This is a genomic window from Kitasatospora sp. NPDC048296 (assembly GCF_043201815.1).
Lineage (GTDB): Bacteria > Actinomycetota > Actinomycetes > Streptomycetales > Streptomycetaceae > Kitasatospora.
Genome location: NZ_JBICZB010000049.1, coordinates 1 through 54,307, shown reverse-complemented (window position 1 = coordinate 54,307; position 54,307 = coordinate 1). Strand labels below are relative to the sequence as shown.

The 54,307-nt window shown below is 72.5% G+C and carries 56 protein-coding genes and 1 pseudogene (1 of these 57 cut by a window edge); 34 read left to right on the top strand and 23 right to left on the bottom strand.

The genetic code is table 11. The annotated features are described in order from the left end of the window. Both era and ACGF12_RS25745 read left to right on the top strand, forming a co-directional pair. On the top strand, positions 1–241 hold the final stretch of the coding sequence (gene era / locus ACGF12_RS25750) for a GTPase Era (protein ID WP_380613746.1). 689 nt of this gene lie to the left of the window's left edge; the window shows 241 of its 930 coding nt (coding positions 690–930); the start codon falls outside the window, past its left edge; it ends in the stop codon at positions 239–241. Between the two features lie 112 nt (positions 242–353). Then, positions 354–437: pseudogene (locus tag ACGF12_RS25745) on the top strand (alpha/beta hydrolase); the annotation flags it as partial. 24 nt (positions 438–461) lie between these two features. Here the strand turns inward: ACGF12_RS25745 and ACGF12_RS25740 are convergent. Together ACGF12_RS25740 and ACGF12_RS25735 are read right to left on the bottom strand one after the other, a co-directional pair. Further along, the gene (locus ACGF12_RS25740; protein WP_380613745.1) at positions 462–728 is read right to left on the bottom strand and encodes a protealysin inhibitor emfourin; all 267 of its coding nucleotides are present in this window, start codon (positions 726–728) and stop codon (positions 462–464) included. A 135-nt stretch (positions 729–863) separates the two neighbouring features. After that, complete coding sequence (locus tag ACGF12_RS25735) at positions 864–1,886, bottom strand: M4 family metallopeptidase (RefSeq protein WP_393034558.1); 1,023 nt, start codon at positions 1,884–1,886, stop codon at positions 864–866. A 334-nt stretch (positions 1,887–2,220) separates the two neighbouring features. Between ACGF12_RS25735 and leuA the strand changes: the two genes are divergently transcribed. The 4 genes from leuA (at position 2,221) to ACGF12_RS25715 (ending at position 6,696) form a co-directional block, all read left to right on the top strand. Beyond that, positions 2,221–4,017, top strand: a complete 1,797-nt coding sequence (gene leuA, locus ACGF12_RS25730) for a 2-isopropylmalate synthase (protein WP_393034555.1) — start codon at positions 2,221–2,223, stop codon at positions 4,015–4,017. 239 nt (positions 4,018–4,256) lie between these two features. Further along, entirely contained in the window at positions 4,257–4,928 is a 672-nt protein-coding gene (locus ACGF12_RS25725; RefSeq protein WP_393034552.1) for a TerB family tellurite resistance protein, read from the top strand. Between the two features lie 177 nt (positions 4,929–5,105). Next, a complete protein-coding gene (gene recO / locus ACGF12_RS25720; RefSeq protein WP_393034549.1) occupies positions 5,106–5,852 on the top strand; it encodes a DNA repair protein RecO in 747 nt (248 codons plus the stop codon). Positions 5,853–5,856: 4 nt separating this feature from the next. Continuing rightward, positions 5,857–6,696, top strand: a complete 840-nt coding sequence (locus ACGF12_RS25715) for an isoprenyl transferase (RefSeq protein WP_393034546.1) — start codon at positions 5,857–5,859, stop codon at positions 6,694–6,696. Between the two features lie 88 nt (positions 6,697–6,784). On the opposite strand, the gene ACGF12_RS25710 is transcribed toward ACGF12_RS25715, so the two are convergent. Genes ACGF12_RS25710 through ACGF12_RS25695 form a run of 4 tightly spaced genes read right to left on the bottom strand, consistent with a single transcriptional unit; the run spans position 6,785 to position 9,970 of the window. Next, the gene (locus ACGF12_RS25710; RefSeq protein WP_380613739.1) at positions 6,785–7,195 is read right to left on the bottom strand and encodes a Fur family transcriptional regulator; all 411 of its coding nucleotides are present in this window, start codon (positions 7,193–7,195) and stop codon (positions 6,785–6,787) included. Between the two features lie 35 nt (positions 7,196–7,230). Next, positions 7,231–8,217 carry a metal ABC transporter permease gene (locus tag ACGF12_RS25705; RefSeq protein WP_393034543.1) on the bottom strand — a complete coding sequence of 329 codons (987 nt, stop codon included), beginning with the start codon at positions 8,215–8,217 and terminating at the stop codon, positions 7,231–7,233. After that, a complete protein-coding gene (locus tag ACGF12_RS25700; protein ID WP_393034540.1) occupies positions 8,214–8,978 on the bottom strand; it encodes a metal ABC transporter ATP-binding protein in 765 nt (254 codons plus the stop codon). Before ACGF12_RS25700 ends, ACGF12_RS25705 begins: the two co-directional genes overlap by 4 nt. A gap of 14 nt (positions 8,979–8,992) precedes the next feature. After that, complete coding sequence (locus tag ACGF12_RS25695) at positions 8,993–9,970, bottom strand: metal ABC transporter substrate-binding protein (protein WP_393034537.1); 978 nt, start codon at positions 9,968–9,970, stop codon at positions 8,993–8,995. 191 nt (positions 9,971–10,161) lie between these two features. On the opposite strand from ACGF12_RS25695, the gene ACGF12_RS25690 reads away from it, so the two are divergent. Then, positions 10,162–11,544, top strand: a complete 1,383-nt coding sequence (locus ACGF12_RS25690; RefSeq protein WP_393034534.1) for a glycine--tRNA ligase — start codon at positions 10,162–10,164, stop codon at positions 11,542–11,544. Between the two features lie 133 nt (positions 11,545–11,677). On the opposite strand, the gene ACGF12_RS25685 is transcribed toward ACGF12_RS25690, so the two are convergent. The 4 genes from ACGF12_RS25685 to ACGF12_RS25670 form a co-directional block, all read right to left on the bottom strand. Then, positions 11,678–12,766, bottom strand: a complete 1,089-nt coding sequence (locus ACGF12_RS25685) for a hypothetical protein (protein ID WP_393034531.1) — start codon at positions 12,764–12,766, stop codon at positions 11,678–11,680. Positions 12,767–12,986: 220 nt separating this feature from the next. Continuing rightward, on the bottom strand, positions 12,987–13,565 hold the full coding sequence (locus ACGF12_RS25680) for an NADAR family protein (protein WP_393034528.1): 579 nt from the start codon (positions 13,563–13,565) through the stop codon (positions 12,987–12,989). Between the two features lie 187 nt (positions 13,566–13,752). Beyond that, entirely contained in the window at positions 13,753–14,880 is a 1,128-nt protein-coding gene (locus tag ACGF12_RS25675) for a threonine aldolase family protein (RefSeq protein ID WP_393034526.1), read from the bottom strand. 174 nt (positions 14,881–15,054) lie between these two features. Then, on the bottom strand, positions 15,055–15,849 hold the full coding sequence (locus tag ACGF12_RS25670; RefSeq protein WP_393034523.1) for a phytanoyl-CoA dioxygenase family protein: 795 nt from the start codon (positions 15,847–15,849) through the stop codon (positions 15,055–15,057). 131 nt (positions 15,850–15,980) lie between these two features. Here ACGF12_RS25670 and ACGF12_RS25665 point away from each other — a divergent pair, with 131 nt between their 5' ends. Further along, positions 15,981–16,844: a LysR family transcriptional regulator gene (locus ACGF12_RS25665; protein ID WP_393034521.1), complete on the top strand. Its 864-nt coding sequence runs from the start codon at positions 15,981–15,983 to the stop codon at positions 16,842–16,844. A gap of 13 nt (positions 16,845–16,857) precedes the next feature. Here ACGF12_RS25665 and ACGF12_RS25660 read toward each other — a convergent pair whose 3' ends face one another. From ACGF12_RS25660 to ACGF12_RS25650, 3 genes are read right to left on the bottom strand one after another with little or no spacing between them, the layout of a single operon-like run. Next, positions 16,858–17,082 carry a hypothetical protein gene (locus tag ACGF12_RS25660; protein WP_393034518.1) on the bottom strand — a complete coding sequence of 75 codons (225 nt, stop codon included), beginning with the start codon at positions 17,080–17,082 and terminating at the stop codon, positions 16,858–16,860. Further along, positions 17,079–17,255: a hypothetical protein gene (locus ACGF12_RS25655; RefSeq protein WP_393034515.1), complete on the bottom strand. Its 177-nt coding sequence runs from the start codon at positions 17,253–17,255 to the stop codon at positions 17,079–17,081. Before ACGF12_RS25655 ends, ACGF12_RS25660 begins: the two co-directional genes overlap by 4 nt. Continuing rightward, a complete protein-coding gene (locus tag ACGF12_RS25650) occupies positions 17,252–17,629 on the bottom strand; it encodes a hypothetical protein (RefSeq protein WP_393034512.1) in 378 nt (125 codons plus the stop codon). The genes ACGF12_RS25655 and ACGF12_RS25650 overlap by 4 nt, the downstream gene beginning before the upstream one ends. A gap of 147 nt (positions 17,630–17,776) precedes the next feature. Between ACGF12_RS25650 and ACGF12_RS25645 the strand changes: the two genes are divergently transcribed. The 4 genes from ACGF12_RS25645 to ACGF12_RS25630 all read left to right on the top strand — a co-directional run bounded on the left by ACGF12_RS25645 (position 17,777) and on the right by ACGF12_RS25630 (position 20,595). After that, positions 17,777–18,610 carry a helix-turn-helix domain-containing protein gene (locus ACGF12_RS25645; protein WP_393034509.1) on the top strand — a complete coding sequence of 278 codons (834 nt, stop codon included), beginning with the start codon at positions 17,777–17,779 and terminating at the stop codon, positions 18,608–18,610. Beyond that, entirely contained in the window at positions 18,573–18,782 is a 210-nt protein-coding gene (locus ACGF12_RS25640; RefSeq protein ID WP_393034506.1) for a DUF397 domain-containing protein, read from the top strand. Before ACGF12_RS25645 ends, ACGF12_RS25640 begins: the two co-directional genes overlap by 38 nt. Before the next feature lie 57 nt (positions 18,783–18,839). Further along, positions 18,840–19,307 carry an NUDIX hydrolase gene (locus ACGF12_RS25635; RefSeq protein WP_393034503.1) on the top strand — a complete coding sequence of 156 codons (468 nt, stop codon included), beginning with the start codon at positions 18,840–18,842 and terminating at the stop codon, positions 19,305–19,307. A 160-nt stretch (positions 19,308–19,467) separates the two neighbouring features. Further along, positions 19,468–20,595, top strand: a complete 1,128-nt coding sequence (locus ACGF12_RS25630) for an alpha/beta hydrolase (protein WP_393034500.1) — start codon at positions 19,468–19,470, stop codon at positions 20,593–20,595. A 9-nt stretch (positions 20,596–20,604) separates the two neighbouring features. On the opposite strand, the gene ACGF12_RS25625 is transcribed toward ACGF12_RS25630, so the two are convergent. Both ACGF12_RS25625 and ACGF12_RS25620 read right to left on the bottom strand, forming a co-directional pair. After that, positions 20,605–21,465, bottom strand: coding sequence for a transcriptional regulator (locus ACGF12_RS25625; protein ID WP_393034497.1), 861 nt, complete (start codon positions 21,463–21,465; stop codon positions 20,605–20,607). A gap of 17 nt (positions 21,466–21,482) precedes the next feature. Continuing rightward, a complete protein-coding gene (locus tag ACGF12_RS25620) occupies positions 21,483–21,974 on the bottom strand; it encodes a hypothetical protein (protein ID WP_393034494.1) in 492 nt (163 codons plus the stop codon). Positions 21,975–22,076: 102 nt separating this feature from the next. Here ACGF12_RS25620 and ACGF12_RS25615 point away from each other — a divergent pair, with 102 nt between their 5' ends. From ACGF12_RS25615 to ACGF12_RS25595, 5 genes are all read left to right on the top strand, one after another. Then, complete coding sequence (locus ACGF12_RS25615; RefSeq protein ID WP_393034492.1) at positions 22,077–23,015, top strand: alpha/beta hydrolase; 939 nt, start codon at positions 22,077–22,079, stop codon at positions 23,013–23,015. A gap of 10 nt (positions 23,016–23,025) precedes the next feature. Then, positions 23,026–23,739, top strand: a complete 714-nt coding sequence (locus ACGF12_RS25610) for a helix-turn-helix transcriptional regulator (RefSeq protein WP_393034491.1) — start codon at positions 23,026–23,028, stop codon at positions 23,737–23,739. A 152-nt stretch (positions 23,740–23,891) separates the two neighbouring features. Beyond that, positions 23,892–25,169, top strand: coding sequence for an MFS transporter (locus ACGF12_RS25605; protein ID WP_393034489.1), 1,278 nt, complete (start codon positions 23,892–23,894; stop codon positions 25,167–25,169). A 113-nt stretch (positions 25,170–25,282) separates the two neighbouring features. Then, on the top strand, positions 25,283–26,254 hold the full coding sequence (locus tag ACGF12_RS25600) for a phosphatidylinositol-specific phospholipase C domain-containing protein (RefSeq protein WP_393034487.1): 972 nt from the start codon (positions 25,283–25,285) through the stop codon (positions 26,252–26,254). Then, positions 26,233–26,826: an alpha/beta hydrolase gene (locus tag ACGF12_RS25595; protein WP_393034485.1), complete on the top strand. Its 594-nt coding sequence runs from the start codon at positions 26,233–26,235 to the stop codon at positions 26,824–26,826. The genes ACGF12_RS25600 and ACGF12_RS25595 overlap by 22 nt, the downstream gene beginning before the upstream one ends. A gap of 66 nt (positions 26,827–26,892) precedes the next feature. Here ACGF12_RS25595 and ACGF12_RS25590 read toward each other — a convergent pair whose 3' ends face one another. Beyond that, a complete protein-coding gene (locus ACGF12_RS25590) occupies positions 26,893–28,098 on the bottom strand; it encodes an MFS transporter (RefSeq protein WP_393034483.1) in 1,206 nt (401 codons plus the stop codon). A gap of 68 nt (positions 28,099–28,166) precedes the next feature. Between ACGF12_RS25590 and ACGF12_RS25585 the strand changes: the two genes are divergently transcribed. Both ACGF12_RS25585 and ACGF12_RS25580 read left to right on the top strand, forming a co-directional pair. Beyond that, positions 28,167–28,529, top strand: coding sequence for a MerR family transcriptional regulator (locus tag ACGF12_RS25585; protein WP_393034482.1), 363 nt, complete (start codon positions 28,167–28,169; stop codon positions 28,527–28,529). Positions 28,530–28,598: 69 nt separating this feature from the next. Then, a complete protein-coding gene (locus ACGF12_RS25580) occupies positions 28,599–29,405 on the top strand; it encodes an alpha/beta fold hydrolase (protein WP_393034480.1) in 807 nt (268 codons plus the stop codon). A gap of 128 nt (positions 29,406–29,533) precedes the next feature. Here ACGF12_RS25580 and ACGF12_RS25575 read toward each other — a convergent pair whose 3' ends face one another. Then, a complete protein-coding gene (locus ACGF12_RS25575) occupies positions 29,534–31,000 on the bottom strand; it encodes an MFS transporter (RefSeq protein ID WP_393034478.1) in 1,467 nt (488 codons plus the stop codon). A gap of 110 nt (positions 31,001–31,110) precedes the next feature. Here ACGF12_RS25575 and ACGF12_RS25570 point away from each other — a divergent pair, with 110 nt between their 5' ends. Then, on the top strand, positions 31,111–31,989 hold the full coding sequence (locus tag ACGF12_RS25570; protein WP_393034583.1) for a helix-turn-helix transcriptional regulator: 879 nt from the start codon (positions 31,111–31,113) through the stop codon (positions 31,987–31,989). A gap of 19 nt (positions 31,990–32,008) precedes the next feature. Here ACGF12_RS25570 and ACGF12_RS25565 read toward each other — a convergent pair whose 3' ends face one another. After that, entirely contained in the window at positions 32,009–32,386 is a 378-nt protein-coding gene (locus ACGF12_RS25565) for a hypothetical protein (RefSeq protein ID WP_393034477.1), read from the bottom strand. Beyond that, the gene (locus ACGF12_RS25560; protein ID WP_393034475.1) at positions 32,383–32,937 is read right to left on the bottom strand and encodes a hypothetical protein; all 555 of its coding nucleotides are present in this window, start codon (positions 32,935–32,937) and stop codon (positions 32,383–32,385) included. The genes ACGF12_RS25565 and ACGF12_RS25560 overlap by 4 nt, the downstream gene beginning before the upstream one ends. A 135-nt stretch (positions 32,938–33,072) precedes the next feature. Here ACGF12_RS25560 and ACGF12_RS25555 point away from each other — a divergent pair, with 135 nt between their 5' ends. The 8 genes from ACGF12_RS25555 to ACGF12_RS25520 all read left to right on the top strand — a co-directional run bounded on the left by ACGF12_RS25555 (position 33,073) and on the right by ACGF12_RS25520 (position 42,015). Continuing rightward, complete coding sequence (locus ACGF12_RS25555; protein ID WP_393034472.1) at positions 33,073–34,296, top strand: sensor histidine kinase; 1,224 nt, start codon at positions 33,073–33,075, stop codon at positions 34,294–34,296. Further along, positions 34,284–34,928, top strand: a complete 645-nt coding sequence (locus ACGF12_RS25550; protein ID WP_393034469.1) for a response regulator — start codon at positions 34,284–34,286, stop codon at positions 34,926–34,928. The genes ACGF12_RS25555 and ACGF12_RS25550 overlap by 13 nt, the downstream gene beginning before the upstream one ends. Positions 34,929–34,930: 2 nt before the next feature. Continuing rightward, positions 34,931–35,707 carry a DUF4097 family beta strand repeat-containing protein gene (locus ACGF12_RS25545; protein WP_393034466.1) on the top strand — a complete coding sequence of 259 codons (777 nt, stop codon included), beginning with the start codon at positions 34,931–34,933 and terminating at the stop codon, positions 35,705–35,707. 101 nt (positions 35,708–35,808) lie between these two features. Beyond that, complete coding sequence (dusB, locus tag ACGF12_RS25540; protein ID WP_393034463.1) at positions 35,809–36,978, top strand: tRNA dihydrouridine synthase DusB; 1,170 nt, start codon at positions 35,809–35,811, stop codon at positions 36,976–36,978. 564 nt (positions 36,979–37,542) lie between these two features. After that, positions 37,543–40,251, top strand: a complete 2,709-nt coding sequence (gene ppdK / locus ACGF12_RS25535; RefSeq protein ID WP_393034460.1) for a pyruvate, phosphate dikinase — start codon at positions 37,543–37,545, stop codon at positions 40,249–40,251. A 384-nt stretch (positions 40,252–40,635) separates the two neighbouring features. Next, the gene (locus ACGF12_RS25530; protein ID WP_393034457.1) at positions 40,636–41,136 is read left to right on the top strand and encodes a ribonuclease; all 501 of its coding nucleotides are present in this window, start codon (positions 40,636–40,638) and stop codon (positions 41,134–41,136) included. A 94-nt stretch (positions 41,137–41,230) separates the two neighbouring features. Next, entirely contained in the window at positions 41,231–41,704 is a 474-nt protein-coding gene (locus ACGF12_RS25525) for a hypothetical protein (protein WP_393034454.1), read from the top strand. Beyond that, a complete protein-coding gene (locus tag ACGF12_RS25520; protein ID WP_393034452.1) occupies positions 41,704–42,015 on the top strand; it encodes a transcriptional regulator in 312 nt (103 codons plus the stop codon). The genes ACGF12_RS25525 and ACGF12_RS25520 overlap by 1 nt, the downstream gene beginning before the upstream one ends. 13 nt (positions 42,016–42,028) lie before the next feature. On the opposite strand, the gene ACGF12_RS25515 is transcribed toward ACGF12_RS25520, so the two are convergent. Next, the gene (locus ACGF12_RS25515) at positions 42,029–42,844 is read right to left on the bottom strand and encodes a hypothetical protein (protein WP_393034449.1); all 816 of its coding nucleotides are present in this window, start codon (positions 42,842–42,844) and stop codon (positions 42,029–42,031) included. Beyond that, the gene (locus ACGF12_RS25510) at positions 42,845–43,024 is read right to left on the bottom strand and encodes a hypothetical protein (protein WP_393034446.1); all 180 of its coding nucleotides are present in this window, start codon (positions 43,022–43,024) and stop codon (positions 42,845–42,847) included. A gap of 109 nt (positions 43,025–43,133) precedes the next feature. Here ACGF12_RS25510 and ACGF12_RS25505 point away from each other — a divergent pair, with 109 nt between their 5' ends. Continuing rightward, a complete protein-coding gene (locus tag ACGF12_RS25505; RefSeq protein ID WP_393034443.1) occupies positions 43,134–44,375 on the top strand; it encodes an ADP-ribosylglycohydrolase family protein in 1,242 nt (413 codons plus the stop codon). On the opposite strand, the gene ACGF12_RS25500 is transcribed toward ACGF12_RS25505, so the two are convergent. After that, a complete protein-coding gene (locus ACGF12_RS25500) occupies positions 44,365–45,099 on the bottom strand; it encodes a GNAT family protein (RefSeq protein WP_355669436.1) in 735 nt (244 codons plus the stop codon). The genes ACGF12_RS25505 and ACGF12_RS25500 overlap by 11 nt on opposite strands. 700 nt (positions 45,100–45,799) lie before the next feature. Here ACGF12_RS25500 and ACGF12_RS25495 point away from each other — a divergent pair. From ACGF12_RS25495 to ACGF12_RS25475, 5 genes are all read left to right on the top strand, one after another. Next, positions 45,800–46,744, top strand: coding sequence for a PAC2 family protein (locus tag ACGF12_RS25495; RefSeq protein ID WP_393034439.1), 945 nt, complete (start codon positions 45,800–45,802; stop codon positions 46,742–46,744). 166 nt (positions 46,745–46,910) lie between these two features. After that, complete coding sequence (locus ACGF12_RS25490; RefSeq protein ID WP_393034435.1) at positions 46,911–47,936, top strand: SGNH/GDSL hydrolase family protein; 1,026 nt, start codon at positions 46,911–46,913, stop codon at positions 47,934–47,936. Between the two features lie 158 nt (positions 47,937–48,094). Next, entirely contained in the window at positions 48,095–49,405 is a 1,311-nt protein-coding gene (locus ACGF12_RS25485; RefSeq protein ID WP_393034432.1) for a deoxyguanosinetriphosphate triphosphohydrolase, read from the top strand. 64 nt (positions 49,406–49,469) lie between these two features. After that, the gene (gene dnaG / locus ACGF12_RS25480) at positions 49,470–51,374 is read left to right on the top strand and encodes a DNA primase (RefSeq protein WP_393034429.1); all 1,905 of its coding nucleotides are present in this window, start codon (positions 49,470–49,472) and stop codon (positions 51,372–51,374) included. A gap of 137 nt (positions 51,375–51,511) precedes the next feature. Further along, entirely contained in the window at positions 51,512–52,699 is a 1,188-nt protein-coding gene (locus tag ACGF12_RS25475; RefSeq protein WP_393034426.1) for an RNA polymerase sigma factor, read from the top strand. Between the two features lie 8 nt (positions 52,700–52,707). On the opposite strand, the gene ACGF12_RS25470 is transcribed toward ACGF12_RS25475, so the two are convergent. Then, positions 52,708–53,841: a DUF2690 domain-containing protein gene (locus ACGF12_RS25470; protein WP_393034423.1), complete on the bottom strand. Its 1,134-nt coding sequence runs from the start codon at positions 53,839–53,841 to the stop codon at positions 52,708–52,710. Positions 53,842–54,307 lie beyond the last annotated feature (466 nt).

Below are 54,307 nucleotides of genomic sequence, written 5' to 3'. Positions count from 1 at the left end.
GCGCGAGGGCCGCCCGGCGGACCGCCCGCTGCTGGACATCCACGCCAACGTCTACATCGAGCGGCAGAGCCAGAAGGCGATCGTGATCGGCGCCAAGGGCTCCCGGCTCAAGCACGTCGGCAGCACCGCCCGCAAGCACATCGAGGCGCTGCTCGGCACGCCGGTCTACCTGGACCTGCACGTCAAGGTGGCCAAGGACTGGCAGCGCGACCCCAAGCAGCTGCGCAAGCTCGGCTTCTGACAGGGGAGTTCGGCGCGAACGGGAAGATCGAAGGCCCGTCCGGACGTTGTGCGTCCGGGCGGGCCTTCGCCGTTGTCGGTCCGATACGAAGCGTCAGAAGGGGGACGGCGCAATGAAGTTGCACACCCACGAGTGGGGCGGCGGGGACCGGACGGCCGTGCTGGTGCACGGCATGACGTCCGACCACCGCAGCTGGCTCTGAGCGGCCCTGCCGCCGGTGCTACGCCCCCTCGCGCAGCACCAGCGACACCAGCTCGCGCTGTGAGTCGGTGAGCTTGGGGTCGGCGCAGTACACCGTCCGGCTGTCGACGGTGATCTCGTAGTGGAAGCCGTCCGGCACCCCGTACGAGGGGGCGCGCAGGCCGCCCGCGACGGCCTCGCGGGCGAGTGCGTGGACGTGCGGGGCGTCCACGCGCTCGGCGGTGTCGAGCTCCGCGTGGCGGACGATTCCGGCGAGGCCGCCGGTCCGGGTCACCTGGATGCGCATGGTGTCCATGGTGCTACGCAGGGAAGGCTTTTGCGGCACTTTTCCCGGACCGTGACCTTCGGGGCCCGGTCGGCGGGTCCTTGCCTGATCCGACAAAACCCACCGGACGAGCCCAGGGCCCGTCTCGGCCGTCGGTCAGCCCGCGCTGACCCCCACCTGCGCCCAGGCCGCCGTGACGGTGTCCGCGATCGAGGACTGGTCGGGGTAGCGGGCCTTGGCGGCGGCCACGGTGGCCCGGGCGAAGGCGGTGAAGTCGGCGTCGGTGGGCAGTCGGCGGCCGGTCAGCGCGTCGTACCAGATCCGTCCGGCGCGGTCCCAGGCCTGGCCGCCGAGCGCGGTGGCCAGCAGGTAGAACGCGTGGTTGGGGATGCCGGAGTTGATGTGCACCCCGCCGTTGTCCTCCGAGGTCTGCACGTAGTCCCGCATGTGCGCGGGCTGCGGGTCCTTGCCGAGCCGGGGGTCGTCGTAGGCGGTGCCGGGCGCCTTCATCGAGCGCAGCGCCACGCCCTGGATGCCGGGGGCGAGCAGCCCGGCGCCGATCAACCAGTCGGCGTCGGCGGCGTTCTGGCGCAGCGCGTACTGCTTGACCAGCGAGCCGAAGACGTCGGAGACCGACTCGTTCAGCGCGCCGGGCTGGTCCTGGTACTCCAGGCCGGCGGTGAACTGGGTGACACCGTGGGTGAGTTCGTGGCCGATGACGTCGACGCAGGCGGTGAAGTCGCCGAAGATCTCGCCGTCGCCGTCGCCGAAGACCATCCGCTGGCCGTTCCAGAAGGCGTTGTCGTAGTTCTGGCCGTAGTGCACGCTGGCGTCCAGGCGCAGCCCCTGGCCGTCGATCGAGTCGCGGCCGAAGACGTCGGAGTACAGGGCGAAGGTGTCGCCGAGGCCGTCGTAGGCGTGGTCGACGGAGGTGTCGGTGACCGGGGCCTGGCCCTCGGTGCGCACGGTGCGGCCGGGCAGCCGCTGGCTGTGGCCGGAGTCGGCGATCACCCGGTCGAGGCCCGGGTCGGCGGCGACCGGCGGGGGAGGGCTCAGGCGGGCCGCGCGGTGCGCGGTGTCGAGGGCGAGGGAGCGGACGGCGGGCTCGTGACCGGCCTCGGCGAGGCGGTCCAGGACGTACGGCGGGACGATCGCGCAGATCGGTACCGATGCGGTCATGTGGCCCAGAGTGAGGCCTCGATGACCGGTTGTCACCACCCTTGACATGACCGATCGGCGTCTCAAGGAGTGGAACGGAAGCCCGGATCACTTCGGGGGCGCGCGGCCCTGGGTTACGCTGGGGCATCATGCGCAACGGGCTGCTTCTTCTTAGCTGCCGCGTCGAGGGCCTGTAGTCCACAGGGGCCGGCTCCCTCGCCGCGGGGAACGAGCTGTGCGCGGAAACGGCGATCCGATGACGAATCGCGAGCGGCAGCCGAGGCCGGCCAGTCGGTGTTGATCCCTCCCGACCCGCCCCGCACCACGCATCCACAGGAAGCCGAGAGTCACCTCCATGACCGAGCAGAGCTCCGCCGCGTCCGTCCCCGCCGCTCCCGCCTTCGTCGACCGGCCCACGCCGATCACCGCCGCCTCCGTGCGCCAGCGGCCCTCGGGCATGCGCCACGGGCGTTACCTGCCGTTCGGTACCGTCGACCTGGCGGACCGCAGCTGGCCGAGCAAGGTGATCACCAAGGCGCCGCGCTGGCTCTCCACCGACCTGCGGGACGGCAACCAGGCGCTGATCGACCCGATGTCCCCGGCCCGCAAGCGCAAGATGTTCGACCTGCTGGTGCGGATGGGCTACAAGGAGATCGAGGTCGGCTTCCCGTCCTCCGGCGCCACCGACCACGCCTTCGTGCGGTCGCTGATCGAGGAGGGGGCGATCCCGGAGGACGTCACCATCTCGGTGCTGACCCAGGCCCGCGAGGAGCTGATCGAGAAGACCGTGGAGTCGCTGGTCGGCGCCCCGCGGGCGACCGTCCACCTGTACAACGCGACCGCGCCGCTGTTCCGCCGGGTGGTGTTCCGCAACGACAGGGCGGCCACCAAGGCGATCGCCGTCGACGGCACCCGGCTGGTGATGGAGTACGCGGAGAAGCTGCTGGGCGACGACACCGTCTTCGGCTACCAGTACTCGCCGGAGATCTTCGTGGACACCGAGCTGGACTTCGCGTTGGAGGTCTGCGAGGCGGTGATGGACGTCTGGCAGCCGGGCGAGGGCCGCGAGATCATCCTGAACCTGCCGGCCACCATCGAGCGGGCCACCCCGAACGTGCAGGCCGACCAGTTCGAGTGGATGTCGCGCAACCTGTCCCGCCGCGAGTTCGTCTGTCTGTCGGTGCACCCGCACAACGACCGGGGTACCGCCGTCGCCTCCGCCGAGCTGGCCTACATGGCGGGTGCGGACCGGATCGAGGGCTGTCTGTTCGGGCAGGGCGAGCGGACCGGCAACGTCGACCTGGTGACGCTGGGGATGAACCTGTTCTCGCAGGGCATCGACCCGCAGATCGACTTCTCCGACATCGACGAGGTGCGCCGCACCGCCGAGTACTGCAACCAGATGGAGGTGCACCCGCGCCACCCGTACGCCGGCGACCTGGTGTACACCTCCTTCTCCGGCTCGCACCAGGACGCCATCAAGAAGGGCTTCGACGCCCTGGAGGCGGACGCCAGGGCGGCCGGGGTGCCGGTGGAGGAGCACACCTGGGGCGTGCCGTACCTGCCGATCGACCCGAAGGACGTCGGCCGCACCTACGAGGCGGTCATCCGGGTCAACAGCCAGTCCGGCAAGGGCGGTGTGGCGTACGTCCTGAAGAACGACCACAAGCTGGACCTGCCGCGCCGGATGCAGATCGAGTTCTCCCGGATCATCCAGGCCAAGACCGACGCCGAGGGCGGCGAGGTCACGCCGGCCGAGATCTGGCGGGTCTTCGAGGACGAGTACCTGCCGACCCCGGCCAACCCGTGGGGCCGGCTGTCGCTGGCCGGCTCGCGCACCCTGACCACCGAGGACGGCCGGGACGCGCTGACCGCCGAGGCCGTGGTGGACGGCGCGCCGGTGACCCTGAACGGCACCGGCAACGGCCCGGTCTCGGCCTTCGCGGACGCGCTGGCCCGGATCGGCGTGGACGTACGCGTGCTGGACTACGCCGAGCACGCGCTGAGCGAGGGCGGCGACGCCCAGGCGGCCGCGTACGTGGAGTGCGCGGTGGACGGCAAGGTGCTGTGGGGCGTGGGCATCGACGGCAACACCGTGCTGGCCTCGCTGAAGGCGATGATCAGCGCTGTCAACCGCTCGCGGCGTGGTTAATTCGTACGGGTGGTATGCGAAGGGCCGTCCCGCGGGGCGGCCCTTCGCCGTTCGAGTCGCCCGTTGTGTCCTGCGCCACATTTTTTCGGACCGGAAGCCGTTCGAGGTACTGACACGTGCCGGTAACCATGGCAACATCGATCCACCGGAAAGCCGGGTCGGTGGGACGGCCGCGGTGTCCGGTCGCGTGACCTGCCCATAGTTGTGCAGGCCGCCTGCCATGTCTGGGGAGTGGCGCCGTGACCAGGTTGTGGGGTGTTCGCCCGCGGTGGCGGACCGACGTTCTCGGTGACTTCTTCTGTCCGGGCTGCGGCGGGGACCGCAACTACCGTCGGCAGCACGGTCGGCGGTGGCTGCGGCTGCTGGGGGCCCCGGTGGTCCCGCTCGGGCCGGTGATCGGCAGCGTGCAGTGCACCAGCTGCCACGGTCGGTACGGTGTCGAGGCCCTGGAGCAGCCCACCAGCGTGCGCCTCGGCGGGATGCTGCGGGACGGCCAGTACACCGTCGCGCTGGCCCTGCTCGCGGCCGGCGGCACCGCCCACCGGGCGGCCCGCGAGGCCGCCTGCGCGGCGGTGCGCGAGGCCGGGTTCGAGGACTGCGGCGAGGCCCAGGTGCTGGCCGCGCTCGCCGCGCTGTCCGGGCTCGGCGGCGAACTCTACGACGCCCACGGGATGGCCGGCGGCCTCGCCGTGGAACTGCACGCGGTGCTCGAACCGCTCGCCCCGCACCTGGCCCAGCAGGGCCGTGAGCGGCTGTTGCTGCAGGGCGCCGCGATCGCCCTGGCCGACGGGCGCTACCTGCCGCAGGAGCGGGAGGCGCTGGCCGCGGTCGGGCGCTGCCTGGACCTGCCGCAGTCCGTGGTCACGGAGCTGCTGGAGGCGGCGACCCGGGCGCCGTACGAGAACCTGTAGGGCCTGCCGGCCCCCTTCGAAGACCTTCCGTATCCCCCACAAACGGGCCCGACCCCCCCTCCGGGCCCGCCGTGACCCGCACCGTAGTGGTCCTCCCCCACGGCCCCGGTGCGGGCAACACGGCTGCCCGGCCCCGGGCGCCCCGGCCGCCCCCGCGGCTGGGGGAGAATGGACCGCATGAGTCTTTTCCGGGACGACGGCGTCGTGTTGCGGGCGCAGAAGCTCGGCGAGGCCGATCGGATCATCACCCTGCTGACCCGCCAGCACGGCAAGGTGCGGGCGGTGGCGCGCGGGGTGCGCAAGACCAAGTCCAAGTTCGGCGCCCGCCTGGAGCCGTTCTCGCACGTGGACGTGCAGTTCTTCAGCCGCGGGAGCGAACTGGTCGGGCGCGGGCTGCCGCTGTGCACCCAGGTGGAGACCATCGCCCCGTACGGCGGTTCGATCGTCACCGACTACGGCCGCTACACCGCCGGCACGGCGATGCTGGAGACGGCCGAGCGCTTCGCCGAGAACGAGGGCGAGCCGGCGGTGCAGCAGTACCTGCTGCTGGTGGGCGGGCTGCGCACGCTGGCGGCCGGGCTGCACGAGTCGCACCTGGTGATGGACGCCTTCCTGCTGCGCTCGCTCGCGGTCAACGGGTACGGCGCGAGCTTCACGGACTGCGCCAAGTGCGGCCTGGAGGGGCCGAACCGTTTCTTCTCGCTCCAGGCGGGCGGGGTGCTCTGCCCGGACTGCCGAGTGCCCGGATGTGCCGTACCCTCCCCTGAGACACTGGTACTGCTCGGGGCACTGTTGTCAGGGGACTGGCAGACGGCCGACGCCTGCGAGCCGCGGTACTGGCGGGAGGGCAGCGGCCTGGTCGCGGCCTATCTGCAGTGGCACCTGGAGCGGGGCATCCGCTCGATGAGATACGTGGAGAAGTGAGCACATGGCAGCGCGACGGCTCTTCGGCGGCGGCAAGCAGCGGGACTACGTTCCCCCGACCCCGCACCCCAGCGGCGCACAGCCCCCGAAGCTCCCCGGCGAGCTGGTCCCGAACCACGTCGCCATCGTGATGGACGGCAACGGCCGTTGGGCCAAGGAGCGCGGGCTGCCCCGCACCGAGGGCCACAAGATCGGCGAGTCGGTCGTGCTGGACGTCCTCAAGGGCGCGATCGAGCTCGGCGTCAAGAACATCTCGCTGTACGCGTTCTCCACCGAGAACTGGAAGCGCTCGCCCGACGAGGTGAAGTTCCTGATGAACTTCAACCGGGACGTCATCCGCCGCCGCCGCGACGAGATGGACGCGATGGGCGTGCGGATCCGCTGGGCCGGCCGGATGCCCAAGCTGTGGAAGAGCGTCGTGCAGGAGCTGCAGGTCGCCGAGGAGCAGACCAAGGGCAACGACGCCGTGACGCTCTACATGTGCGTCAACTACGGTGGCCGGGCCGAGCTCGCGGACGCGGCGCAGGCGATCGCGCAGGACGTCGCGGCCGGGAAGCTGGACCCGAAGAAGGTCAACGAGAAGACCCTCGCCAGGTACATGTACCACCCGGACATGCCGGACGTGGACCTGTTCCTGCGTCCCAGCGGTGAGCAGCGCACCTCCAACTTCCTGCTCTGGCAGTCCGCTTACGCCGAGTTCGTGTTCCAGGACGTGCTCTGGCCGGACTTCGACCGCCGCGACCTGTGGCGCGCCTGCGAGCAGTTCGCGATGCGCGACCGCCGCTTCGGCGGGGCGATCCCGAACGAGGTCGCCGGGCAGTCGGGGGTGCCCTCGCAGCGCTGACCGTGCCGGTGTACGGCGAAGGGCCCGCGGGATCGCTCCCGCGGGCCCTTCGCCGTTGTCCGTACGGGCTGCCCCTGTACGGCTGCCGCTAGTCCTTCTTCGCGCACTCCGCGCAGGTGCCGAAGATCTCCAGGGTGTGCGCGATGTCGCTGAACCCGTGCTCGGCGGCGACCGAGTTGGCCCAGCGCTCCACCGCGGGGCCCTCCACCTCGACGGTGGCGCCGCAGTGCCGGCAGACCAGGTGGTGGTGGTGCCCGCTGCTGCACCGACGGTAGACGGCCTCGCCGTCGGCGGTGCGCAGCACGTCCACCTCACCGGCGTCGGCGAGCGACTGGAGCGTGCGGTAGACCGTGGTCAGACCGACGGAGTCCCCGCGGTGCTTGAGCAGGTCGTGGAGCTCCTGCGCGCTGCGGAAGTCCGCGATCTCGTCCAGGGCAGCCGAGACGGCGGCACGCTGCCGGGTCGATCGGGCGCGCGGCGACGGGCCTGCGGTGGTCACCGTGGGTCCTCCTGGGGTCGTGGGCGTCTCGCACCTCATTGTGCCAGTCCGGCCCGCCGCTCCGGAGTGCCCGTGTCGGAGGAAGTCTTTCCCGGGATTTGGCCGGGGATTTGGTCAGGGATTCCGTCCGGGACCCGGCCGGGGATCCGCTCCGGGATGGCGACGTCGCAGACCGTCGGCCCCCGGTCGGCCTCGCCGCGCCGGCGGTGGCGGCGCCGGGCGAGCGGCGCGGCGATCACGCTGAACACCGCGAAGACCGCGATGGCGAGCAGCACGATGGCCGGGCCGGAGGGCACGTTGAGGTGGTAGGAGCCGGTGACGCCGGCCAGCGAGACCACCACGCCGAGTGCGATGGCGGCGGCCTGGGTGGCGGCGAAGGAACGGGTGAGCTGCTGGGCGGCGACCACCGGGACCACCATCAGCGCGCTGACCAGCAGCAGCCCGACCACCCGCATGGCGACCGTGACGGTGACCGCGGCCATCACCGCGAGCAGCAGGTTGAGGGTGCGCACCGGCAGGCCGGTGACCCGGGCGAAGTCCTCGTCCTGGCAGATCGCGAAGAGCTGGCGGCGCAGGCCGACGGTGACCGCGATGACCACCGCGCCGAGCACCGCGATGGCGGCCAGGTCCTCGGGGGCGACGGTGAGGATCGAGCCCCACAGGTAGCTCTCCAGCGAGCCGGCCCCGGCCTGGGCGGAGAGCGAGACGAGCAGCTTGCCGCAGGCCATGCCGCCGTAGAAGAGCATCGCGAGGGCGATGTCGCCGCGCTGGTTGCCGCGCGAGCGGACCAGCTCCATGGTGACCGCGCCGAGCACGCAGACCAGCACGGCCATCCAGACCGGGCTGGTCTGGAAGATGAAGCCGAGGCCGACGCCGGTCATCGCGACGTGGCCCATGCCGTCGCCCATCAGGGCCTGGCGGCGCTGCACCAGGTAGATGCCGACGGCGGGGGCGGTGATCCCGACCAGCACGGCGGCGAGCAGGGCGCGCTGCATGAAGTCGTAGGAGAGCATCTCGGTCATGCGAGCAGCCTCGGCGGGGTGAGGTCGGCGTGCGGGTGGACGTGGTCGTGGCCGGGCAGGGCGTGCAGGCCGGTGTTGGGCACGGGCGGGCCGTCGTGGGCGACGCAGCCGTCCCGCAGCACCACGGCGCGGTCGATCAGCGGCTCCAGCGGCCCGAGTTCGTGCAGGACGAGGAGGACGGCGGCGCCGCGGGCGACCTCGGCGCGCAGGGTGTCGGCCAGCACCTGCTGGCTGGCGGCGTCCACGCCGGCCATCGGCTCGTCCATGATCAGCAGGTCGGGGGTGCCGACCAGGGCGCGGGCGATCAGCACCCGCTGCTGCTGGCCGCCGGACAGGTCGGCCACGCCGTCCCCGGCCCGGTCCAGCATGCCGACGGCGGCCAGCGCGCGGTCCACCGCCTCGCGGTCCTTGCGGCGGAAGGGCAGCAGCCGGTGCTGCGGCAGCCGCCCGGTGGAGACCACCTCGCGCACGGTCGCCGGGACGCCGGAGGCGGCGGTGGTGCGCTGCGGGACGTATCCGATCCGGTGCCAGGCGCGGAAGGAGCCGTACGGGGTGCCGAACAGCTCCAGGGTGCCCTGCTCCAGCGGCACCGAGCCGATCACGGCCTTGACGGTGGTCGACTTGCCGGAGCCGTTGGCGCCGAGCAGGGCGACGACCTCGCCGGGTTGGACGGTGAGGTCGACGCCGCGCAGCACCGGCCGGCCGCCGCGGGCGGCGACGGCGTCACGGAGGCGGACGGCCGGGGGTATCGGGTGGGTCATGGCGCTGCGTCCTGTCAGCTGGTGGCGGCCGGGGTGGTGGCGGGGGCGCCGAGGGCGGCCTGGAGGTTGGCCAGGTTCTGCTTCATGACGGTGAGGTAGTCGTCCTTGGCGGGGTCCTTGACGCCCTCCAGCGGGTCCAGGACGGCGGTCTTGAGGCCGAGGTCCTTGGCGACGGTGTCGGCGAGCTTGGGGCTGACCAGGGTCTCGAAGAAGATCGTGGTGACGCCGTTGTCCTTGGCGGCCTTCTGCACCTCCGCGAGGCGGGCCGGGGTGGGCTCGGACTCCGGGTCGACGCCGTTGATGGCGACCTGGGTGAGGCCGTAGTGGTCGGCGAGGTAGCCGAAGGCGGCGTGGCTGGTGACGAAGGTCTTGGTCTTGACGTCCTTCAGCCCGTTCTTGAAGTCCTGGTCCAGGGCCGTGAGCTTGGTGAGCAGCTCGTCGGTGTTCTTCCTGTAGTCCTCGGCGTGCGAGGGGTCGGCCTTGGCGAACCCGTCGCCGACGCTCTTGGCGATCGCGGCGTAGCGGGCCGGGTCGAGCCAGATGTGCGGGTCGCCGGCCGGGCCCTTGGCCTGCTGGCCGCCTTGCTCGGTGCCCTCGTCGAGGTGGTGGTCGACCAGCGGGCTGGCGGCGGTGGCGTCGATCTTGGCCTTGCCGGAGGACTGGTCGACGGCCTGGTCGACGGTGGGCTGCAGGCCCTTGAGGTAGATGATCGCGTCGGCCTTCTGGACGCTCGCGACCTGCTTGGCGGTGAGCTCCAGGTCGTGCGGCTCCACACCGGGCGCGGTGAGGTCGGTGACCGAGACGTGGTCCTTGCCGATCTGCTGGGCCAGGAACTCCATCGGGTAGAAGGACGCGACGACGTTCAGCTTGCCGTCCGTGCCCTTGGCGCTGCTGCTGCCGCCGCAGGCCGTCAGGACCAGGGAGGCGGTGAGGGCGGTGGCGGCGAGGGCCATGGAGGTGCGGGTCCGGCGTCGAGGCAATCCGATCATCATGACAATCATTCTCATCTCAATTGGAAATGATTGTCAAATCACTCGGACGGGTGAACGTCAGGTGGCGATGGGTGGGGGGTGGTGGACGATACCGATTTGAACCCCGTACCCATATGGCCGGTAACCTGAGGTATTCGGGTACGTGCAACCAGCCGTGCCCTGACCGTGCCGTACGTACTGAAGAGAGCACTGTGGCCGCCGACAAGATCGACACGATCGTCAGCCTGAGCAAGCGCCGTGGCTTCGTCTACCCCTGCAGCGAGATCTACGGCGGCACGCGTGCCGCCTGGGACTACGGACCGCTGGGTGTCGAGCTCAAGGAGAACATCAAGCGCCAGTGGTGGCGTGCGATGGTCCAGGCCCGTGAGGACGTCGTCGGACTCGACTCGTCGGTCATCCTCGCCCGCGAGGTGTGGGAGGCCTCCGGCCACGTCGCCACCTTCAACGACCCGCTGACCGAGTGCCTCTCCTGCCACAAGCGCCACCGGGCCGACCACCTGGAGGAGAAGTACGAGGCCAAGCACGGCTTCCCGCCGCCGAACGGCCTCAAGGACGTCAACTGCCCCGACTGCGGCACCAAGGGCCAGTTCACCGAGCCCAAGGACTTCTCGGGCATGCTGAAGACCCACCTCGGTGTCACCGAGGAGGCCAGCGGCCTGGCCTTCCTGCGCCCCGAGACCGCCCAGGGCATCTTCACCAACTTCAAGGCCGTCCAGACCACTTCGCGCAAGAAGCCGCCGTTCGGCATCGCCCAGACCGGCAAGAGCTTCCGCAACGAGATCACCCCCGGCAACTTCATCTTCCGCACCCGCGAGTTCGAGCAGATGGAGATGGAGTTCTTCGTCAAGCCGGGCGAGGACGACCAGTGGCACGAGTACTGGCTCCAGCAGCGCTGGGACTGGTACGTCGACCTCGGCCTGCGCACCGAGAACATGCGTCTCTTCGAGCACCCGAAGGAGAAGCTGTCCCACTACGCCAAGCGCACGGTGGACATCGAGTACCGCTTCAACTTCGGTGGCAGCGAGTTCTCCGAGCTGGAGGGCGTCGCCAACCGCACCGACTACGACCTGCGGGTGCACAGCGAGGCCTCCGGCCAGGACCTCAAGTACTACGACCAGGAGAGCGGCGAGCGGTACTTCCCGTACGTCATCGAGCCGGCGGCCGGCCTCAACCGCGCCATGCTGGCCTTCCTGATCGACGCCTACTTCGAGGACGAGGCGCCCAACGCCAAGGGTGTCATGGAGAAGCGCGTCGGCATGCGGCTCGACCCGCGCCTGGCCCCGGTCAAGGTCGCCGTCCTGCCGCTGTCCCGCAACGCCGACCTCTCCCCGAAGGCCCGCGGCCTGGCCGCCGACCTGCGCACCGCCTGGAACGTCGAGTTCGACGACGCCGGCGCGATCGGCAAGCGCTACCGCCGCCAGGACGAGATCGGCACGCCGTTCTGCGTGACGGTCGACTTCGACACCCTTGAGGACAACGCGGTGACCGTCCGCGACCGCGACAGCATGTCGCAGGAGCGCGTGTCGCTCGACCAGGTGAAGGCCTACCTGGGCGCGCGCCTCATCGGCTGCTGAGTCCGGCTTTTCGGGAGCCCCCGTTCGCCCCTGGTGGGGCGGGCGGGGGCTCCCTGCTGTTCGGCGGGGCCGGCGGCGGCCCCTGGCGGGCCTCCTCCCCTTGCCGCCGTCCTACCGCCGTCCTTCCGCCGTCCTACCGCCGACCCCAGCGGGAGCGCGGGGCGGTGGGCGGGGCGGTCGGCAGTCCGGCGGTGCGGAGGGCGGCGAGGGTGGTGCGGTGGCGGGTCCCGTCGGCCAGCAGGGCGGCCAGCAGCCGGCCGTAGAGGTCCGGGGTGCCGTCCAGGTCCGCGGCCAGGCGGACCAGTTCGACGGGTGGGCGCAGGGCGGCCAGCTCGTTCAGCAGGAGGGTGGCGAGCGCGGGGGGCAGCTCGGCGGCGAGGGCTGCGAGGTCGGCGGTGGGGCGGCCGGCGGCCTGACGCAGCAGGGTGCGGACGTCGGCGGGGCGGTCGTGCTGCTGGAGGCAGGCGGCGAGGGAGGTCAGCTCGGAGGTCGGGGCGGAGCCCCACTCCCAGAGCAGGGTCGCGGCGTCGGCCTGTTGCCCGGCCCGCTCCAGTGCGGCGAGGAGGCCGGGGACGGCGGCCGCCGGGTAGGCCCAGAAGGCGTGGAACAGTTCGGCGGCCTCCTCCGCCAGCCCCAGTTCGCGCAGCTCGGCCAGCACGGCGACGGCGTGGTCGGGGGCGCCCCGGGCGGCCGTCCGGGCGAGGTGGAGCGAGGCGCCGGTCGGGCCGCGCTGGGAGAGCATGCCGACCAGCAGGGCGGCGTCGGCGGGGGTGAGGCGGGCGGCGGCCTGGTTCAGCAGTTCCTCGGCCTCGGGGGAGGCGCCGGTGCGGTGGAGGGTGGTGATCCGCTCGGTGATGCCGCCGAGGTCGGGCCGGGTGGGCGGTGGAGGCGGTGGTGGGGCCGGCCTCGGCTGGGGCTCCGGTTCCTCCTGGGAATGCTGCCGTTGTCTGAGACGGAGCTCCAATTCCTCCAGCTGGTCGCTGAGTTGGAGGCAGCGGGCGCCCAGGCCCTCGCGCAGGGTGCGAACCTGGGCGAGTTGCCGCAGCAGGTCCCCGTCCGGGCGGTGGCGGCCCGGGGTCGCGCGTATCGCCTCGTTCAGCCGCCGTTCGCGCTGGCTCGCGTAGCGGCTGGCGCGGAGTAACTCGTCCAGTTCCGCGCGGAGTTCGGCGGCCTGTTGCTCACCCTCCAGCGGCTGGCCTGCGGATTCTTCCGTCGACCGCATGCGCATGATCGCCCCAACCTGTCCATCCAGACCCTGACTGCGGGACATCCTGGCGTCGCTATGTGGCGGGGGAGTTAAGAGCGCACGACCAGTCGTGTCCGAGTGGTGTCAAGGAGCGCGCAGAGGGCGGTCGTTGTGAGACGTGCGCCGGTCGCGCTCCGCAGCAGGGCGGTGGCGGTCGGGACCACCGCCGTCCCGTCCAGCAGTGGGACGACCGGCCTCACTGGGCCAGCCGGGCCCGCGCCTCCATCAGCGCGAAGCCGAGCAGGTTCAACCCCCGCCACTCCAGCGGGCGTTCGGCGCGGATGTCGTCCGCGGCGAGCCCGATGCCCCAGATCCGGTCCACCGGGCTGGCCTCGACCAGGACGCGGCCGCCCGTGCCCAGCAGGTAGTCGCGCAGCGCCTCGTCCTGGCTGAACTTCGCGACGTTGCCCTCGACGACCAGCTCGAACCGGCCCGCCGTCCATTCCTGGTCGTCGAAGCCCTTGACCAGCCGGCCCAGCTTCTTGGCCTCGGCGGGCGTGCGGGCCTCCAGGACGCGCTGCTCGATGGCCTCGTCCCCGAACATTCGGGCCTTGCCGGCCATCATCCAGTGCTCGGCGGACGCGTACGTCACCCCGTCGACGGTGAACCGCCCGGGCCACCACTGGCTCAGGCACTCCTGGCGCGTCCCGCCGCCCTTGCGCTGGGTGTGCCCCCAGAACATCACCCACTTGGGCCGTGCCCCGGCGGCCATCAGAGCGGCCAGGTCCGCGCGGTTGCGGACGTCGGCAAGGTCCCCCACGTGCTGCTTGCTCATATCGTCATTCTGACACGAAGTCCCGGCGGGGGCCCACCGGATTTTTGAGTCGGTTCGCCGCCGGGCGACCGCCCCCGGCCATCGACGGCACGCCGATCCTGGACGTGAAGCCCGTTCCGCCCCGGAGCGGCGGGCGCTGAATCACCGGTCACGGCGCCCGGCCGGCCGCCGGGCGCCGCCGCGCTCATCAGCCGGTCGTGGTTCCGCGCTCGGCAGCTGCGACCAACTCCAGGAAGCGCAGGCCGAGTTCGGTGACCTCCTCGGCCGTCCAGTCCTGCGCCGGGCGGTCGAGGCTCACCTCGGCCATGGCGAGGCCGGGGGCGGCGTCGGTCCACTCCGGGACGAACCAGATCCGCTCCTGCTCGGCGAGGGCGAGGACGGCGGCGTTCAGGGCCTTCGCGGGATGGGGCAGCCAGAGCTGGAACTCGTGGGTGGGCGGCGCGGCCGGGTTGAGGCGGGCGCCGGGGAGCGCGGCCAGGGCCGGGATGAGGGTCTTGGCGTGGGCGGCGTAGCCGGGCAGCCGGGGGAGTGCGGTGTCCAGGCCGGAGAGCGCGGCGAGGGCGGCGGGCCACTGCTGGTAGATCTGGCCGCCGTAGCGGTGGCGCCAGGTGCGGGCGTAGGCGGTGAAAGCCTTGTCCCCGGCGAGCGCGGCGCCGCTGATGCCGCCGAGGTCCTTGTAGTAGGACACGTAGACGCTGTCGGCGAGGGCGGCGATCTCGTCGAGCCGCTTGCCGAAGTGGGCGGTGGTGTTCCAGAGGCGGGCGCCGTCGAAGTGCACCCGGGCGCCGGTTTCGCGGGCGGCGGCGACCAGTTCGGTCAGTTCGTCCCAGGTGGGAAGGAGGAAGCCCGGGTCGCGCAGCGGGAGTTCGACCACCAGGGTGCCGAAGGGCTCACCGAGCGCGCGCAGCTCCTCGACGGTCGGCTGGCGCTGCTCGGTGGTGGGCCAGAGGCCGCGCAGGCCGGTGAGCTGGGTGTGGGCGTGGCGCTCGTGCCGCTCGATGTGGGAGAGCGGGTGGAGCGCGACGGCCCGGTTGTTGAGCTGCTCCGCGTGATAGCGCAGGGCGACCTGCTGGGCCATGGTGCCGGTGGGGAAGAAGACCGCGTCCTCCTTGCCCAGAAGGGCGGCGGTGCGCTCTTCGAGCTCCCCGACCGGACCGCCGTTCCCGTAGAAGTCGGGGTAGAGGTCCGGGTCGACGGCGTCGGCGAGGGCGGTGAGCCGCTCGTGGATGGTGGCGGGGCGGCTGCCGGAGAAGAAGCGTGTGCTGCCTCGACGGGCCGCGCGCAGACGGTCCCAGTCGATCTGATCATCGGTCATCCGGCGATTGTCGGACCGGCAGGGAGGTCAGGCCAACGGATTTAAGGAGTGGCGGACCGCCGTCACCCGACAGATCGCGTTCCGGAACTGTCGGGCCGTCCCTCCGCCCGCTCTCCTACCGTGAACCTCGCCAGGCCCCCGAACCGGGGCCCGACGAAGGAGCCCGCCCTGACCTCAGCCCTGCCGTGCCAGCCCGAGCCGCACCGCCCGCTCGACCGGCGAGTACGCCCCGTCGGCCCGGTCGAGCTCCAGCGGAGCCGCCGAGTACAGCGGAGGCTGAGCGATGAACCGCGCCCGCGTGCCCCGGTTGGGCTGCGCGGCGTGGATCAGGAACGGGTGGCAGAGGTAGACGTCTCCGGCGCGCCCGGTGGCGAAGGCCACCTCGCGGTCGGGGGCGTCGAGCCGGCCCGCCGCATCCATCGACTGGCACAGCTCCATGAGGTCGAGTCCGCGCTCGCCGGCCGGCTCCAGGAACGCCGGGACGTCCAGGTGCGAGCCGACCTTGATCCGGGTCGGCCCGTGGTCGGCGTCGACGTCCGAGAACAGGAAGAGCATCAGCAGCGACCGCTCCCGCGAGAAGAGGTTGAGCCAGTAGCCGGCCTCCCCCTCAGGTGTGTAGCTGGCGTCCACGTGCCAGCCGGTGTCACCCGGGTCCTCCGGGTGCGGGAAACGGATCGGGAACGTCCCGAGCCCGATCCTCGGCTGCCAGCGCCCGGGGCCGACCAGCTGGTCGAACGCGCCGTGCAGCCGCTCGGTCGTGGCGGCCCGCTGGAACGGCTTGTCCGCGTAACCCCACAGCCGCACGACTGGCTGGGTCCAGGTGGCGGGGTCGTTCTCGTCCAGCCCGGTCTCGCGCCACAGGAACGCCCGGCACTCCTCGGCTAGCTCGCGGGGGAAGGCCCCCTCCAGTCGGACGAACCCGTCCGTCACGAACTGCTCCATCTGGTTTGCCGTCAGAACGTCATGCATGTCTTGGAACTCTCGATCGCCGTATGGGGGCTTCCCTCGCCGAACAGCCAACCGGACCACCCGCCCCACCCGCCAATACGATCCCCCGGGGACGCCATAGGCGCCACCCGATAACCGCTGATGGGAAGCCCGTGAACGACCTGTCCGGAATCGAGTTCCGGCACCTGAGGTACTTCGCCGCCGTCGCCGAGGCCGGTACGGTCACCGAGGCCGCACGCCGGCTCCACATCACCCAGCCGAGCCTGAGCCAGCAGATCCGCGCGCTCGAACGCCGGGTCGCCGCACCGCTGTTCCACCGCGGCCCGGTCGGGATGTCCCTCACCGCCGCGGGGCAGACGCTCCTGGACGGCGCCAACCGCGCACTCGGCGAGCTGCACGCCGCCATGACCTCGGCGCGCGGGGCCGCGCTGCCGGCCCGGATCGGCGTTTGCCACGGTCTGCCGCAGGAGGTCCTGGCGACGGCCGAGCGGCTCGTCACCCGGAACCGGTCGCTCCACCTCGGCTACCACGCGGTCGACTCCCACGACCAGGCCGACCGGCTGCGCACCGGCAAACTCGACTTCGGCATCCTGCGCGGTCCGGTCGACGAGACCGGTCTCACCACCCGCGTCCTCGCGGACCAGCCGCTCGGCGTCGTCGTCGGCCGCGCCCACCCGCTGGCCGACCGCACGTCCGTCACCTGGGCGGAGCTCGACGGCCAACGCCTGCTCTGGTTCCCGGAATCGGCCGCATCCGGCTACGCCGCCACCGTCCTGGCCCATCTCGCCGTCCACGGCTGGACACCGCGCACGACCCCCGGCGACCACGACCACAGCAGCCACACCCTGTTCCGCCACGCCCTCCTCGGCGACGACGCCGTCATCGCGCTCCGCCCGGCCGCCGCCGTGGCCGACGACCCCGCCCTCACCTGGGTCCCCCTCAGCGCCGACCCGCCGCGCGAACGCCTCCTCCTCGCCGCGCCGAACGCGACGATCTGGAGCCGGCTGCTGTCCTGAGCCGGTCCGGGGGTCAGCGTCTTCCCCGGTGTGGGCGTCGGCGCTGAATGGCGCTGCTGAGTGCGGAGTTGACCAGCAGGGTCACCGCGCAGAGGACCGGGAGGAAGAGCAGGTGCGCCGCGCCGGGGTCGTCGCGGCGCAGTGGGTGGGCGGCGAGAGCCCCCGCGCCCGTCCCGGTCGCGACGGCGAACGCTGCGGCGGCGACCAGGGAGGCGCGGGGACGGGTCGGTGACGTCATGAGGCGGCGCGCCGGGGAGGCGGGCCGACGTGCTCGGGGCGGGCGGTCCACTCGACGCCGCCCTGGGGCGGGCGGAGGTAGAGGCGACCGCCGACGAGGTCCATGACGACGCCGAGTCGCTCGGTGCGGCGGTCGTAGACGAGATCGCCGACGGAGACGGCGGGTGCGGTCATGACGGGATCCAGCTTTCGAGCCGGACGCTGATCAACTTGCCGTTGGCGCCCACGACTTTGGCGGGGAGCGGGGTGCCGCCGTCCGTGGTGAGGAGGATGGTCGAACCGGTGGCGGGGTACCAGGCTTGCTGGTCGGCCTGCTCGCGTTGGGCGCGGACGCCGAGGCGGAGCACATCGACGATCTGGCGGACGACGGAGGTGGGGGCGGCGCCGAGGTCGATGAGGACGACGCCGGTGGCGGAGGCACACGTCCAGTCGATGCCGGGAGAGGGGAGTTGGGTCCCGGCGTAGGCGAGGGTCGCCTTGAGGTCGTCGAGTGCGTCGGCGGCCTCGCGGCGGTCCTCGGCGGTGATCTTTCTGAGCATGGAAGCCATGGCGCTGCTCCTGATGGTGAGTTCGGGGATTCCCCCCATCAGATTGCTATTGCAGAGCTACGCTGAGAAGCCGGATCGTCACTGCTTGTTGCTCTGTAGGATTTGGAGAGCTCCATGCCACCCAAGCGGCCCAAGGTTCCCCAGGGGATGACCCCGCGCGAGTACTACGGCTCCGAACTGAAGCGGTTGCGGGAAGAATTTATTCCCCGCATGACGCAGGAGAAGCTGGGCGAGCTGGTGTTCGTTTCCGGCGGCTATATCGGACAGTTGGAGCAGGCGGTCCGGGTGCCTCCGCTCGATCTGTCCAGGCGGATCGACAAGGCGCTCGACACGGGCGGCCAGCTGGAACGGTTGCACTCGCTGGCGGGCTTCACCAAGTTTTCGGACTACTTCGCGCATGCCGCCGACCATGAAGCCCGGGCGCTGACGATCAGTGAATATGGCGGGCAGTTCGTCCCTGGCGTTTTGCAGACCGCTGAGTACGCGCGAGCGTTGTTCCTGGATGCTGGATCTCGCTATGCGGACGAGCAGATTACCCAGAACGTTGCCGCGCGAACGGACCGGGGGCGACGCATCACGGCACCTGATGGGCCTGAGCTGTGGTTCATTCTCGACGAGGCAGTGCTCCGTAGGGTGGTCGGTAGTCGCCGGATCATGGCCGCCCAGTTGCGACACATGGAAGAACTGGTCGGCCGCCGTAGAATGGTTCTTCAGATTGTCCCATTCGAGGCCGGATGCCATGGACTTTCGGGCCTGGTCTGCCTGATGACGTTCGATGACGCTCCGCCCCTCGCTTACAGCGAGTCTGCCTACGCAGGCCAGCTACTGGATGATCCGCAGACGCTGGTCAAGTGTCGTCGCGCATACGATACGGCTCGGGCCACTGCGTTGTCCGCTCGGGCATCTCTGGCCTTCATCCAGTCGATCGCAGAGGGATACGAGCATGGCGGGAACGAATCAGCAGCCAACTCGGTGGCGTAAGAGTAGCCACAGCAACGACGACAACGGGTCATGCGTGGAGGTTGATGACAGTTCTCCCGGCCGTGTGCGTGACTCGAAGGACCCGGAGGGCCCGGCCCTCGCCTTCACTCCAGCCGCCTGGCAGTCCTTCGTAACTGCCATCCGCGCGGGCGAGTTCGGCACCTCCATCTGACCTCGCGGCCTTGGGCGTTGCGCCCAAGGCCGCTACCACTGCCGGAGGCGATCCCGTATGGCCAGGCGCGACTACGAGGACGACCCGAACGCCCCCAAGCCCAACAGCCTGGTGCCCGCAGCATCCACAGTTGTAGTGGACGGCCTCGGCCGCGTCCTGCTCCAACGCCGTACGGACAACGGTATGTGGGCCCTGCCCGGCGGGACGATGGAACTCGGTGAGTCCATCGGCGACTGCGCCATCCGCGAGACCCATGAAGAGACCGGCATCGACATCGCCATCACCGGCATCGTCGGCACCTACACCAACCCCGCTCATATCCTCGCCTACGACGACGGCGAGGTCCGCCAGGAGTTCTCCATCTGCCTCCTGGCCACTCCCACCGGCGGCCGACTCCGCACCTCCGACGAGTCCTTCGAGGTCGGCTGGTTCACCCCCGCCGAGATCGACGCGCTCCCCGTCCTCCCCAGCATCCGCAAGCGCATCGAGGACTGGCGCGGCGGCCGCATCCCCGTCGTTCGTTAGGGGTGCTCCCAGGGAATTCCCAGGATGGAGGCAACCGAACGGCTGTTCCTCGCTGTCTCCCCTGTGACCGGGTATGCGGGCCCGGCGGGCACAGGAACCGGCTTCGAACGCAATGACTCTGACGGGCACTCCCTTCCTCATCCTCACGATCATCCTGTTCGTGGGCTCCCTCGCGCTGGCCATGGCGCAATGGCTGGGCAGAGGAGTCCTCGTCGGGCGGGTGCGGAACCCCGAACAGCGGCGCAGGCCGCTGCGCGTGCTCTCCTACCTCGGTACCGTCCTGCTCTGCCAGTTCACCGCCGTGGCCATGGTCTTCGTGATCGTCAACAACGAGAACCAGCTCTACGACAACTGGGGCGACCTGCTGGGCACCTCCAGTCACGTCCGGGCCGTTCCCGTACCTCCGAAGGACGACGGCCTGGCCGGGGACCGGACGGCGGGTGCCGCCGGGGGCCCGTCCGGCTCCGCCGCGCCCAAGGTGCCGCAGGCCTTCCACGCGCCCGACTCGAACGCCGTGCCCAGGAGCGTGAAGCAGGCCGACCTCAAGGGCCGGCTCTCCGGCGTCGACGGCGAGGTCCTGGTCTGGACGCCGCCGCAGTACGACGACCCCGCCTACAAGGACAAGACCTTCCCGGTGGTCGAACTGCTCGTCGGATACCCCGGGTCCTCCAGCGCCTGGTTCGGCGAGAGCATGGATGCGATCGGGCAGCTCGAACCGCTGATGAAGTCCGGGCAGGTCACGCCGTTCATCCTGGTATCGCCGCGCGTCACCCTCCTCGGCAACGCCGACACCGGGTGCGCCGACATCCCGGGCAAGGTGAACGCCGACACCTGGCTCTCGCGGGACGTCCCGCAGATGATCGTGGACAACTTCCGGGCGGACACCACCCCGGACCGCTGGGCCCTGTCCGGCTACTCGGCCGGCGCCCACTGCGCCCTGCGCCTCGCGCTCTCCCACCCGAACCGGTACCGCGCCGCGATCAGCATGTCCGGCTACAACAACCCGTCCGGCGAACCGAGTTCGCTGACCGGCAAGGACCCGAAGCTGCGCGAGACCTCCAACCCGCTCTACATCCTCACCCACGCCCCGACGCCGCCGAACGTCGCGCTCTACGTGACCGGCAAGCGGGGCGACGGGCTGGAGGACGCGACCGCCCTCCAGCAGGCGGCGAAGAGCCCGACCACCGTCACGCCGTTCGAGACCACCGGTGCGCACCTGACCTCGACCTGGAAGCCGCTGGTCGTCCCGACCTTCAAGTGGCTGACCGGGATCATCCCGCCCCGCTGACGACGGGCCTCAGGCCGAAGGCGCCTCGGGGAGGTCGTAGGCGCGGAAGAGGGAGAGGTCCGGGGCGTGCCTCCGGATCTCGTCCCACTTCTCTCGGAACCGCTGCCTGAGCTGCGACGGCGGCCACGGGGTGGGCCGCAACTCCGGTGGCAGCAGCGGGTCACTCTCCATCGCCTGGCTGAACGCCTCGGCCAGGCCCAGCGCGGTGGCGACGAGCTCGGCGGAACTCCCGCCGCTTCCAAGCGATTCAGCGTCGAGCGCGTCGGCGAGCGGCCGGTAGGCCTCGATGGTCTCGGCCGCAGGCCACAGCCGCTCCGCAATGGCGACGGCATCGGTGAATCCCGGGCCGATCAGCCGGGTGGCCTCCGCCGTGATCAGATAGGTCCCGACCGTCGCCTCCGAGGTCTCGCCGACCAACTCCTCCAGGAGGTCATGCGGGCTCACATAGGCACCGGGCGCGAGTGCGACGGCACCGAGCCGGGTCAACGCCACACGGAGGGCGTCGCGTTCCGGTCGCCGCTGCTCCGGCACGGAGAAGGTGTAGAGCCGCCAGAGGCCGTCCCACGGCGCGAGCCCGGCATCCTGCGCGTAGGCGAGCGCGATGAACCGGACGTCCGTGTCGGCGCGGAGCCGGCCGGCACCGGTCAGCAGCAGTCGGCCCTTCCGGCCCCGTCCCTCCTGCCGCAACACGCCTGCCGCCTCCAGCCGGCGGATCGCCAGCCGCACCGGCTGGTCCGACAGGCCGGCGGCCGCGGCGACGTCGTAGACGTAGTCGAGCGACGCGGTGCCCTGCGGATCGAAGCAGGCCTCGACGACCGTTCGCGGCGCGGCTTTGTATTCGGACAACGGGAGACCTCGGTTCTCGATCACACACCCCCGGGTGCGGCTCAGGCGCCTTCCCAAGGGTAGTGGTGGCGCCGGAAGGCCTCGGCGATGACGGCCTTCTTGCCCTCGACGTCGTCGTCGAACAGCACGCGTCCGACGGGCGATTCGATCCGTACCTTGTCGCCCTTGCGGAACACGCCGCCGACCTGGTCGCGGGCGATGACGCGGGTGTCGTCGCCTTCGATGACGGTGATGCTCTCGTCCGTGATCCGCAGCGTGGCGCTGCGGTACGTGAGGAAGAGGCTGATCACCAGGCCGATGACGGCCAGCAGGACGGGTCGGCCGATCACCATGGCCGGGGAGTCGAAGGAGTCGAGGAACCTCACGGTGTCGGCGTACGGGATCGGGTGCTTGGCGGCGAACTGCAGCAGCCAGGGGACGGCGAAGCCGAGCCCGGCGCCGGCCGCACCGCAGAAGACCCAGATGACCACCTTGGTGTCGAGGGGCATCCGCAGCTCGGTCTCGGCGGCCGGGGCGTTGAATTCTCTCTCCATGGGTACGGCCGTAGCAGATTCGATAGATCGTGATATATTGTGACGCAGGTCACCGAAAAAGGGTGACAGGCTGTTGTCGCGGACGTTCGCGACCATCGACTCATGACGATCACCGACGAGGACTGCCTCACCGAGACCCTGGCCTTCAACGCACAGTTCGAGGCCGCCGCCGCACTCCGCCCCCAGCGCGGGCAGGCGCCCGACGCGGCCCTGATCGCGCACCTGCGCCGCAACCGGCTCGGCGGTGACACGCCCCCGGTGCGGCTCCCGCAGGGCCGGGACCGTGTCCTCCCGTCCGGGGTGAAGGTCCGGGCTTTCGTGCCGGAGCACGTCGAGGGCGTGTACCTGCACATCCACGGCGGCGGCTGGGTGTTCGGCTCGGCCGACGGGCAGGACGAGAAGCTCTGGAGCCTGGCGACCGAAGCCCGGCTGGCCGTAGTGAGCGTGGACTACCGCCTGGCCCCGGAGCACCCCTTCCCCGCCGGGCCCGACGACTGCGAAGCTGCCGCCCGCTGGCTGGTGGACCATGCCGAGGCCGAGTTCGGCGCCCGGCGGCTGCTGATCGGCGGCGAGTCGGCCGGCGCCCACCTGAGCGTCCTGACCCTGCTGCGCCTGCGCGACCGGCACGGCCTCACCGGCGCGTTCCGGGCGGCCCACCTGGCCTTCGGCCCGTACGACCTGTCGATGACGCCGAGCCAGCGGCTGTTCGGCTCCCGGCAGCTGCTGAGCAACTCGGATTCGGTGCGGGGCAGTTACGAGCTCTTCACGCCGGGGATGACTCCGGACCGGCGCCGCGACCCGGAGGTCTCGCCGCTGTACGCCGACCTGACCGGTATGCCGCCCGCGCGGATCATGGTCGGCACCGAGGACCCGCTGCTGGACGACTCGCTGTTCCTGGCCCAGCGGTGGCAGGCGACCGGGGCGCCCGTCCAACTCGCCGTCGTCGCCGGGGCGATGCACGGCTTCACCCTGTTCCCGCTGACCGTCACCGCACGCGAGCGGCAGCGGGAGCGGGACTTCCTGGCCGGCGCGGGACGGTAGCGTCGGCCGCATGAACCGCACCCCTCGGCTCTACGCGCTGGTGGAAGAGTTGCGCGCGGCGGCGCCGCGATCGTTGACGGTCGCCGCGCTCGCCGCGCGGTTCGAGGTGAGCGCGCGCACCGTGCAGCGGGACCTCCAGGCGCTGATGGAGTCGGGTGTCCCGGTGCGGGCCACCACCGGACGGGGCGGGGGCTGGTCGATCGACCCGGCGATGACCCTGCCGCCGATCCGCCTCACCCCCGAGGAGGCCTCGGCGCTGGTCGCCGCGCTCGCCGCGGCCGACACCTCGGCCCCGTACGCCGGCGCGGTCCGTACGGTCTCCCAGAAGATCGCCGCCGCGATGACCGGCCCCGCCTCGACGGCGGCCCAGGAACTCGCCGCCCGGATCGTCGCACTACCGACCAGGACCGCGGAGTCCGTCCGCACCGCGGTGGAACGGGCCCTAGCCGAGGGCACCGTGCTGCGGCTGTCCTACGTCGACGCGGCCGGGCAGGAGAGCGACCGCGCGGTGGAACCGGCCGGACTGCTCACCGCCGACGGCAAGTGGTACCTCATCGCCTGGTGCCGCACCCGCCAGGCCGGCCGGGGCTTCCGGCTCGACCGCATCGCGGCGGCGACCCCGACCGGCGAGCCGGCGCCGCCCCACGACCTGGCCGCCCTGCTCCACGGCTCGGCCGCCGCCGGCGCGGTCCGGCCCACCGCGCTGGCTCCGCTGGCGCCCTGAGGAGGCTCTCCGATGAGCTTCGGGGGCGGGGGCCCGGAACCCGGACCTCCAGGGCGCGGACCCTGGCCGGATCCCGGCCGACTTCTCGCGCACGAACAGGGGTGTCCGGTGCGGGCTTCTGCGCTTCGAGGTGATGAAGTAGCTTGAGGCGCATGACAGATGAGGGTGCCGGAACCGTCCCCGTGGCCGCTCCTGCGTCCCCCTCCCGGCGAGCCGTGCCTGTCCTGATGTTCTCGCAGGGTGTCAGCGTGGCGGGTACGCAGGTCACGGCGCTCGCGCTACCGACGCTGGCGATCCTCCTGCTGGGCGCGGGCCCGCTCGCCGCCTCCCTGCTCTTCGCCCTGGAGTACGGGGTGCAGGGCCTGACCGGGCCGTTCGCCGGGGTGCTGGTCGACCGGGTCGCCTCCCGCCGGCGGCTGCTGGTCACCGTCGACCTCGTCCAGCTCCTGCTGATCGCCACCGTGCCGCTGGCGCACGCCGCCGGTGCGTTGACGCTGGTCCACCTCTACGGGGTGGCGGCTGTCTCCGGTGCGCTCGGCGGGCTCTCCGCGATCGCCGTGCCGACCGTGGTGTCCGACTTCGTGGCCAAGGACGGCCTGGTCGCCGCCAACGCCAAGCTGGCCGGGGCCCGTTCGGTCGGGCAGATCGCCGGGCCCGGGCTGGCCGCCGGGCTGGTGCAGGCCGTGGGGGCGGCCGCCGCGATGGTGGCGGACGCGGTCAGCTACGGGCTGTCCGCCGTGGCCCTGAGCCTGCCCAGGCTCCAACGGGAGGCTGGAGCGGAAGCCCGGCAGACCGCGCGGCCGGGGGTGGTCGAGTCCCTACGGGAGGGCGCCGGGGTGCTCCGCGACCAGCCGGTGCTGGCCCGGCTCGCCGTGGCCGCCGCCGCCCTCAACTTCGGTGGGGCCGGGCTCGGCGGCCTGTACGCCTACTTCGCCTACGAGGTCGCCGGTCTGGGCCCCGGCCAGGTGGGCGTCACCACGGCCGCCTTCAGCGTGGCGGCGGTGACCGCCGTCCTCACCGGCAAGAAGGTCATCGCCCGGGTCGGCCTGACCAGGGTGATCCCGGTCTTCGGCCCGCTCGCCGCGGCCGCTCTGTTCCTGATCCCGGCGGCCTCGCTGGGCTTCGCGCTGCCGGTGCTGGTCACCTACCAGCTGGTGTTCGGCTTCTGCGCGACGGTGTGGGCCGTCAGCTCGGTGACCCTGCAGCAGTTGCTCTCCCCGCCGGAGCAACTCGGCCGGGTGCTCGGGCTTTCGCGCTCGATGGGCCAGCTCGTCATACCGGTCGGCGCACTGCTGGGCGGCGCTCTGGCCGGCGCGGTCGGCACCGCCGGGGCGCTGACCGTCTTCGCCTCGATCGCCCTGGCCGGCACCCTCGTGGTCGTGACGACGCGGCCCACAGCCGCGCTGCCTCCCGAGGCGATCCGGACGTGACCGCGCGCAAGGTCCAACCTCGGTAGCAGCGAAGGGGTTTCGTGGCCCACTCGGTCGAGCACACCCGCTGGAGGACACAACAGTTCGAGCGAGGCCGAGACGAAGGAGCGCCCATGAGCAGCCCCACCCGTCGCGACGTCCTGCGCTGGGGAGCCGTCGCTCTCCCGGCTGTCGGCGGGCTCCTGCGGCCCGTAACAGCCCGTGCCGCCACCGCCGTCGATCCGTCCGCCTGGATGGCCGCCCTGGCCGACACCACCCCGCTGACCGCCCTGACCATCCCCGGCACCCACGACTCCTGCTGCACCGACCCCTGGCACGGCACCGAGTGGTCCCACACCCAGAACTGGGGCCTGCCCGAGCAACTCCAGCGCGGCATCCGCTTCCTGGACATCCGCTGCAACGGCCTGGCCGGCACCGCCGACGAACTCGGCATCTACCACAGCGACGCCTACCAGTACCTGCGCCTCCAGGACGTCCTCGACCAGTGCCGCGACTTCCTCGCCACCTGCCCCGGCGAGGCCGTCGTCATGCGGGTCAGGAACGAGTACGCGGGCGGAAACCGGCTCGAAGCCCCCGAGTTCCAGCGCCGGATCAACCACTACCTGGACGACCTCGGCTACCGCCCGCTGTTCTGGACCGACCCCTGGTGGCCCACCCTCGGCCAGGCCCGCGGCCGGATCGTCCTCGCCGCCGACTTCGCCAACCCCTGGTCGGTCATCCAGTGGTCCAGCGCCACCAACCCCTGGTTCGCCACCCAGGACACCTTCCAGGGCATCAGCCTCGCCCCAGGCCGTCATCGACTGGTTCGACCGCGCCTGCGGCGACCAGGCCTCCCCGCGGATGTACGTCAACTTCACCAGCTACGCCAACGGCGGCTGGCCCAAGGTCAACGCCGACGCCATCCTCCCACCCGTCCGCGACTACCTCGCCGCCCGCCGCCAACAGCCCGCCCACCTCGGCATCGTCCCGATGGACTTCCCGGACTTCCACACCGACGTGCTGCAACTCCTCCTCGACAGGAACTTCACCGCCCACTGACCGTCCGGGTAGTAGCCTCCGGCGCATGTCCGCTTCCGCGCAGCTGACCCTCCCCACCCGCTACGACGGCGACCCCGACCGCGTCGCGCTCGTCCTCCCCGGCGGCGGCTACTCGCCCGCCCGGCCACTGCTGCACTTCGCCCGGGCCGTACTGCTCCGGCACGGCTGGACGGTCCAGGAGCTGTGGTGGCAACCCCCGGCGGGATCCGCCGACCTGGCGATGGAGGAGTGGATCGCCTGGGTGGAACGGCAGGTCGCCGAGGCGGTGGACGCCGAGCGCGGCGCCTGCCGCCTGCTGGTCGGCAAGTCCCTCGGCTCCTTCGCGTGCGGCCTCGCCGCCGACCGGGAGCTCGCGGCGGCCTGGTTGACGCCCATCCTGACCCTCGACCACGTGGTCGATGCCCTCGGTCGGGCCCAGGCGCCGACCCTGCTCGTCGGCGGGAGCGCCGACCGGCGGTGGGACCGGCGGATCGCCGACTCGACCGGGCACGAGGTCCTGGAACTCCCCGGCGCCGACCACGGCTTGGAGCGTGACGACGACCCGCTCGGCTCGGTCGACATCCTGCGACAGGTCGTCGAGAGACTGGACCGCTTCGTCGGCTCGCTCGCCGACGGGTGAGGCTCAGGCCTGGGGTGTCCGCCCAAGAGGCGAGGGTGCGCAGAACAGCCGGTGTGCGGCTATGCGTCAACGCCGCCCCGGAAACCCGTGCCGCCGGGCGGCCGCCGCCACCGCCAGGGCGAGCGCCAGCAGCGCCAGCGCCGACCAGGGCAGCGACCCCGGTCCGCCGTGGTCGAGCAGGAGGCCGCCGGCGAAGGCCGCGGCGGCGATGCCGAGGTTCCAGCAGGTGACCAGGAGGGACTGGGCGAGGTCGGCGGCCGGGCCGGCGGCGTCGGCGACGGCGGTCTGCAGGAGGGTGGCGGCGCCGCCGAAGCCGAGTCCCCAGATCACGGCGGCGGCGTGGACCGGCCAGGCCGTTGAGCTGATCAGGGCGGCGGCGATGATGGTCGCCGTGAGGGCGAGGAGCCCGCAGGCGGCGAGGGTGAGGGCACGCAGGTGCCGGTCGATGAGGGCTCCGGTGGCGGCGATGCCCGCCAGTGCGGACAGGCCGAGGACGAGCAGCACGGTGTCGGTCCGCCCGCCGAGGCCGAGGGGTTCGAGCAGGGCCGCGACGTAGGTGTAGAGGATGTTGTGGGCGAGCACGAAGGCCGCCGTCACTCCCAGCACGGCTGCCACGCCCGGGATCCGCAGCACCCGCCGGATCGACGGCCGGTCGTGCTCCTCCCGGCCCGGGACCGCGGGGACGGCGGCGGCGATCCACCCCACCAGGCCCACCGCGATCGCGCTCATCAGCGCGAAGGTGAGCCGCCAGCCGGCCGCCCCGGCGAGCAGGGTGCCGGCCGGCACGCCGACCGACAGGGCGACGGTCGAGCCGCTCATCGCCACCGCCATCGCCCGCCCGCGCTGCTCGGGCGCGACGATGCTGCGGGCGTACCCGGCGAGCAGTGCCCAGAGCAGCCCGGCGACCAGGCCGGCCGCGAAGCGCGCGGCCATGGTGAGCGGGTAGTTCGCGGAGGCCGCCGTCACCGCGTTGGCCAGCGCGAAGCCGCCGACGGCCAGGAGCAGCAGCCGTTTGCGCGGCCAGTGGGCGGTGGCGGCGGTCAGCGGGATGGCGGCGGCGATGGAGCCGACCGCGTAGAGGGTGACGGACTGCCCGGCGCCGGACTGGCTGACGCCGAGGTCCGCGCTCATGGCGGGCAGGACGCCGGCGGGCAGGGCCTCGGTCATCAGGGTGACGAACCCGGCGGTGCCCAGGGCCAGCAGCGCGGGCCAGGGCAGGCCGGGGGCGGGGGTCATCGGCTGGGCGGGGGAACGGAGTTCGGACGTCGACATGGGCCCGATCGTCTATCCTTGACATCGATGTCAAGGTCAAGCCGGAGCCAGGAACCCAGGGTGGTCACATGCGGATCGGCGAACTCGCCCGGCGGACGGAGAGCACTCCGCGCCTGCTGCGCTACTACGAGCAGCAGGGCCTGATCACCCCGGGCCGCGAGGCGAACGGCTACCGCGACTACGACGACTACCTGGTGAACCGGGTGCTCCAGATCCGCGGTCTGCTGGACGCCGGCCTGCCCACCCGGATCATCAAGCAGATCCTGCCCTGCCTGGACACCCCGCGGACGATCCACTTCGCCGACGCCACACCGGAGATGCTCGACACCCTGGAGTCCGAGACGGAGCGGATGACCCGCCGCATCCAGTGCCTGACCCGCAACCGGGACGCCATCCGGGAGTACCTGGACGTGGTCAAGGGCCTCGCCTGAGCGGCGGATCCGCACGCCCCGAACCGCCGCTTGACCCTGACACGTATGTCAGGGTTGAAGGCTGTCCCCATGACCGACACGACCGACTCCGTCATCCGCCACACCGCCTTCGGCGAGGGCACCCCGATCGTCCTGATCCACGGCTACACCGTCGACCACCGCGTCCTGCTCCCGCTCGAACCCGTCTTCGCCGGCCGTCCCGGCTGGCGGCGCCTCTACCTCGACCTCCCCGGCCGCGGCGCCAGCCCCCGACTGCCGGGCCCGACCTCGGCGACGGCCCTGGCCGAGGCCGTCCTCCGCTGGATCGACGCCGAGGTGGGCGACCGCCCCTTCGCGGTGGTCGGGCAGTCCTTCGGCGGGCAGCTGGCCCGGGCGGTGACGGCGCGGTACGGGGAGCAGGTGCTGGGTTCGGCGCTGCTGGTGCCGGTGGTGCGCTGGGGCGAGGACCGTACGCTGCCGGGGGAGACGGTGGTCGAGCGTGACCAGGAGCTCCTCGACCGGCTTCCGGACGGGCCCGACCGCGAGCTGTTCGGGTACGTCATGGCCCGTCTCACCGAGCCGGGTTGGGAGCTCTTCGCGCAGTTCGTGCTGCCCGGCCGCCGGGCCTACGACCAGCCGGCCGCCGCCGAGCTGGAGGCCGACTTCCTGCTGCCGCACTGGCCCGAGCACCGGGCTCCGGAGCACCGGGGCCGCCACCTGCTGGTGACGACCCGGCAGGACGGCCTGGTCGGCTGGCGCGACCAGCTCGCCCTGCTCGACCACTACCCCCGGATGGCGGCGACGGTACTCGACGGCGCAGGCCACAACCCGCAGGTCGAGTGTGCCGAGACGGTGCGGGGCCTGGTCGGCGGCTGGCTCGACGGACTCGATCGTTAGGGCAGACAGGAGGGGAGCAGGAGGGGGCGGGAGGGGCAGGAGGGGGAACGAGAACGGCCTCGCGATCGGCGGAGAACCGATCGCGAGGCCGTGAGCCGTCGCCCGGGGCCCCGGAGGGCCCGCCGGGCTCAGCCGATGGTGCGGGGCAGGCGGGTGGTCAGGTACAGGATGGTGAAGGAGCCGACCAGCTGGATGCCCAGGCACAGGGCGAGCGCCCGGTCCATGCCGAGGGTGGGGGCGAGGGACAGGTAGAGCGTGCCGAGAGTGGCGACGCCGAGGGCGAGGCTGGACTGCTGGCTGGTGGCGAGGACGCCGCTGCCGACACCGGCCCGGACGGCGGGGACCTTGGAGAGGACGACCCGGAACAGCGGGGTGCCGATCAGGCCCTGCCCGATGCCGGCGAGGGCGACGCCCGGGGCCATCCGCAGCGGGGAGAAGTGCGACCAGTCGGCGAGGATGGTCAGCGCGAGGGTGGCGAGGCCGGCGGCCTGGATGACGGCGCCGGCGCTGAGCACCCGGCTGCCCCAGCGGCCGATCAGACGCGGGCCGGCCAGTGAGGCGGAGAAGTAGCCGACGGCCATCGGGACGAGCGCCCAGCCGGCCGCGACCACGCCGAGGTGGAGGCCCTGCTGGATGGCGACCGCGATGTTGAACATGAAGCCGCCGAAGCCCGCGAAGTAGGGGAGTGCGATGCCGAGGCCGCGCCGCATCTCGGGGATCCGCAGCAGGGTCGGCGGCACCAGCGGGGTGTCCCCGCGCTGCTCGGCGCGGCGCTCGACCAGGGCGAAGGCGACGGCCAGCACCGGGAACAGGGCGAGCAGCAGCCAGGACCAGAGCGGCCAGCCGGCCGCGCGGCCCTCCATCAGCGGGATGAGCAGGGCCAGCAGGGTCGCGGTGAGCAGAACGGTGCCGGGCACGTCGACCCGGGCGGCCTGGGTGGCCTTGCTCTCCGGCACGTACCGGACGGCCAGCACCACGGCGAGCAGCGCGAACGGCACGTTCACCAGGAAGACCGAGCGCCAGCCGGTGCCGAACAGGTCGGCGGCGACCAGCATCCCGCCGAGCACCTGCCCGATCACCACGGATATCCCGCCGACGGCGCCGTAGATGCTGAGCGCGCGGCCGCGCCGGGCGCCGTCGGTGGCGGCGGTGATGGTGCCGAGCACCTGGGGGATCAGCAGCGCGGACGAGGCGCCCTGGGCGGCCCGGGCGGCGACCAGCGACCACGCGTCGGGGGCGAGGCCGCAGGCCAGCGAGGTGAGCGCGAAGGCGGCGGCGCCGGCGACGAAGAGCCGGCGGCGGCCGAAGATGTCGCCGAGCCGCCCGCCGAGCACGAGCAGGACGGCGAAGGCGATGCCGTAACCGGCCGCGACCAGCTCCAGGACGGCGGGTCCGGCGGCCAGGTCCTTGTCGATGGTGGGCAGGGCGACGTTGACGATGAAGAAGTCGAGCATCGGGAGGAAGGCCCCGAGCAGGACGGTGACCAGTCCGGCGGTGCCGAGGGAGGGCCCTGCGGTGCCTGACGACGAGGTGTGGGGGGCGGCTGTGGGGGCGGTCCGGTGCGAGGCCGGGGCGACGGCGAGTGGTTGAGTCACGGGTCATACGATCCGCCTCGCCCTACCCTGGTACCAGAGTGTGGTTATCCAGGTATAAGAAGTACCTGGCAACAGGATGCGGACTGCCGCATGCTGGGACCATGAGCCTGATGACCCCCGTTGCGCAAGCCCGTCCCGGCTCGGCCGCGCCGCACCGCAGCACCTCCGGTGACGCCCGCCGGCACGACCTGGCGGCGTTCCTGCGCAGCCGCCGGGAGCGCATCGCACCCGAACAGGTGGGCCTGCCGATGACCGGCCGCCGCCGCACCCCGGGGCTGCGCCGTGAGGAGGTCGCGCAGCTCGCCGCCGTGGGGGTGACCTGGTACACGTGGCTGGAGCAGGGCCGGGACATCCAGGTGTCCACCCAGGTGCTGGACGCGGTGGCCCGGGCGCTGCTGCTGGACCCGAGCGAGCGGGCGCACCTGTTCACCCTGGCCGGCGCGGAGGACCCGGCGCCGATCCAGGACTGCCCCTCGGTGACCCCGAGCGTCCGGCTGGTGCTGGACCAGCTGGCGCCGTATCCGGCCGTGGTGCTCAACGCCCGCTACGACGTGCTGGCGTACAACGCGCAGTACACCGGCTTCGTCGGCAGGCTGGACGAGCTGCCGCCCGAGGACCGGAACCTGATGTGGCTGGCGTTCACCGACTCGCACTTCCGTCAGGTCCTGATCGACTACCGGACCGAGCGCCTCGGCATGGTGGCCCGGTTCCGCGCCGCGATGGCCGACCACTCCGCCGGACCGGCCTGGAAGACGCTGCTGGCCCGGGTACGCAAGGCGTCGCCGGACTTCGAGGAGGAGTGGCAGCGGCACGAGGTGATGCGGCCGAGCAACGGGATCAAGCGCTTCCAGGTGCCGGGCGTGGGCCTGCTGCGCTGCGAGTACACCAACTTCTGGCTCAGCCCCCGGCTCGGGACCCGCATCGTCAGCTACACCCCGCTGGACGAGGAGACCCGGGCGCTGATGGACAAGCTGCCGACGAGCCTCTAGGCCTCTTGGCGGTCGCCCGCTAGCCGCGTATCGCCTCCCGCCCGAGCAGCAGGCACACCGCCGCCAGCGGCAGTTCGACGCAGAACGCCATCACCAGCGCGGCCAGCACCGCGTGCCCCGGCCCGGCGAAGGCGATGTCCACCAGCGCGTCCCCGGCGAGCAGCAGGGCCACCGCCGCGCCCGCCCACAGCGCGGCGGGGCTGCACCGGAGCAGCAGCGCGTCCAGCGACAGCAGGCCGGCGAACTCCAGCAGGTCGAGCACCACCCACGGGGTCTCGTGGTTGACGGCCAGCATCATCAGCCAGGGCAGCAGCGCGACGGCCGCCAGCCGCGGCGCCTGCCGCAAGCGCTCCGGCAGGACGTACGCCGGGGCGCCCGAGACGACGGCGATGGTCATGCCGCACCCCCGACCACCGCGACCTGACGCTCCCGCACCCGCTCCAGCGGCAGCCGCTCGGCCGGCCCGCCGGCCGGGTGCTCGACCAGCACCGCGTCGAACGGCCCCTCGGCCCAGGCGAGCCAGAAGCTCCCGGCCACCGTGACCACCTGGGCCGCCGAAGCCGTCCGGAACGAACGGGCCGTACGGAACAGCCGCCGCCCACCGGTGAACAGCACCGAGGGCGCCGCGCCGTCGGCCGGCAGCCGACCCCAGGCGAGCACGTGCGAGCGGTTCCCGGCGGCCGGGCTGCGCCGGGCGCCGCGCACCAGCTGCGGCGTGAGCCGGGCGGCGACCAGGACGTCGGCCAACTCGCCGTACTGGTAGAGCTCCAGCGCGGCCCGGCCGCGGCCGGACCCGACGCTGCGGACCGACCAGGGCCCGGCCCCGGTCGGCAGCGTCCCCTCCGGCCCCGACGCCGGGTGGAGCGCGCCCCCGGGAACACCCCCGTGGTTCCCGGGGACGGGCCGCCCGTGCGGCGGAGTGGCGGAGTGCGATGCAGTGCTCGTCATGTCCCCAAGCTTTCCGCCCTGAGGGGCCTCCTGTCGGTGGTGCCCCACACCGAATCGGGGGTGTACCTAGCTACACCCCCACCGGGCACCCCCCTTCATGGCGGCTCTTGATCACCGGGCCCTACGCTGTCCGCCATGCCCTCCACCACGTTGCGCCGAGCGCTCGTCAGGAGCCTCCGCCGCCCGCCGTGGTCGGCCGGGGCCTGGCGGGACACCCGCTTCATAGCGGCCGGAATACCCGTGGCCGTGCCGGTCTGGCTGGCCGTCACCGAGTCCGACCTGCTCTTCCCGACCCTCGGGGTCGTGCTGCTGTGCGTCCGTCCGCTGTCCGCCCTCCAGCGCAGCCGGCTGCGCGCCCTGCACGGGGTGGAGGTGGCGCCGCCGCGCCCCGGCGACGGGCCGACCCGGCTGCTGGGCCGACTGCGCCTGGTGCTGACCTGGCGCCAGAGTGCCTACCACCTGGTGGTCGGCCCGGTGCTGGCGCTGGGCTCGCTGGCGGTGCTGTACGTCTGGGGCACGGCCCTGGTGCTGGCCACGGTGTCCGGCTGGAGTTGGCTGATGCCCCCTGCCAGCGGGCTGCGCGGAGAGTGGCCCGTTCTGCTCGGATTCACGGTCGGCGGCCTGGCGCTGGCGGTCGCGGCCCCCTGGCTGGCGGCGCTGATGGCCTGGCTGGAGGTACGGGCGGCGCGGCTGCTGCTCGGCCCCAACCGGACGGAGCGGCTGGAGCAGCGGGTCGAGGAGATCGCCGAGAGCCGGGCCGGGCTGGTCGACGCGGTGGACGCCGAGCGCCGCCGGATCGAGCGCGACCTGCACGACGGCGCCCAGCAGCGGCTGACCTCCCTCGCGATGAACCTGGGCCTGGCCCGGCGCACCCTCAAGGACGTCCCGCCCGAGGTGATGCAGGTGATCGTGGACGCCCACGAGGAGGCCCAGGCCGCCATCGACGAGCTGCGCGACCTGGTCCGCGGCCTGCACCCGGCGGTCCTGGAGGACCGCGGCCTGGACGCGGCGCTGTCCGGCATCGCCGCCCGCGCCCCGCTGCCGGTGCGCCTGGACGTGGACCTGTCCGCCCCGGTCGCCCCGACCGTCGAGGCGGTCGCCTACTTCACCGTCTCCGAGGCGCTCACCAACGTCGCCAAGCACGCCCGCGCCAAGCAGGTCGAGGTGTCGGTGCGTACGGCCGGCGGCCGACTGCGCCTGGTCATCAGCGACGACGGCATGGGCGGCGCGGACCCCTCGCGCGGCACCGGGCTCACCGGTCTGCGCAAGCGCGCCGCCTCGGTCGACGGCACGCTGTCCGTTCTCAGCCCCCTCGGGGGGCCCACCACCATCACCGTGGAGTTGCCGTGCGCGCTGTGATCGCCGAGGACTCGGTCCTGCTCAGGGTCGGCCTGGTCAAGGTCCTGGAGGCGGTGGGCTTCGAGGTCGTGGCCGCCGTCGGGGACGCCGTCGAACTGCTGGCCGCCGTCGAGGAGCACCGCCCCGGGGTGGTGGTCGCGGACGTCCGGATGCCCCCGGGCTTCCACGACGAGGGCGTCAAGGCGGCGATGGTGATCCGGCAGCAGTGGCCGGAGGTCGCCGTGCTGCTGCTCTCCCAGTTCGTGGAGGAGCGCTACGCCGCCGACCTGCTGGCCACCAACACCAGCGGCGTCGGCTACCTGCTCAAGCAGCGGGTGGCCAATGTGGACGACTTCGTGGACGCGCTGCAGCGGGTCGCCGAGGGCGGCACCGCGCTGGACCCGGAGGTGGTGGCCCAGCTGCTGCTGCGCCGCCACCGGGACCCGCTGGAGAAGCTGACCCCGCGCGAGCGGGACGTCCTCGCCCTGATGGCGGAGGGCCGCTCCAACGCGGCCATCGCCGCCTCCCTGGTGGTCAGCGACAGCGCGGTGGCCAAGCACATCAACTCGATCTTCACCAAGCTCGACCTCCCGCCGGCCGACGACAGCCACCGCCGGGTGATGGCGGTGCTGCGGTTCCTGGAGGTCGGGTAGCCGTGGGCGTGGTGAAGGCCTGGCGGGTCACCGGGACGCTCGCGACGGTCCTGGTGATGCTCGGTGCGGGGCTGCAGACCTGGTCGATGGCGGCGCAGCAGCGGACCAGCACGACCCGGCCGTACGACCGTGAGATCCACCGGGTCCGGCTGGAGACCGGCAGCGCCCAGGTCCGGGTGCACCCGGGCCGGGACGGCCATGTGGTGGTCCACCAGCGGCTGGACTGGCTGGTGCGCAAGCCGGTGGTCTCCGCCACCTTCGCCGACGACGTGCTCACCGTCGGCATGCACTGCCGGAAGGTCCTGCCGTTCGCCGACTTCGGCTGCGGCGCCGAGATCGACCTGGAGGTGCCGGCCGCGACCGAGGTGACCGGGTCGGTCGGCTCCGGCTCGGTCTCCGTGGAGGGCCTGAGCGGCGCCGTGCGGATGGAGCTCACCTCCGGCGAGCTGGTGCTGGTGGACACCTCCGGCGAGGTGTACGCGCACGCCACCTCCGGGCTGGTGCAGGGCACCAACCTGAGCGCGCGGAAGGTGGACGCCGCGACCACCTCGGGCTCGGTGCAGCTGTACTTCGCCAAGGCCCCGTACGACGTGAACGCCGTGGCGACCTCCGGCTCGGTCACGATGAGCCTGCCGAAGGAGAGCCGCTACGCCTTCACCGGCGAGATCGGCAGCGGCAGCGGAGGGATCGACCCGCTGCTGGCGGACTCCGCCAGCCCGAACCGGATCCACGCCGCGGTCTCCTCGGGCTCGGTCTCGATCTATCCGGCGCCGCAGTAGCGGGGCGCCTTCCACCGGCGCCCCGCTGTATAGGGAGGAAGCCGCTCACCCGGGTGGGGGACAATGGAGAGTCCCGTCCCCCTACCCGAGGTCAGCCGCGCATGACAGCCACGCCCGCACCCACCGCGCCCGAGACCGAGTTCGCGCCGCTGGACATCGGCCCGATCCGGGTGTGGCCGCCCGTCGTGCTGGCACCGATGGCCGGCATCACCAACGCGCCGTTCCGTACCCTGTGCCGCGAGCAGAGCGGCGGCAAGGGCCTGTACGTCTCGGAGATGATCACCACCCGGGCGCTGGTCGAGCGCAACGCCAAGACCATGCAGCTGATCAAGTTCGATCCGAGCGAGAAGCCGCGCTCGATCCAGCTGTACGGGGTGGATCCGGTGACCGTCGGCAAGGCCGCCCGGATGATCTCGGACGAGGGCCTGGCCGACCACATCGACCTCAACTTCGGTTGTCCCGTCCCCAAGGTCACCCGCAAGGGCGGCGGCTCGGCGCTGCCGTACAAGCGCAACCTGCTGCGCGAGATCCTGCGCGAGGCGGTGGCCAACGCGGGTGACCTGCCGGTGACCATGAAGATGCGCAAGGGCATCGACGACGACCACCTGACCTATCTGGACGCCGGCCGGATCGGTGCCGAGGAGGGCGTGGCCGCGATCGCCCTGCACGGGCGCACCGCCGCCCAGCACTACGGCGGGACGGCCGACTGGTCGGCGATCGCCCGGCTGCGCGAGTCCGTCCCGGCGCACATCCCGGTGCTGGGCAACGGGGACATCTGGTCGGCCGACGACGCGCTGCGGATGATGCGCGAGACCGGCTGCGACGGCGTCGTGGTCGGCCGCGGCTGCCTGGGCCGGCCGTGGCTGTTCAAGGACCTGGTCTCGATCTTCGAGGGCGACGTGGACTACGCCCGCCCCGACTTCGGCTACGTGGCCCGGGCGATGGTGCGCCACGCCCAGCTGCTCGGCGAGTGGCTGGGGGACGAGGCGCGCGGCGTGATCGACTTCCGTAAGCACGTCGCCTGGTACACCAAGGGCTTCTCGGTCGGCTCGGAGCTGCGGGTGAAGCTCGCCAACGCCTCCTCGCTGGCCGATCTGGCCGAAACGCTGGCACAGGTGGAGCAGACCCAGTCCTGGCCGATCGGCGCGGACGGCCCGCGCGGGCGCACCAGCGGCAACAACCGGGTGGTCCTGCCGGAGAACTGGTTGGACGATCCGTACGACTGCGCCCGGCCGGGCGCGGACGCCGAATCGGACACCTCTGGCGGGTGATCTGTCCGTAGTGGCGAAATGGGCCCTCTCGGCCCCGTCGCCAGTCGGTCCTGGCCCTCTTGTCCATTCTGGACAGGAGGGCTCCTTTTTGGCGCTCCGATGTCACGGAGCGAGCGCATTCCTGGACGGAGTGCGACGATCGGCGGAGCTGGTCTACGTTCGACCGGCGAGATGCGCTGGTGACGCTTGCCACACGGAGTTGCGGCTGACGGCCGGTCAGTGGACGAAATGGACAGGTCGGTGGTGGATCGCTTCCCGAAGCCGATCCGGGCGCGATCGGCCGATCCGGGTGCAGGAAATCAAGCCGGGGCAACGCGACGGACGCACGGCCGCTACCCAGCGTCCGAATCGGGCGATCTTCGGGTTTCGTTGTCTTCAAGACTTGAAGGCTGGCTAGCGTCAGGCGGACGATTTCACCAACAGAGGTGAACGCCTTTATGTGCATTCGATCTAGCGGGTTGCCCCTCGGTACCGGCCTCGTGTGGCCTATTCAGGGCAGAGAAGTGCCTTCGAAATGGGTATGTTCTCCGGCGTCAGGGCAACCGCGTACGAGGAGACCGACCCGTGCCGTCCCAGCAGAAGTTTGTTTACTCCTTCACCGAAGGAAACAAGGACCTCAAGGATCTTCTTGGCGGCAAGGGCGCGAACCTGGCCGAGATGACCAACCTGGGCCTCCCCGTCCCCCCGGGGTTCACCATCACCACCGAGGCCTGCAAGGTCTTCCTGGAGACCGGCAGTGAGCCGTCCTCGCTGCACAAGGAGATCAGCGCCCACCTGGAGGCCCTTGAGCAGGAGATGGGCAAGAAGCTCGGCCAGGCCGACAACCCGCTCCTCGTCTCGGTCCGCTCCGGCGCCAAGTTCTCCATGCCCGGCATGATGGACACGGTCCTCAACATCGGCCTCTCCGACTCCTCGGTGGCCGGCCTCGCCGCCCAGTCCGGCAACGAGCGCTTCGCCTGGGACTCCTACCGCCGCCTGGTCCAGATGTTCGGCAAGACCGTGCTGGGCGTCGACGGCGAGCTGTTCGAGGAGGCCCTGGACGAGGCCAAGCACGCCAAGGGCACCGTCAACGACCTGGACCTGGACGCTTCCGACCTCCGGGAACTGGTCGAGGTGTTCAAGGGCATCGTCGAGCGCGAGACCGGCCGGGCCTTCCCGCAGGACCCGCGCGAGCAGATGGACCTCGCCATCCACGCCGTCTTCCACTCCTGGAACGGCGACCGCGCCCGGCTGTACCGCCGCCAGGAGCGCATCCCGAACGACCTCGGCACCGCGGTCAACGTCTGCACCATGGTCTTCGGCAACCTCGGCGAGGACTCCGGCACCGGCGTCGCCTTCACCCGCGACCCCTCCACCGGCGCCCAGGGCGTCTACGGTGACTACCTGTCCAACGCCCAGGGCGAGGACGTCGTCGCCGGCATCCGCAACACCCTGCAGCTGTCCGAGCTGGAGAAGCTCGACAAGAAGTCGTACGACGAGCTGATGGCGATCATGCAGAAGCTCGAGAACCACTACCGCGACCTCTGCGACATCGAGTTCACCATCGAGCGCGGCAAGCTCTGGATGCTGCAGACCCGCGTCGGCAAGCGCACCGCCGCGGCCGCCTTCCGGATCGCCGTCCAGCTGGTCGACCAGGGTCTGATCGACCTGGACGAGGCCCTGATGCGCGTCACCGGCGGCCAGCTGGCCCAGCTGATGTTCCCGCGCTTCGCCCCGACCGCCGAGTCCAAGCAGATCGGCTGGGGCCTCGCCGCCTCGCCGGGCGCCGCGATCGGCAAGGTCGTCTTCGACTCCTACACCGCCGTCAAGTGGTCCCGCTCCGGGGAGAAGGTCATCCTGGTCCGCCGCGAGACCAACCCGGACGACCTGGACGGCATGATCGCCGCCGAGGGCATCCTCACCTCGCGCGGTGGCAAGACCTCGCACGCCGCCGTCGTCGCCCGCGGCATGGGCAAGACCTGTGTCTGCGGCGCCGAGGAGCTGGAGGTCGACACCAAGGCCCGCCGCTTCACCACCGCCGACGGCCTGGTGGTCGAGGAGGGCGACATCGTCTCCATCGACGGTGCGTCCGGCAAGGTCTACCTCGGTGAGGTACCCGTGCTGCCGTCCCCCGTGGTCGAGTACTTCGAGGGCACCCTGCACGCCGGCGCCGACGTCCAGGGCGGACTGGTCCAGGCCGTCCACCGGCTGATGTCGCACGCCGACGGCCGCCGCCGCCTCGCCGTGCGCGCCAACGCCGACAACGCCGAGGACGGCTCGCGCGCCCGCCGCTACGGCGCCCAGGGCATCGGCCTGTGCCGCACCGAGCACATGTTCCTCGGTGAGGAGCGCCGCAAGGAGGTCGAGCACCTGATCCTCGCGGACAACGACAAGGACCGCGAGCTCGCCCTCTCCACCCTGCTGCCGCTGCAGAAGAGCGACTTCCTGGAGCTCTTCCAGGCGATGGACGGTCTGCCCGTCACCGTCCGCCTGCTCGACCCGCCGCTGCACGAGTTCCTGCCGGACATCACCGAGCTGTCGGTGCGCGTCGCCCTCGCCGAGGCCCGCAAGGACCCGAACGAGAACGACCTGCGCCTGCTCCAGGCGGTGCACAAGCTGCACGAGCAGAACCCGATGCTGGGCCTGCGCGGCGTGCGCCTCGGCCTGGTCATCCCCGGTCTGTTCGGCATGCAGGTCCGCGCCATCGCGGAGGCCGCCGCCGAGCGCAAGCTGGCCGGCGGGGACCCGCGCCCCGAGGTGATGATCCCGCTGGTCGGCACCGTCCAGGAGCTGGAGCTGGTCCGCGACGAGTGCGAGCGGGTGCTCGCCGAGGTCGCCCAGTCCACCGGCGTCCAGCTGGACATCAAGCTCGGCACCATGATCGAGCTGCCGCGCGCCGCGGTGACCGCCGGTCAGATCGCCGAGGCCGCCGAGTTCTTCTCCTTCGGCACCAACGACCTGACCCAGACCGTCTGGGGCTTCTCCCGGGACGACGTGGAGGCCTCGTTCTTCACCGCCTACCTGGAGAAGGGCATCTTCGGGGTCTCCCCGTTCGAGACCATCGACCGCGACGGTGTCGGCTCCCTGGTCAAGCACGCCGTCGAGGCCGGCCGGGCCACCCGCCCCGACCTCAAGCTCGGCGTCTGCGGCGAGCACGGCGGCGACCCGGACTCGGTCCACTTCTTCCACGAGGTGGGGCTGGACTACGTCTCCTGCTCCCCCTTCCGGATCCCGGTGGCGCGCCTGGAGGCCGGCCGCGCCGCCATCGAGTCGGCGGGCAGCGACTCGCGCTGAGAGGGTAGGCATCCCCTACTCAAGCGCGGGTACGACTGACCGCTCACCCTCCCGTCGGGAGGGCGTACACCGGAGCTCGGCGCAGGAGAACCGGCGTACGTAACACGGCCGGGCGGGGACGGACAACGGCGGCCGTCCCCCCCCCGCCGGACGTCTGCGCACGGGCCCGTGGTGGCGCGGGGCGGGGAGGCGGGCGGCCCGGCGGGGAGTGCACCCCCCCTCCCCCCCCCCCCCCCCCCCCCCCCCCAGCCCCCCCGCGGCGCCCCCCCCCCCCCCCCCCCCCCCCCCCCCCCCCCGGCCGTACGTCTGCGCACGGCGCCGTGTGGCCTCGGCCACGTGTGCAGCTCGCCCAGCCGGGCGGCGGCGCCTGCCAAGCTGGACCGCATGACCAGAAGCAAGAGCCCGCTCGTCGTCGTGGCCGTCCTGATCCTGGCGGTCCTCGCCGGAGCCGGCTACCTGCTCGCCGGCAGGGGCGGCAGCAGCCACCCCAAGGCCGCCGCGAGCGCCACCACCACGGCGAAGCCCTCGGCCCCCAAGCCCACCCCGCCGGCCGGCGGCGGCACCCCCGCCACCTCCGGCACCTGGGTCCCCGCCGACCCCGCGCTGGCCGACGTCTGCCGCACCAAGCTGCCCAGTCAGGCCCAGGACACCCTCGCGCTGATCGCCAAGAACGGCCCCTACCCGTACAACCGGGACGGCATCGTCTTCGAGAACCGCGAGAGCCGTCTGCCGAAGAAGGCCGGCAGCTACTACCACGAGTTCACCGTGGTCACCCCGGGCTCCAACGACCGCGGCACCCGTCGGGTCGTCACCGGCGGCTCCGGCGAGCAGTACTGGTCCCCGGACCACTACGTGACCTTCCAGGAGATCGACCCGCGCTGCTGAGCGTCCCGTCGAGCGACCAGTTCATGGAAAGTACTTTCCAGTTCGGAAAGCCAATGGCACAGTGGAGGCATCGTCACTTTCCGAGGGGGAAGTCATGAGTGACTCCGTTCCCACGCCGCCGTCCGCCGCCGAGGCGCTGCGCCTGGCCGACCGGGCCGGCGCGGCCGCCCGGCAACCGGGCGAGCTGCCCCGCTGGTACGGGCCGACCTTCGCCTTCACCTTCACCGCTTACGGCCTGGGGATCGGTCAGGTCATCGAGACCGGGCAGATCGCCATGATCGGCGGGATCGCAGCCGGCTTCGCCGCGATGACCGGTGGCCTCGCGCGGGTCGCCATGCGCAGCGACGGCATCGTCCGCCGGGGCATGCCGGACGGCACCGGCGGCCCGGTCGCGTCGGCGGTCCTCGCGGTCTGCGCCGCGTCGGCGGCCGCGATGGTGCTCGCCTGGCAGGCCGGCGGCGGCCCGCGCTGGATCGGCGGGGCCGCCGGGCTCGCGGCGGGCCTGACCTTCTGGGCGGGCACCCACCGGCTCAACCGCCGGGTCCGGCGCCTGAAGGAGGCCGACTGATGCCCCCCGCCCTCTCCCCGCTGCTCCAGCACACCACCCGGCTCACCGTGCTCGCCTTCCTCGGCGCCTGCCACGAGGCCGAGTTCGGTGCCGTCCGGGACCACTGCGAGGTCTCCGACTCCGTCCTCAGCAAGGCCGCCACCGCCCTGGAGGAAGCCGGCTACCTGGTGGTGAAGAAGGGCTACGTCGGCAAGCGCCCGCGCACCTGGCTGGCCGCCACCCGCGAGGGCCGTGCCGCGCTCGCCGCCCACCTCGCCGAACTCCAGCGACTGGTCGCCGCCGCCGAGGCCGCCGGAGCCCAACACGCCTGAAATGTCGCCGAGTTCACCGGGCCCGCCGCCAGGTGATGCGGTGGTGCCGGCCGTGGGGGCCGGTGGTGAGCAGCGCGGTCAGCTCGTGCAGCACCGGCGCCGGGTCACGGCGGAGCTGGGTCGGGGTGGTGCGGACCACCGGGAGGCCGGCGGCGGTGAGGCGGTTGGCGCGGGCGAGGCCGCGTTCGTGGTCGGCCGGGCGCAGGTGGTAGGCGCGGGAGTCGATCTCCAGCGCCACGCAGGCGTGCGGCCAGTAGGCGTCCGGGACGGCGAGGAAGCGGCCGTCCAGGAAGAGCACCGGGTTCCAGAGCGGCTCGGGCAGGCCCGCGCCGGAAAGCACGTCGCGGGCCTCGCCCTCCACCACCGAACGGACCCCGGCGGTCAGGTCCTCCACCACCCGGGCCACCTGCGGCAGCGCCAATGCGCCCGTCCGGGCCAGCAACTGGTCCAGCAGCTCGCCGAGTTCACAGTGCCGCCGTTGCACGGCCTCGGCGCACAGCGCCCGGAACCGGCGCGGCCCGGTCTCCCGCGGCGCGAGGTCCGCCAGCGCCCGCGCGACCGTGGCGCTCCACAGCCCGTCGTCCCGCTCGAACCCGCCCGGCATCACCCCGGTCGCTCGGTGGACCCGGACGAACTCCCGGTCGGCCACCCGGCGTTGACCGGGAATCAGGACATCCACCTCGGCGAGGTCGGCCGGGTGCCCGGCACTCGGCAGCCCGGCGTCGGCCAGCACCGCGAGCCCGGTCAGCAGCACCTCCCCGGGCTGCGGTTCCCGCCCCTTCGGACCCGCGTACGCCAGCGCGGCCCGCAGTTTCTGATGAACCGTCAATCATCCGCTCTGCAGGCAGATCACCCGTGGCAGCACCTGCTGCCACGGCCCGCCCGGACGCAGCCGGTGGGCGATCGTGCCGGAGGGCACGCCGAGCCGGCGCAACTGCGCCCGGGTGGCGATGTGCTGCTGGTCGGCGCCGAGCAGGACGACGGGGTCGAGGGGGTTCGCGCGGGTCATGCCCCGGTGCTGCCCGCCCGGATCGGCGGTATGCGAAACATCCCCCGTCGGGGGCGTCGGCGTAACGGTGTTGACGAAACGGCGGTTCAGCGGATCAGCTTGGGCCCACATGATGACCGAATCCCACGGCCCCGCGCTCGACGCGCTCAACGGGCTCTCCGTCGGCGACGCCCTCGGCGCGCAGTTCTTCGTCCCGGAAACCGCCCGGGCCCACCACGCCTCCCGTACCGAACCGCCCGGCCCCTGGCCGTGGACCGACGACACCGAGATGGCCTGCTCGGTGTACGCCGCCCACCGCGAACGCGGCACGATCGACACCTTCGACCTCACCCACGCCTTCGCCCGCCGCCACGACTTCGACCGTGGCTACGGCCCGGCGGCCAACCGGCTGCTCCGGCTGATCCGCGAGGGCGGCGACGCCCAGGCGCTGGCCGCCGAACTCTTCGACGGCCAGGGCTCGTACGGCAACGGCGCCGCGATGCGGGTCGCTCCGCTGGGGGCGGCGTACTTCGCCGACCCGACGAAGGCGATCCGGCCCGCAGCCGAGACCGCGCTGATCACGCACACCCATCCGCAGGCCGTCGACGGCGCGATCGCCGTCGCGGTGGCCGCAGCCTTCGCGGCCCAGGTGGGGAGGGGCGTCAGGATGGCCCCGAGCAGCTTCCTGGAGAAGGTCCTTCGTCGCACCCCGCTCGGCGCGGTCCGAGACGGCCTGGCCGAGGCGGTCGAGCTGCTCGCCGAACCGGACCCGCTGGTCGCCGCCAAGGTGCTCGGCAACGGCAGCCGGACCTCAGCCGCCGACACCGTCCCGTACGCCCTTTGGTGCGCCGCGCGACGGCTGACCGACTACCGGGCGGCGATCTGGGAGGCGATCGCGCCCGGCGGCGACATGGACACCGTGGCCGCGATCACCGGAGGGGTGGTCGCCGCCTGCACCGGCACCGTCGGCATCCCCGCAGCCTGGATGGCCGCTCGCGAACCGCTGCCCACCTGGGCCTTCCCCGAGCCGGGAAGCGTCCCGGGTGGCCAGGGCCGCGAGAGCATGCTGGTCCCGCGGCCGCACCCCGTGCCGACGGTCGTGTGGACGGACGAGCAGTGGCAGCGCATCCGGACCGTATCCGAGCAGGGCCACTGCACCGTCCACACCCGTGAGGGCACCGTTCGGATCTGCCACCCGGAGGGCTACGCCCTCTGGGAGGTGACGGTCGCCAGGGTCCGGGGCGGCTGGAGCCCGGTCTCCGCAGTCGCCGAGGCGAGCCGTCACCGGTGGAGCGCGAATCAGGGGGAAGGCGTCCTCACCCGACTCCTGCACGGCGCTGCCACCGGTGAACGGTCCCCCCTCAGGCCGTGATCATCAGCTGCCCGGCGCCGCTGCCGCCTTGTCTAAGGCACTCCTGGTTGATCGCCGGATCCGGGGCGCTCGGCGAGGTGGCGGCGGCGATCCGCAGCTCGATGATGTCCCGGACGGCGGGCCACTCGGAGTCCAGGATCGAGTAGAACGCGGTCGAGCGCACCACCCCGTCCAGCCCGCGCGAGTGCGCCCGGCGGACGCCCTCGGAGGTGGCTCCGAGCCGCTCGATCGCGGCCCGCGAGCGCAGGTTGCGGGCGTCCGCGCGCAGCGAGATCCGCTGCACGCCCCAGGTCTCGAAGGCGTGCCGCAGCATCAGCAGCTTGGCCTCGGTGTTGATGCCGGTGCCCTGGGCTCGCGGCGAGAGCCAGGTGTTGCCGATCTCGGCGGCGTCCGGGACGGCCGTCTCCGGATCGCCGAACGGCACGCCGGGCACCGGCGGCCACACCATCGGGCCCTGCCAGTAGTCGAGTTCCAGGAACCGGGTGGAGCCGACCACCCGGCCGTCGGCGACGTTCACCGTCGCGAACGGCAGCGACCGGCCCGCTGCCTGGTCGGCGAGCGCCCGCGCGATGTAGTCGCGGGCGGCTTCCAGGCCGTGCGGGACGGGGGTGAAGGCGTAGGTCGTACGGTCCTCGGCGCCGGCCGTGGCGATGGCCTCGGCATGGTGCGCGGCGAGGGGCTCCAGCCGCACGGTGCGGCCGGTGAGGATGACAGGTACGGGCACGGAACCTTCGGTCCTTCATCGGTCGTAGGGTGCCTCCCGCGCCGGGGTGCGGCACGGGGTGCGGTGGACTGACTTCGCCCCGCTCCGGTTTCCGCCCTCCGGGTACCCGTGTACGCCGGAGGATTCCGGTCGGGCGGGGCGGGGGGCGGCGGCCCGGAACGGGCGGCGCGGGGTGCCGGAACGGACACGGGTCCTCGGACCGGTCCGGCGGGAAGTGCGAGGGGACAGTGTGCGTCCGCGAATGGCCGAGAAGGAAACGAGTGCGCGAAGGGAAGCAGGCGGCCAGGTGAAGGCAAGATGCGTCGTGGGTGGCTGCCGGAGCACCGATCCGGGTCGTGATCGACGGCGTTACGGACGACGTGACGACGACGCGACGATGCGAGGCAGCGAGAGGACGATACCCGCCAGAAGGCGGTGCGTCACTTCGCGGCACGCGAATGGCGGCGCGGGCCGCCGCGGCGCGCCCCGGATCGGCCTGCTGAACACCCGTGACCAGGGGCTTTTCCTTCGGGTGCGATCATGGTCCGGAGTGGTCGGCAACGGCCCTTGAGCGAGCCGCTCGCCGGGTCGTCGGCCGGGTTCTCGGCCGGGTCGTCCGACGGACCGTTCGCCGCAGCGGGAATTCCGGCGCCGCCCGGCACGCTGGAGGGGATGAGAGCCGGTCGGATCGGGACGAGCAGAGAACGGGGATGGGTGCGCGGTGCGTGACTTCCAGGCGCTGTACGAGCTGGATCAGCAGGGCGTGGCTGCGGTGGCCGCGGCCACCGCGGAGCTGCGCGACACCGGAGCCGGCCTGGTGCTGCTCCACCACTTCGAGGGCTTCATGGACGCCGGGGAGGCCGGCGGCCAGGTGGTGGCCCACCTGCTGGAGACGGGCTCGCCCCAGGTGGTGGCCCGCTTCGACCACGACCGCCTGGTCGACTACCGGGCCCGCCGCCCCGCGATGGTCTTCGACCGCGACCAGTGGGCGTCCTACGACCCGCCGGAGATCCTGCTCCAGCTGGTCCGCGACGCCGCCGGCGCGCCGTTCCTGCTGCTCAGCGGCCCCGAGCCGGACGTCGAGTGGGAGCGCTTCACGCGCGCCGTCCGCGAGCTGGTGGAACGCTTCGAGGTCCGCCTGGTCCTGGACTTCCACGGCATCCCGATGGGCGTGCCGCACACCCGCCCGGTCGGCCTGACCCCGCACGGCAACCGGCTCGACCTCGCGGCGGGCTACCCGCAGTGGTTCGAGCAGGCGCAGGTCCCGGGCAGCGCCCAGGCCCTGCTGGAGTACCGCCTCGCCGAGGCCGGGCACGACGTGCTGGGATTCGCGGTGCACGTCCCGCACTACGTGGCCCGCTCGGCCTACCCGGCCGCCGCCGTGCTGATCCTGGAGGCGGTGCAGTCCGCCACCGGCCTGGTGCTGCCCGGCAAGCTGCTGCGCGAGCGGGTCGGCGAGGTCTACGCCGACATCGAGGAGCAGCTGTCCCAGGGGGACGGCGAGTTGCGCTCGGCGATCCGCGGCATGGAGGGCCAGTACGACGCGGTCGCGGGCGCGGAGGGCCGGGAGAGCCTGCTCGCCGAGCCGGTCGACCTGCCCTCGGCGGACGAGCTGGGTCGGCGCTTCGAGGAGTTCCTCGCCGAGCACGAGCGCGGCGCGGAGTAGGCGGCGCGGGGCAACCGGCGCGGCGTAGGCGGCGCGGCGTAGGCGGCGCGGCGCGGTTCGGGCCTGCCGGGAGTCATCCGGCGGGCCCGTACGTTGGACCCAGGGGTGCCCGGGGGACGGGCCGCCGTACGGAGCCGCCCGCCACTCGTACCCCCGGAGGGACGCCATGCCGAGGACCACACGCCCGACCGTCGCCGTGACGGCCGGGGTGGCCGCCCTGCTGCTGGCCGGGTGCGGCGGCGGGGCCGGTTCGGACGCTTCGACGCCGGGCTTCGCGGGCGCGCTGCCCGGCAGGCCGGCCGCCGAGGCGACCCCGACACCCACGCCGACCCCCACGCCGACCCCCACCCCGACACCCACGCCGACCCCCACCGGCCCGTACGTGGCGCTCGGCGACTCGTACACGGCGGGGATGAAGATCGCCCCACAGGTCGGCGAGCCCAGCGGGTGCTCCCGCTCCGGGGCCAACTACCCCGCCCTGGTGGCGAAGGCGCTCGACCTGCCGCCCGCGCAGTTCCGGGACGTCAGCTGCAGCGGCGCCCGCACCGGGGACCTGCGGGCCCCGCAGTCGACCGACGGCGGGCCCAACCCGGCCCAGTTGGACGCGCTGACCCCGGCCACCCGGCTGGTCACCGTCGGGATCGGCGGCAACGACGCGGGCTTCATGCAGGTCGTCACCGAGTGCGCCAAGGACAACCTGGTGGGCGCGGTGAAGGGCCTGGTCAGCGACGACCGGGCGGACGCGCCCTGCCGCGAGCACTACTCCACCGGCGGCGGCGACCAGCTGCAGGCCCGGGTGGACGCGACCGGCGAGCAGGTCTCCCAGATCCTGCAGGAGATCCGGCGGCGCTCCCCGCAGGCCCGGGTCTACGTGGTCGGTTACCCGGCGCTGTTCCCGGCCGACCCGACGAACTGCGCGCCGGTGCTCGGCAGGACGGTCGCGCCGGCGGACCTGGGCTTCCTGGCGGAGAAGGAGCAGCAGCTCAACGGGATGCTCAGGAAGCGCGCGGAGGCCGCCGGGGCGGTCTTCGTGGACATCGCGGGCCCCTCGGCCGGGCACGACATGTGCGCGGGGGAGGACGCCCGCTGGATCGAGCCGCCCTTCCCGGCCCGGGGACTGGCGCCGGTGCACCCCAACGCCAAGGGGCAGGAGGCGGCGGCCGCCGCGGTGCTGAAGGCCGTCCGGGGCTGAGCGCGCCCGGGGGAACGGTGCGCGGACCGGGCCGTCCGGGTGCGAGCGGTCAGCGGGGAGGGACACCGGCGCGCCGCCCACCATTCACGCCCTGGCCCGCGCCCCTTCGTGCGCGGCACACCCCGCGTGTCGGAGGCGCGGCGTACCGTGACATGCATATGGATGACACCACGCACCGCCTCGCCGCCCCGCTCCCGTACGACCACGCCGCCGAGGCCCGCTGGGTCCCCGAACCGGACAAACGCCCCGGCCGTACGGCGTTCCAGCGCGACCGCGCCCGGGTGCTGCACTCGGCGGCGCTGCGCCGGCTGGCTGGCACCACCCAGGTGGTCGCCCCGATGCGCAGTGACTTCCCGCGCACCCGGCTCACCCACTCGCTCGAATGCGCCCAGGTCGGCCGGGAGTTGGGCGCGGCCCTGGGCTGCGACCCGGACCTGGTGGAGACCGGCTGCCTGGCCCACGACATCGGCCACCCGCCCTTCGGCCACACCGGTGAGGAGGCCCTCGACCAGGCCGCCGAGGCCTGCGGCGGATTCGAGGGCAACGCCCAGTCGCTGCGCATCCTCACCCGGCTCGAACCCAAGCGCTTCGCGCCCCAGGAGGAGCAGCCCGCCGCCCGGCTCGCCCCCTGGCCCGGCCGCAGCGTCGGCCTCAACCTGACCCGGGCCGCCCTGGACGCCGCCACCAAGTACCCGTGGACCAAGGGCGCCCACCCCACCGACCCGGCCTCGCCCAAGTACGGCGTCTACGCGGACGACCTGCCGGTCTTCCGCTGGCTGCGGGCCGGCTCCCCGGCCGGGCGCAAGTGCTTCGAGGCCACCGTGATGGACTGGTCCGACGACGTGGCCTACTCCACCCACGACGTCGAGGACGGCCTCCAGGCCGGCCACATCGACCCGGCCGCGCTGCGCGCCCCGAGCGAGCGCGCCGAGCTGTTCAAGGTCGCCGAGCGCTACGCCCCGGACGCCGAGCCGGAGGAACTGGCCGCCGCCCTGGACCGGCTGCTCGCCCAGGACTGGTGGCCCCGCAGCTACGACGGCACCGCGCGCGCCCGGGCCGGGCTCAAGGACCTCACCAGCCAGCTGATCGGCCGTTTCTGCCTGGCCGCCGAGCAGGCCACCCGCGCCCGCTACGGCCCGGGCCGCCTCACCCGCTACACCGCCGAGCTGGTGGTGCCCAGGGGCGTCCGGCTGGAGTGCGCGGTGCTCAAGGCGGTCGCCGTCCGCTTCGTCATGCAGCGCGACGAGCAGGCCCAGCTGCGCGCCCGCCAGCGGATCGTGATCGCCGAGCTGGCGTACGTGCTCACCCAGCGGGCCCCCGAGGGGCTGGACCCGGTCTTCGCCGCGATGTACCGCGAGGCCGAGGACGACCGCGCCGCGCTGCGCACGGTGGTCGACCAGATCGCCACCCTGACGGACGCCTCGGCCCTCGCCCTGCACGCCAGACTCGTCGGCGCCGCCTGGGCGTGAGCGCGGAACGGGCACCGGCCCGTACCACGGCTCGAAACCCCGGCCACCCCAGTAGACTTCCGGGGTGGCCGGGCGGATCAGGGACGAAGACGTACAGGCGGTGCGCAGCGCACTGCCGATCGACGCGGTGGTCGGCGACTACGTACAGCTGACCAACGGTGGCGGCGGCGAGTACAAGGGCGTCTGCCCCTTCCATGACGAGAAGTCCGCCTCCTTCTACGTGAACCCCGCCAAGGGCGTCTTCCACTGCTTCGGCTGCCAGGAGAACGGCGACACCATCGCCTTCCTGATGAAGATCGAGCACTTCACCTTCGCCGAGGCCGTCGAGCGGATGGCCGCCCAGGCCGGCATCACCCTGCGCTACGAGGAGGGCGGCTACAGCCCCCGCCACCAGCAGGGCGAGCGGACCCGGCTGGTCGAGGCGCACAAGGTGGCCGCCGCCTACTACCAGGAGCAGCTGACCTCGCCGGAGGCGGAGATCGGCCGCCGCTTCCTGGCCGAGCGCGGTTTCGACGAGGAGGCCGCGAAGGCCTTCGGCGTCGGCTACGCCCCCGTGGGATGGGAGCACCTGGTCCGTTTCCTGCGTGGCAAGGGCTTCACCGACAAGGAGATCCTGCTCGGCGGCCTGGCCTCGCAGGGCCAGCGCGGCGGCCTGATCGACCGCTTCCGGGGCCGGCTGGTCTGGCCGATCCGGGACATCGCGGGCGAGGTGGTCGGTTTCGGCGCCCGCCGGCTGCGCGAGGACGACAACGGCCCGAAGTACCTGAACACCCCCGAGACGCCGATCTACAAGAAGTCCCACGTGCTGTACGGCATCGACCTGGCGAAGAAGGAGATCGCCAAGTCGGGCCGCGCGGTGGTGGTCGAGGGCTACACCGACGTGATGGCCTGCCACCTGGCCGGGGTGACCTCGGCGGTGGCCACCTGCGGTACCGCCTTCGCCGAGGACCACATCAAGATCATCCGCCGGCTGCTGATGGACACCTCGCAGTACCGGGGTGAGACGGTCTTCACCTTCGACGGCGACGCGGCCGGCCAGAAGGCCGCCCTGCGGGCCTTCGAGGACGACCAGAAGTTCGCCGCCAAGACCTCCATCGCGGTCAGCCCGGGCGGCATGGACCCCTGTGAGCTGCGCCTGGCCCAGGGCGACGAGGCGGTCAAGCAGCTGATCGACAACCCGGTCCCGCTGTTCGAGTTCGCGCTGAACTCGGTGGTGGCCCGGCACCGGGTGGACACCCCGGAGGGGCGTTCGGCGGCGCTGGAGGAGGCGGCCCCGATCGTCGCCAAGATCAAGGACCGCTCGATCCAGCACGAGTACGCCGTCCGCCTGGCCGGCATGCTCGGCATCCTGGACGAGCCCTTCGTGGTCCGCCGGGTCTCCCAGCTGGCCCGCTGGGACCGCGAGCGCCAGCAGAACCCGCGCGGCGCGGGCGCCCGCCGCCCCGAGCCGGTCCAGCCGCAGCGTCCCGCGCAGCCCGCCTTCCGGCTCAACCCGCGCGACCCGGCCCAGTTCGTCGAGCGCGAGCTGCTCAAGCTGGCGCTCCAGCACCCGGACCTGGTCAGCCCGGCCTTCGACCACTACGGCGACGACGAGTTCCCGACCCCGCCGTACACCGCCGTCCGGCAGGCCATCGCCAAGGCCGGCGGCGCCGCGTACGGGGCGACCCTGCCCGACTTCACCGGTGCGGTGCGCGAGGCCTCCCCGGACGACCGGGTGCGCTCGCTGGTGACCGAGCTGACCGTCGAGCCGGTGCGTTCGCGCCGCAAGGCGGACGCGGTCTACGCAGGCGAGTTCCTGGTCAAGCTGCGTCTGCTCGCGGTGGACCGGCGGGTCAACGAGGTCCGCGCCTACCTCCAGCGGCTCGGCCACCGGGCCGACGCCGACCAGCTGCACGCGGTGCAGACCGAGCTGTGGCAGCTCCAGCAGTACGGGCAGCAGCTCCGCAGCCGGGGCGCGGCGGCGCTGTAGGCGCCGCTGTTCCACCAGCCCGTCGCGCAGAAAGTCGGCGCACGAGTCTCGGCCACGGAGCGTGGCGTACCGCACACTGGAGGGCGTCCCACCTCCGTACAGCGCGGGTCCGCCAGAGTCGCGCCCGCCCCGAGGGGATGCCCGTGGACCAAGGCCTTGCCGCAGCGACCACCGCCAGTAGACGAACCGAACCAGCGGAACCCGCCGAACCGGCCGGGGAGCAGGAGACGGACCACAGCCGGGCCGGGGCGGCGCCCCCGGACGGCGCCCGGGTCCCCGCCCAGGGCCTGTCGGAGGGGCACCCCGACAGCCCGGACGCCGACATCGAGTCCGCCGACGAATCCGCCGACGAATCCGCCGACGAGGACGAGCCCCCGGAACCCCCTGAGCCCCCCGAACCCGCCGAGGGCGGCGGCCCGGCTGCCGACCTGCTGCGCCAGTACCTGCGCGAAATCGGCCGGATCCGGCTCCTCACCGGGCCTGAGGAAGTCGAACTGGCCCGCCGGATCGAGGCCGGGCTGTTCGCCGAGGAGCAGCTGAACGGCGACCCGCCGCCGCCCGACCCGCTGGCCGCCGAGCTGGACACCCTGGTGGTCCTCGGCCGGATCGCCAAGCGCCGTCTGATCGAGGCGAACCTGCGCCTGGTGGTGTCCGTCGCCAAACGCTACGTTGGCCGCGGGCTGACCCTGCTGGACCTGATCCAGGAGGGCAACCTCGGCCTGATCCGGGCGGTGGAGAAGTTCGACTACGCCCGCGGCTTCAAGTTCTCCACCTACGCGACCTGGTGGATCCGACAGGCGATGAGCCGGGCGCTGGCCGACCAGGCCCGGACGATCCGGGTGCCGGTGCACGTGGTCGAGCTGATCAACCGGGTCGTCCGGGTCCAGCGCGCGCTGTTGCAGGAACGCGGCCTGGAACCGACCGCGGCCGACATCGGCACGGCCCTGGAGCTCACCGAGGAACGGGTGCGCGAGCTGCTCCGGCTGGCCCAGGAGCCGATCTCGCTGCACACGCCGGTCGGCGAGGAGGGCGACGTCGCGCTCGGCGACCTGATCGAGGACGCCGACGCCGCCTCGCCCGCCGAGTCCGCGACCTTCCTGCTGCTGCGCCAGCACCTGGACGCGGTGCTGGCCACCCTCGGCGAGCGGGAGCGCCAGGTCGTCCAGCTCCGCTACGGGCTGGACGACGGCCGCCCGCGCACGCTGGAGGAGATCGGCGCGGTGTTCGGCGTGACGCGGGAGCGGATCCGCCAGATCGAGTCCAAGACGCTGGTCAAGCTCCGCGACCACGCCTACACCGAGCAGCTGCGCGGCTACCTCGACTAGGCCGGTCCCTAGGGCGTGGACGGAGACGGGGACGGGGAGGTGGACGGGGAGACGGACGGAGACCCGGACGGGCTCGGCGCGGCCTGGGCCGGGCTCGCCGAGTCACCGGGCGTCGCCGGGGCCTCGGCGCCCGGGGGCGGTGAGGCGGGGCCGATCGGGATCGGGGTGGCGGCCACCACCGAGGCCAGGTTGACGACGGTCGTGGTGCAGTTGTGCCCGGCCGGCTGGAAGCCGCAGACCTGGAAGCCGACCCCCGGGTCCGCGGCGTTCAGCATCAGCGAGTAGTTGTCGTAGCCCCAGTGGATCAGGGCCGTCTCACTCTCCCCGGTGCTGTCGGTGATCACCGCGTAGTCCTTGGGCTCGCCCTCGGTGATCGCGGCCCAGGCGGCCTGACAGGTCTGGCTGTAGCGGAGGTAGACGACCACCTTGCTGATGACCTGGGTCTGCAGCGTTCGGGCGTCCTTGCCGCAGCCGGTGGTCTTGGGGTCCTTGTGCGCGCAGCCGACGGCCTGGCAGACGGGGGCGGACGGGACGGGCATCGCGCTGGGGACGGCGGGCGGGGTCGGGGCGTCGGCCGCGGAGGCCTGGTCGTGGTGCCGGGTGATCCGCAGGCCGACCAGCACCAGCAGCAGCGCCAGCACCGCCGCGCCCGAGAGCAGCACCGCCGGGCGTCGCCACCAGGCGACGGCGGGGCGGTCGGCCTCCTCGGCGGCGGGTCCGTCGGTCAGCAGTTCCTCGGCCGCCGACTCCTCGCCCGTAGCGGCGGTGGCAGCGGTGACGGCCGGAACAGCCACAGGGGCCTCGCCCGGCTCCTCGACGGAAGGCGCGTCAGCGGCCGGCTCCTCGGCGGCCGGCTCGTCGGCGGTCGACTCCTCGGCGGCGGGCTCCACCGCCAGCCGCCACAGCCGCCGCAGCTCCGCCGCGTCGCACTCCACCGCCCCGGCCAGCGCCTCCAACGCCTGCTCGGTCACCACCCGCTTGCCGTTCAGCCAGCGCTCCCAGGAGGCCCGGCTGTAGTGGGTCCGGGTGGCCAGTTCGGCCAGTGAGAGCCCGGCGGTGTCCTTGATGGCCCGGAGTTCCTCCGCCAGTCGCCGGGCGGGTCGGGAGAGTTCCTCGGGCAGTTCTTTCCAGGCGGAAGCCAATGCGGCCCTCCAAGGTCGCGAGACGGGTCACGGGGGACAGGGCAGGAAGTGCAGGCCCGGCCCGGGCCGTTCGGTGTCCACCCTTCTCCAACCTCAGCGGCCTGGCGTCTCAAACTCCAGGTCATGGCGTTGAGACGGACGGAAGTGTCTCACAACCCCCCGGAACGCTCGAACAATCACGTGTTCGTGGTGCACAGTTCTCTGGCCGGTGCGTTTCGCCGCTCCGGCCGCTTCGTTCGGGCCTCGGCCGGTCGGCCGCGGTGGCCCGACACCGAGTCCCGGATACCCCCACCGTTCGGGGCAGCCTCGCGGGGGGAGGCTGCCCCGAACGCCGGGACCCCCGGGGGGGGGGGGGGTGGCCCCCCCCCCCCCCCCCCCCCCCCGGGGGGGGGGCCCCCCGGCGGGGGGGGGGGCCCCGCCGGGCGCCCCCCCCCGGGCCCGGGGGGGGGGGCGGGGGGGGCCCCCC

Excerpts from the sequence above, each read along its gene's own strand:
- ACGF12_RS25740 (WP_380613745.1), bottom strand. The coding sequence starts at position 728 with ATGCGCATCCAGGTGACCCGGACCGGCGGCCTCGCCGGAATCGTCCGC.
- ACGF12_RS25735 (WP_393034558.1), bottom strand. The coding sequence starts at position 1,886 with ATGACCGCATCGGTACCGATCTGCGCGATCGTCCCGCCGTACGTCCTG.
- leuA (WP_393034555.1), top strand. The coding sequence starts at position 2,221 with ATGACCGAGCAGAGCTCCGCCGCGTCCGTCCCCGCCGCTCCCGCCTTC.
- recO (WP_393034549.1), top strand. The coding sequence starts at position 5,106 with ATGAGTCTTTTCCGGGACGACGGCGTCGTGTTGCGGGCGCAGAAGCTC.
- ACGF12_RS25715 (WP_393034546.1), top strand. The coding sequence starts at position 5,857 with ATGGCAGCGCGACGGCTCTTCGGCGGCGGCAAGCAGCGGGACTACGTT.
- ACGF12_RS25705 (WP_393034543.1), bottom strand. The coding sequence starts at position 8,217 with ATGACCGAGATGCTCTCCTACGACTTCATGCAGCGCGCCCTGCTCGCC.
- ACGF12_RS25700 (WP_393034540.1), bottom strand. The coding sequence starts at position 8,978 with ATGACCCACCCGATACCCCCGGCCGTCCGCCTCCGTGACGCCGTCGCC.
- ACGF12_RS25695 (WP_393034537.1), bottom strand. The coding sequence starts at position 9,970 with ATGATGATCGGATTGCCTCGACGCCGGACCCGCACCTCCATGGCCCTC.
- ACGF12_RS25685 (WP_393034531.1), bottom strand. The coding sequence starts at position 12,766 with ATGCGGTCGACGGAAGAATCCGCAGGCCAGCCGCTGGAGGGTGAGCAA.
- ACGF12_RS25680 (WP_393034528.1), bottom strand. The coding sequence starts at position 13,565 with ATGAGCAAGCAGCACGTGGGGGACCTTGCCGACGTCCGCAACCGCGCG.
- ACGF12_RS25675 (WP_393034526.1), bottom strand. The coding sequence starts at position 14,880 with ATGACCGATGATCAGATCGACTGGGACCGTCTGCGCGCGGCCCGTCGA.
- ACGF12_RS25670 (WP_393034523.1), bottom strand. The coding sequence starts at position 15,849 with ATGCATGACGTTCTGACGGCAAACCAGATGGAGCAGTTCGTGACGGAC.
- ACGF12_RS25660 (WP_393034518.1), bottom strand. The coding sequence starts at position 17,082 with ATGACGTCACCGACCCGTCCCCGCGCCTCCCTGGTCGCCGCCGCAGCG.
- ACGF12_RS25655 (WP_393034515.1), bottom strand. The coding sequence starts at position 17,255 with ATGACCGCACCCGCCGTCTCCGTCGGCGATCTCGTCTACGACCGCCGC.
- ACGF12_RS25650 (WP_393034512.1), bottom strand. The coding sequence starts at position 17,629 with ATGGCTTCCATGCTCAGAAAGATCACCGCCGAGGACCGCCGCGAGGCC.
- ACGF12_RS25645 (WP_393034509.1), top strand. The coding sequence starts at position 17,777 with ATGACCCCGCGCGAGTACTACGGCTCCGAACTGAAGCGGTTGCGGGAA.
- ACGF12_RS25640 (WP_393034506.1), top strand. The coding sequence starts at position 18,573 with ATGGCGGGAACGAATCAGCAGCCAACTCGGTGGCGTAAGAGTAGCCAC.
- ACGF12_RS25635 (WP_393034503.1), top strand. The coding sequence starts at position 18,840 with ATGGCCAGGCGCGACTACGAGGACGACCCGAACGCCCCCAAGCCCAAC.
- ACGF12_RS25620 (WP_393034494.1), bottom strand. The coding sequence starts at position 21,974 with ATGGAGAGAGAATTCAACGCCCCGGCCGCCGAGACCGAGCTGCGGATG.
- ACGF12_RS25615 (WP_393034492.1), top strand. The coding sequence starts at position 22,077 with ATGACGATCACCGACGAGGACTGCCTCACCGAGACCCTGGCCTTCAAC.
- ACGF12_RS25610 (WP_393034491.1), top strand. The coding sequence starts at position 23,026 with ATGAACCGCACCCCTCGGCTCTACGCGCTGGTGGAAGAGTTGCGCGCG.
- ACGF12_RS25605 (WP_393034489.1), top strand. The coding sequence starts at position 23,892 with ATGACAGATGAGGGTGCCGGAACCGTCCCCGTGGCCGCTCCTGCGTCC.
- ACGF12_RS25600 (WP_393034487.1), top strand. The coding sequence starts at position 25,283 with ATGAGCAGCCCCACCCGTCGCGACGTCCTGCGCTGGGGAGCCGTCGCT.
- ACGF12_RS25595 (WP_393034485.1), top strand. The coding sequence starts at position 26,233 with ATGTCCGCTTCCGCGCAGCTGACCCTCCCCACCCGCTACGACGGCGAC.
- ACGF12_RS25590 (WP_393034483.1), bottom strand. The coding sequence starts at position 28,098 with ATGTCGACGTCCGAACTCCGTTCCCCCGCCCAGCCGATGACCCCCGCC.
- ACGF12_RS25585 (WP_393034482.1), top strand. The coding sequence starts at position 28,167 with ATGCGGATCGGCGAACTCGCCCGGCGGACGGAGAGCACTCCGCGCCTG.
- ACGF12_RS25580 (WP_393034480.1), top strand. The coding sequence starts at position 28,599 with ATGACCGACACGACCGACTCCGTCATCCGCCACACCGCCTTCGGCGAG.
- ACGF12_RS25570 (WP_393034583.1), top strand. The coding sequence starts at position 31,111 with ATGACCCCCGTTGCGCAAGCCCGTCCCGGCTCGGCCGCGCCGCACCGC.
- ACGF12_RS25565 (WP_393034477.1), bottom strand. The coding sequence starts at position 32,386 with ATGACCATCGCCGTCGTCTCGGGCGCCCCGGCGTACGTCCTGCCGGAG.
- ACGF12_RS25560 (WP_393034475.1), bottom strand. The coding sequence starts at position 32,937 with ATGACGAGCACTGCATCGCACTCCGCCACTCCGCCGCACGGGCGGCCC.
- ACGF12_RS25555 (WP_393034472.1), top strand. The coding sequence starts at position 33,073 with ATGCCCTCCACCACGTTGCGCCGAGCGCTCGTCAGGAGCCTCCGCCGC.
- dusB (WP_393034463.1), top strand. The coding sequence starts at position 35,809 with ATGACAGCCACGCCCGCACCCACCGCGCCCGAGACCGAGTTCGCGCCG.
- ACGF12_RS25530 (WP_393034457.1), top strand. The coding sequence starts at position 40,636 with ATGACCAGAAGCAAGAGCCCGCTCGTCGTCGTGGCCGTCCTGATCCTG.
- ACGF12_RS25525 (WP_393034454.1), top strand. The coding sequence starts at position 41,231 with ATGAGTGACTCCGTTCCCACGCCGCCGTCCGCCGCCGAGGCGCTGCGC.
- ACGF12_RS25520 (WP_393034452.1), top strand. The coding sequence starts at position 41,704 with ATGCCCCCCGCCCTCTCCCCGCTGCTCCAGCACACCACCCGGCTCACC.
- ACGF12_RS25510 (WP_393034446.1), bottom strand. The coding sequence starts at position 43,024 with ATGACCCGCGCGAACCCCCTCGACCCCGTCGTCCTGCTCGGCGCCGAC.
- ACGF12_RS25505 (WP_393034443.1), top strand. The coding sequence starts at position 43,134 with ATGATGACCGAATCCCACGGCCCCGCGCTCGACGCGCTCAACGGGCTC.
- ACGF12_RS25490 (WP_393034435.1), top strand. The coding sequence starts at position 46,911 with ATGCCGAGGACCACACGCCCGACCGTCGCCGTGACGGCCGGGGTGGCC.
- ACGF12_RS25485 (WP_393034432.1), top strand. The coding sequence starts at position 48,095 with ATGGATGACACCACGCACCGCCTCGCCGCCCCGCTCCCGTACGACCAC.
- ACGF12_RS25475 (WP_393034426.1), top strand. The coding sequence starts at position 51,512 with ATGCCCGTGGACCAAGGCCTTGCCGCAGCGACCACCGCCAGTAGACGA.